Genomic DNA, 54,897 nt, shown 5'->3' with positions numbered 1-54,897 from the left:
CACCTGAGATCTGCCGTCAACACCTATTTTCATAAATGTGTCATATAAGTCAAAAAGCCTCAAAAACAAAAAGGCCGACCCTATGGGTCGGCCTTCTACGCCCTTCTACTTACAAGCTAGGGAACGCGAACTGCGAAGCCTCATGGCTCGCACGCTGCGGCCAGCGCTGGGTGATGGCCTTGCGACGGGTGTAGAAACGCACACCATCCGGACCGTATGCATGCAGGTCGCCAAACAGCGAGCGCTTCCAGCCACCAAAGCTGTGGTAAGCCACCGGCACCGGCAGCGGTACGTTCACACCGACCATGCCCACTTCGATCTCGTCGCAGAACAACCGAGCCGCTTCACCGTCACGGGTGAAGATGCAGGTGCCATTGCCGTATTCATGATCGTTGATCAACTGCATGGCTTCTTCCAGGCTGTTGACCCGAACAACGCACAACACCGGCCCGAAGATCTCTTCTTTATAGATGCGCATCTCCGGCGTGACGTTATCGAACAGGCAGCCACCCAGGAAGAAGCCTTCTTCATGACCGGCCACGGTCAGACCACGACCATCCACCACCAACTTGGCGCCAGCTGCTACGCCGTCTTCTACATAACCGCTGACCTTGTCACGGGCCTGACCGGTAACCAGAGGGCCCATGTCCAGACCACAATTAGTACCGGCACCAATTTTCAGCGCCTTGATTTGCGGAACCAGTTTGGCCACCAGCGCATCGGCAACCTGATCACCTACGCATACAGCCACCGAGATCGCCATGCAACGCTCGCCGCAAGAACCGTAAGCCGCGCCCATCAGTGCGCTGACGGCGTTGTCCAGGTCCGCGTCCGGCATCAACACCGCATGGTTCTTCGCACCGCCCAGGGCTTGAACGCGTTTGCCGCGCTTGGTGCCTTCGGAGTAGATGTACTCGGCAATCGGCGTCGAACCGACGAAGCTCAGCGCTTTGACTTCCGGCGCTTCGATCAATGCATCCACCGCAGTCTTGTCGCCATGCACCACGCTCAACACGCCTTTCGGCAAGCCTGCTTCCAGCAACAACTGGGCGATCAGCAGCGTCGAGCTCGGGTCACGCTCGGACGGCTTGAGGATGAAGCAGTTACCGCAGACGATTGCCAGCGGGTACATCCACAGCGGCACCATGGCCGGGAAGTTGAAAGGCGTGATGCCCGCTACCACACCCAACGGCTGGAAGTCAGACCAGGCATCGATGTTCGGGCCGACGTTACGGCTGTACTCGCCTTTGAGGATTTCCGGTGCAGCACAGGCGAACTCGACGTTCTCGATGCCGCGCTTCAGTTCACCAGCCGCATCTTCCAGCGTCTTGCCGTGCTCTTCGCTGATCAATTGCGAAATGCGCGCTTCGTTCTGCTCCAGAAGTTGCTTGAAGCGGAACATCACTTGGGCACGCTTGGCCGGCGGCGTGTTGCGCCAGGCCGGGAATGCAGCCTTGGCCGCGTCGATGGCGCTCTGGATGGTTTCGCGGGTCGCCAGCGGCAACTTGTGAATAGCCTGACCCGTGGATGGGTTGAACACATCAACCGTGCGACCGTTCTCGGTCACCAGTTCGCCATTGATCAAATGCGGAATAACGCTCATGGAAGCTCCTGAAAAGTTGTCCACAGGCGCCCGTTTCCGAGCGCCCGTTGTTTATAGGTATATAGAAGGAGAAATCAGTCGATTTTGCTCAGCACTTCGCCGACCGCATCGAACAGGCGATCCAGGTCTTGCGGTTTGCTGTTGAAGGTTGGGCCGAACTGCAGGGTGTCGCCGCCGAAGCGTACGTAGAACCCGGCTTTCCACAGCGCCATGCCGGCTTCGAACGGACGCACGATAGCGTCGCCGTCACGCGGGGCGATCTGGATCGCACCGGCCAGGCCAAAGTTACGGATGTCGATGATGTTCTTGGTGCCCTTCAGGCCATGCAGTGCATTTTCGAAATGCGGCGCGACTTCGGCCACGCTCTGCACCAGGTTTTCCTTTTGCAGCAGGTCGAGGGCTGCCAGGCCCGCGGCGCAAGCCACCGGGTGCGCGGAATAGGTGTAGCCGTGCGGGAATTCGACTGCGTACTCAGGCGTCGCCTGGTTCATGAAGGTTTGGTAGATCTCGGAGCTGGCAATCACCGCGCCCATCGGGATCGCGCCGTTGGTGACTTGCTTGGCGATGCACATCAGGTCCGGGGTGACGCCAAAGGTGTCGGCACCGAACATGTTGCCGGTACGGCCGAAACCGGTGATCACTTCGTCGAACACCAGCAGGATGTTGTGCTGATCGCAGATCTCGCGCAGACGTTTCAGGTAGCCCTGTGGTGGAACCAGTACGCCAGCGGATCCGGCCAGAGGCTCGACGAATACTGCCGCTATGTTCGACGCGTCGTGTAGTTCGATCAGCTTCAGCAGTTCGTCAGCCAGGGCGATACCGCCCTGCTCCGGCATGCCACGGGAAAACGCATTGCTCGCCAGCAGCGTGTGCGGCAGATGATCGACGTCCATCATCGCTTGGCCGAACAGTTTGCGGTTGCCGTTCACGCCGCCAAGGCTGGTGCCGGCGATGTTCACACCGTGATAGCCACGGGCACGGCCAATCATCTTGGTCTTGGTCGACTGGCCTTTCAGGCGCCAGTAAGCACGCACCATCTTCACGGCGGTGTCGGCACACTCGGAGCCCGAGTCGGTAAAGAACACGTGGTTCAGGTTACCCGGGGTCAGGTCGGTGATTTTTTCTGCCAGTTGGAACGACAGAGGATGGCCGTACTGGAAGCCTGGCGAGTAATCGAGGGTGCCCAGTTGCTTGGCAACCGCTTCCTGGATTTCCTTGCGGGTGTGCCCCGCGCCGCAGGTCCACAGACCGGACAGCGAGTCATAAACCTTGCGGCCCTTGTCGTCGATCAGCCAGCTGCCTTCGGCGCCAACGATCAGCCGTGGATCGCGCTGGAAGTTGCGGTTGGCGGTGTAGGGCATCCAGTGAGCATCGAGCTTGAGCTGGCTGGCCAGGGAAGTCGGTGCGTTTTCGGGCAAGTTCATAAGCGAAACCTCGCAAGGGCGATAAGCGGCGTAGGGATAAAATCCGTTCTTGCAGCTAAATTGCCACGGGGATAAAGTCGGTGAAATGCAACTCTTCTAACCTTCAGTCAGCCAATCACTAAACTATCGAGTAAGAGCATGAGCATTCGCCGCCCAGACCCATTGGCGCAAGTCAGCGACTTTGATATCCGCCTGCTGCGGATTTTCCGCAGCGTGGTCGAATGTGGCGGCTTCTCCGCAGCCGAAAGCGTGCTCGGCATTGGCCGTTCGGCCATCAGCCAACAGATGAGTGATCTGGAACAGCGCCTCGGTTTGCGTCTATGCCAACGCGGTCGCGCCGGGTTTTCCCTGACCGAGGAAGGTCGCGAGGTCTATCAATCGGCGTTGCAGCTATTAAGTGCCCTGGAAAGTTTTCGCACCGAGGTCAACGGCCTGCACCAACACTTGCGCGGCGAGTTGACCATCGGCCTGACCGACAACCTGGTCACCCTGCCCCACATGCGCATCACCCATGCCCTCGCGCAATTGAAGGAGCGCGGCCCGGACGTGCAGATTCAGATCCGCATGATCGCGCCCAATGAAGTGGAACAAGGCGTACTCGACGGTCGCCTGCATGTCGGCGTGGTGCCGCAGGCCAGCGCGCTGTCGGGGCTGGAGTATCAACCGCTGTACAGCGAACGCTCGTTGCTGTACTGCGCGGTGGGTCATCCGCTGTTTTACGTCGATGACAAGCAACTGGACGACGGGCGCCTGAATAGCCAGGACGCCATCGCCCCGACGTTTCGTTTGCCGGCGGAAATCCAGGCGCATTATCAGGCACTCAATTGCACTGCCAGTGCGTCGGACCGCGAAGGCATGGCGTTTCTGATCTTGACCGGGCGCTATATCGGTTACTTGCCGGACCATTACGCCAGCCTCTGGGTGCAGCAAGGTCGACTGCGGGCGCTGAAACCCAAGGCGCGTTTCTATGACTTGAGTCTGGCTTCGGTCACGCGCAAGGGTCGCCGTCCTCATCTGGTGCTAGAAAGCTTCCTCGAAAGCCTGGCTGCCACACGCTGAACAACCGCCCCCCTGTAGGAGCTGCCGAAGGCTGCGATCTTTTGATCTTGCTTTCAAAAATCAAAGTCAAAAGATCGCAGCCTTCGGCAGCTCCTACAGGGTTGTGGTGTATTGGGTTTTAAGCTATCAACGCACTGGATGCGCCCACTTATTTGTCCGGAAGTGCCTATGACCTTTGAAGTCCCAGCTCACGGCGGAAAACCCGCCAGCCGCATTCGTCAGAAGAACGAAGAGACCATCATCAAAGCCGCCGAAGACGAGTTCGCCCGTCACGGGTTCAAAGGCACCAGCATGAACACCATCGCCCTGAATGCAGGCTTGCCAAAAGCCAACCTGCATTACTACTTCACCAACAAACTCGGTTTGTATGTGGCGGTGCTGAGCAACATCATCGAGTTGTGGGACAGCACCTTCAACACCCTGACTGCCGAGGACGACCCGGCCGAAGCGCTGACTCGCTACATCCGCGCCAAGATGGAATTTTCCCGCCGCCAGCCGCAAGCCTCGCGCATATTCGCCATGGAAGTCATCAGCGGCGGCGAATGCCTGACCGAGTATTTCAATCAGGACTACCGCACCTGGTTCCAGGGTCGGGCGGCGGTGTTTCAAGCGTGGATCGACGCCGGTAAAATGGACCCGGTCGATCCGGTTAACCTGATCTTCCTGTTGTGGGGCAGCACCCAGCACTATGCCGATTTCGCCACGCAGATCTGCAGAGTCAGCGGTCGTACCAAGTTGACCAAGCAAGATATGGAAGACGCCGGCAACAACCTGATCCGCATCATTCTCAAAGGCTGCGGCCTGACGCCAACCATTTAAGACGACTATGCCTTTTACCCTCAGCGACTTTTGCGAATTCCGCGAAGAGATTCGCAAAAGCCGCTTCATCACCTTCGCCGCGCCGATCACCAGCCCTGCCGAAGCCCAGGCGTTCATCGATCAGCACAGCGACCTCAATGCCACGCACAACTGCTGGGCATGGAAGCTTGGCGATCAATATCGCAGCACCGATGACGGCGAACCGGGCGGCACTGCGGGCCGACCGATTCTGGCGGCGATCGACGCGCAGGATTGCGATCAGGTCGCGGTGTTGGTGATCCGTTGGTATGGCGGTATTCAGCTCGGTACCGGCGGACTTGCCCGGGCGTATGGCGGTGGTGCAAACAAGTGTCTGCAAGCGGCGCCGAAGATCGAGTTGATCAGTCGGGTGCCGCTGCGGTGTGCCTGTGCGTTTGGGGAGTTGAATCTGGTGAAGCTGCGGGTGGCGGAGCTTGGAGGATTGATTGTGCAAGAGGATTTCACGGCTAATGGCGTGGAGTTGCAGTTGGCTGTCGGTGCGGGGCAGATTGATACGTTGCAATCGCAGCTTGCGGATTTGAGTCGCGGGCGGATTTTGTTGCAGCGTTAGAAGAGCAAAAGATCGCAGCCTTCGGCAGCTCCTACAGGGATCGCGCGGGGTGCGATCTTTTGGGGCGCGACCGTTTTTCACTTATTCCACACTTGCCCACATCAGCTGTGCACCCAACTGTGGATAACCTGAGCACATACCGCTGTAACCCTTCTGTCATGCGGCTTTGCGGGCTTTGCTCAATTTTTATCCAATTCGCCATCAAAACAGCTAAATCCACGTAAAAACAAATAGTTAGAGTGGTTTATCACCTTTAGAAGATAACCGTTGCTCGCTTATGCCCGACATTTGAGCTTGCACACAAATACTGTGGAGCAATCTGTGGATAACCCGTTCATGGCTGTCGCGGCACCATGCCGGATATGGTTTGCGTTCAACTGCTCATTTTTTGATCAAACGCTGACGCTTGAAACTGGAGCTTGGCCAACGATCCTGCCCCCAAGTGGTGCCGCCTTCGATACCGCTCCAGGCCAAGGGCCGCACTTAAGGCCTTGGCCTGTCTGACTTTTCAGTTTTCCTGACCTGATGGCCAGGAAATTGCTTTATCCACAGGCATAAATCCAAATCCCTTGAGCCTGTCATGCCCGATTCCACGCCGATCCCCGATCAAACCCCGCGCCTGCAGCTGCGCAAAATCCGCAAACGTTATCCAGGCTGCCTGGCCAACGATGACATCGACCTGAGCATCGCCCACGGTGAAATCCACGCGCTGCTCGGCGAAAACGGTGCGGGCAAAAGTACGTTGATGAAGATCATCTACGGCGTCGTGCAGGCCGATGCCGGAGAACTGATCTGGCAGGGACAACGGGTGACCATGCGTAACCCGGCCCAGGCTCGCAGCCTGGGGATTGGCATGGTGTTCCAGCATTTCTCATTGTTCGAAACCCTGACCGTGGCGCAGAACATTGCACTGGCCATGGGCGCAGCGGCCGGCACACCGAAACAACTGGAACCGAAGATTCGTGAAGTGTCCCAACGTTATGGCATGGCGCTGGAGCCGGAGCGACTTGTCCACAGCCTGTCGATCGGCGAGCGGCAACGGGTCGAAATCATTCGCTGCCTGATGCAGGATATTCGCCTGCTGATCCTCGACGAACCGACCTCGGTGCTGACCCCGCAGGAGGCCGACGACTTGTTCGTCACCCTGCGCCGACTCGCCGCCGAGGGTTGCAGCATTCTGTTCATCAGCCACAAGCTCGGCGAGGTCCGCGCCCTGTGCCACAGCGCGACGGTGCTGCGTGGCGGCCGTGTGGCCGGGCATTGCGTGCCGGCCGAATGTTCGGATCAGCAACTGGCGCGGCTGATGGTTGGCGAAGCCGCGGAGCTGATCACTGACTATCCGAAGGTGCGCGGCGGTGAGACCTTTTTGCAGGTGAAAAACCTGTCCTGGCATAACCCGGACCCGTTCGGCTGTTCGCTCAAAGACATCGACCTTGAAGTGCGCAGCGGCGAAATCGTCGGCATCGCCGGCGTGGCCGGCAACGGTCAGGACGAATTGCTGGCCTTGCTCAGCGGCGAACAACGGCTAACCCGCGACGACGGTTCCACGATCAGTTTTGCCGCCGAACCGGTCGCGCATTTGCGCCCGGACGCCCGACGCCAACGCGGACTGGCATTCGTCCCCGCCGAACGCTTGGGCCACGGCGCGGTGCCGGAGCTGAGCCTGGCGGACAACGCCCTGCTCACGGCATTTCAGCAAGGACTGGTAAGTAACGGATTGGTGCAGCGCAGCAAAGTCGAAGCCTTGGCCGAAGAGATCATCCGCCGCTTCGGGGTGAAGACACCGGACAGCCAGGCGCCGGCCCGCAGCCTGTCCGGCGGCAACTTGCAGAAATTCATCCTCGGCCGGGAAATCCTTCAACAACCCAAACTGCTGGTGGCTGCGCACCCGACCTGGGGCGTGGACGTCGGCGCCGCCGCGACCATTCACCGGGCATTGATTGCCTTGCGCGATGCCGGTGCGGCGATCCTGGTGATCTCCGAAGACCTCGACGAATTGTTCCAGATCAGCGACCGCCTCGGCGCGCTGTGCGGCGGTCGGCTATCACCGCTGCGGGCCACCGCCGACACCCGTTTGATCGATGTCGGCGGCTGGATGGCCGGCCGCTTCGACGCCTCTCAATCATCCGCATCCGCAACGCTTTAACGGAGTGTCACATGCTGCTTTCTCTTGAACCGCGCGGCCAGCAATCGCGCCTGATGCTGTGGTGCTCGCCGTTGCTGGCGGCGGTCCTGACGCTGGGTTGCGGCTCGCTGCTGTTTATCGCACTGGGGCATGACCCGCTGCTGACCTTGCATACATTGCTGATCGCGCCGGTCAGCGATTGGTATGGCGTCTCTGAATTGTTGGTAAAAGCCTTGCCGATCCTGCTCTGCGCTTTGGGCCTGGCGGTGGCTTATCAGGCACGGATCTGGAACATCGGCGCCGAAGGTCAACTGCTACTCGGCGCGTTGGCCGGCAGTGCGTTGGCGGTGAACATCATCGACATGCAAAGCCGTTGGGCACTGGTGCTGATCCTGCTCACCGGCACCCTCGCCGGCGCCGCATGGGCGGGGCTGACGGCGTGGTTGCGCACGCGCTTCAACGCCAACGAAATCCTCACCAGCATCATGCTCAATTACATCGCCCTGAACCTGCTGCTGTACTGCGTCCACGGCCCGCTGAAAGACCCGGAAGGATTCAACTTCCCACAATCGGCGATGTTCGGCGACGCCAGCCGATTGCCGCTGCTGATGGAAGACGGACGCGTGCATGCAGGGGTGTATTTCGCTCTGCTCGCGCTGGTGGCGGTGTGGGTGTTGTTGCAGAAAAGTTTTGTCGGCTTCCAGATCAAAGTGCTTGGGCTGGACAAGCGCGCCGCCGGTTTCGTCGGTTTTCGCGAGAAGCGTCTGATCTGGCTGGCGCTGTTGATCAGCGGCGGTTTGGCAGGACTGGCCGGTGTCTGTGAAGTCACCGGGCCGATCGGCCAATTGGTGCCGCAAGTCTCGCCGGGATACGGTTACGCGGCGATCACCGTGGCGTTTCTGGGCCGGTTGAATCCCATCGGCATTCTGTTTTCCAGCCTGCTGATGGCGCTGCTGTACATCGGCGGCGAGAGCGCGCAGATGAGCATGAATTTGCCGCAGGCGATCACGCAACTGTTCCAGGGGATGATGCTGTTTTTCCTGCTGGCCAGTGATGTGTTGATTCTCTATCGCCCCCGTTTGAACCTGCGCTGGGCCCGCCGCGCACCCGCCACCGCTGTACATGCAGGAGCGCTGTGATGGATATCGATCTGCTGAGTAATATTTTCTTCGCCATGGTGCGTTGCGGTACGCCGTTGTTGCTGGTGGCGCTGGGTGAGCTGATCTGCGAGAAAAGCGGTGTGCTCAATCTCGGTCAGGAAGGGATGATGCTGTTTGGTGCGGTGATCGGTTTCATCGTCGCGTTCAACAGCGGCAATCTGTGGCTGGGTGTGTTGCTGGCGATGCTCGCCGGGATGCTGTTGTCGTCGCTGTTTGCCGTGGTGGCGCTGGTGTTCAACGCCAACCAAGTGGCCACCGGATTGGCGCTGACGATTTTTGGTGTGGGCCTGTCGACCTTTGTCGGTGCAGCGTGGGTGGGTAAACCGTTGACGGGTTTCGAGCCGCTGGCGATCCCGTATTTGAGTGAGATTCCGCTGATCGGGCGAATGCTGTTTGCCCAGGACCTGCTGGTGTACTTGTCGTTCGCGCTGTTTGCACTGGTGGCTTGGGTGATTTTGAAAAGCCGCGTCGGTTTGATCATTCAGGCGGTCGGGGAAAATCCGGATGCGGCGAGCGCCATGGGCTTGCCGGTGTTGGGCGTGCGGGCATTGGCGGTGTTGTTTGGCGGGGCGATGGCCGGGTTGGCGGGCGCTTATCTGTCCCTGGCGTACACACCCATGTGGGCGGAAAACATGAGCGCCGGTCGTGGCTGGATCGCCCTGGCGCTGGTGGTGTTCGCCAGTTGGCGGGTGTGGCGTTTGCTGCTCGGGGCGTACCTGTTCGGGCTCGCAAGCATCCTGCATCTGGTGGCGCAGGGGCTGGGACTGGCGATTCCGTCGAGTTTGCTGGCGATGCTGCCGTATGTGGCGACGATTGTGGTGTTGGTGCTGTTGTCCCGGGATGCGGTGCGCACGCGGTTGTATGCGCCGGTGTCGTTGGGACAGCCGTGGCAGGCTGGGCATTAAAGGTTGACTGGGCGGGCCTCATCGCGGGCAAGCCCGCTCCCACAAGGTTTGCGCAGATCCTGTGGGAGCCTGGCTTGCCAGCGATGGGGCCAAAACAGACAACAACGGACTCGACGCCTGACATCAGGCGTTGCAGCATAGGCCCCATCAACGTTGTCCACTGAACCTCTTTTACCAAGGAAGCCACTCATGTCTACGGCAAAAACCGCACTCATCATCGGCGCCTCCCGGGGGCTGGGCCTCGGTCTGGTGAAAACCCTGCTGGCCGATGGCTGGCAAGTCACCGCCACCGTGCGCAACCCGCAGAACGCCGAGGCCTTGCAGGCACTGGGCAAGGTGCGGATCGAGAAACTCGACATGGACGATCAGCAAGCGGTGATCGCGCTGAGCCAGCAACTCAAGGGCGAAGTGTTCGACCTGCTGTTCGTCAATGCCGGGGTCAAAGGGCCTGACGTTCAGACACCCAATGGCGGCGCGACGCTGGCCGAGGTCGGTCAGTTGTTCTTCACCAACGCCGTGGCACCGATCAACCTGGCCCAGCGTTTTATCGGGCAGATCCGGCCGGACACCGGCGTGTTGGCCTTCATGAGTTCGGTGCTGGGCAGCGTGACCATGCCCGATGCGCCGGAACTGGCGCTGTACAAGGCCAGCAAGGCTGCGCTGAACTCCATGACCAACAGCTTCGTCAGCCAATTGGGCGAGCAGACACTCACCGTGCTGTCGCTGCATCCAGGCTGGGTGAAAACCGACATGGGCGGTGAAGGCGCCGATATCGATGTGCAAACCAGCACGCGCGGGTTGGTTGATCAGGTGAATGCGTATGTCGGCAAGGGTGGGCATCATTTTGTGAATTACAGGGGTGAAACCATTCCCTGGTAAGCCCTGTAGGAGCCGGCTGGCTTGCGATCCGAGCGCGGCGGTGTGTCAGGCATGCCCTCAATCGCCGGCAAGCCAGTTCCTCCAGGTTATGTGTTGTCTGGTCGGGCCGGGCTTGCCCACATCGCACTTTTGATCGACACTTCGCACCTCGCCTCCCCGGCGACCCTGGATCAGCAGACAGGGCATCACTGAGCTGGCAACCCTGAACCCCACTTTCAGAGGAGCCGGCCAACATGCCTGCGACCCGTACCTGGTTAAAAAATCCCCTCGCCATTTTCACGGCCAACGACCTCGATGCCCGTGGCGGCCTGGTGCTGCAAGACGGTGTGATCGTCGAAGTGCTCGGCCTTGGTCAACAGCCTTCTGCACCGTGCAATGAAGTGTTCGATGCCCGCGAGCACGTGATCCTGCCGGGCCTGATCAACACCCATCACCACTTCTATCAAACCCTGACCCGCGCCTGGGCGCCGGTGGTCAACCAGCCGTTGTTCCCGTGGCTGAAAACCCTGTACCCGGTCTGGGCCCGACTCACCCCGGAAAAACTCGCCCTTGCTACAAAAGTCGCATTGGCCGAGTTGCTGTTGTCCGGCTGCACCACTGCCGCTGACCACCATTACTTGTTTCCGGAAGGCCTGGAAAACGCCATCGATGTGCAAGTCGAGAGCGTTCGCGAACTGGGCATGCGCGCCATGCTGACGCGCGGTTCCATGAGCCTCGGCGAAAAGGACGGTGGTTTGCCGCCACAACAAACCGTGCAGGAAGGCCAAGTGATTCTCGACGACAGCCAACGCCTGATCGCCGAGTACCACGAACGCGGTGCCGGCGCGCAAATCCAGATCGCCCTGGCGCCCTGCTCACCCTTCTCGGTGACCCCGGAAATCATGTCCGCCAGCGCCGAACTGGCAAACAAACTCGACGTGCGCCTGCACACTCACCTGGCAGAAACCCTCGACGAAGAAGACTTCTGCCTGCAGCGCTTTGGCCTGCGCACCGTGGATTATCTGGACAGCGTCGGTTGGCTCGGCCCGCGTACCTGGCTGGCCCACGGCATCCACTTCAACCCGGATGAAATCGTCCGCCTCGGCGCGGCCGGCACCGGCATTTGCCATTGCCCGAGTTCGAACATGCGCCTGGCCTCCGGCATCTGCCCGACCATCGAGTTGACCGATGCCGGCGCGTTGCTCGGCCTTGGCGTGGACGGCTCGGCGTCCAATGATGCCTCGAACATGATGCTGGAAACCCGTCAGGCGCTGTACATCCAGCGTCTGCGTTACGGCGCCGAGAAGATCACTCCGGAGCGCGTGCTGGGTTGGGCGACCAAAGGCTCGGCGAGTTTGCTGGGCCGCAGCGACATCGGTGAGATTGCTGTGGGCAAGCAGGCCGACCTGGCGCTGTTCAAACTCGATGAGCTGCGCTTCTCCGGCAGCCACGATCCGGTATCGGCGCTGCTGCTGTGCGGCGCGGATCGGGCGGATCGAGTGATGGTCGGCGGCAAGTGGCGGGTGATTGATGGGCAGGTTGAGGGGCTGGATCTGAAGGGGTTGATTGCCGATCACAGTCAGGCGGCGCGGCAGTTGATCGCGGGCGTCTGATCGGACGCTATCGCCAGCAAGCCGGCTCCTACGGTTTATGCGTCGAACGCAGACCTGTAGGAGCCGGCTTGCTGGCGATGCTTTTCACAGGCCCAACAACGACAACATGATAAACGTCGCAAACAGCACAAAATGGGTCATGCCTTCGATGGCGTTGGTTTCGCCATCGTTGAGGTTGATCGCGCTGACGATCAGGGTGATGAAGATCATCACGGTTTGCACCGGAGTCATGGCCATCTGGAACGGCTGGCCGGTGTAGAGCGCCATCGCTTCCATCACCGGCACCGTCAGGATCACCGTCGACAGCGACGCGCCCAACGCGATGTTGACCACCGACTGCATGCGGTTGGCCAACGCCGCGCGCAATGCGGTCAAAATCTCCGGCGCCGCGGAAATCGCCGCCACCAGGATCGCCGTGATCACCGGCGGTGCGCCCGTTCCTTCCAGGCCCAGATCAAGGGTCTTGGACATCACTTCGGCCAGTGCGCCGATCACCACCACCCCGAACACCAACAGGCCGATGGACAGCGTCAGGTTGACGGGTTCTGGCTCCTCCTCGAGCGGCTCTTTCTTGCGGCGTTTGTCTGGATAGCTATAGCTGAAAAAGTAGCTGTGCGGCCCGACCTGCATGCGCAAGAACAAGGCGTAGAGCACGACCATCGCACCGATGGTGAACGCGGAATAGAGCTTCCAGTTGGCTTCGGGTATGAACTCCGGCACCACCATCGACACGCCCATGGCGGTGAGGATCATCACGCTGTAACTGCGCGCCGAGTCATCGTTGTAGGACTGTTCGCCGTGCTTGAGCCCGCCCATCAATGCCGCCAAACCGAGGATGCCGTTGATATCGAGCATGACAGCGGAATAGATCGTGTCCCGCACCAACGTCGCCGAGGCTTCGTTGCTCATCATGATCGCCAGGATCACCACCTCCACCAGCACCGCCGCCAGGGTCAGGATCATCGTGCCGTAGGGATCGCCGACTTTTTCCGCGAGCAATTCAGCCTGATGGGCGACACGCATTGAGGCGGCGACGATGAACGCGATCAGCACCAGCCCGGCGGTCAGTGCAACGACCTGGCCGCTGTGCAGCAACCAGTGCTCCAGCGGGAAGGCGACGATGGCGGCGAACAGGGCCAGCAGCAGAAAGGTTTCTTGCTTGAGGACGGTGAGCATGTCGGGCCTTTTACCGTGGGGGAGCGGATGAGGTACTGACTGCTAGGCGGCGCTAACGTTTCGTTACACCTTAGCGCACCAGCGGGTGGCGTGAGTTTGGTCAGTTGCACTGTGGTGGTTCTTGCCGAAAAGATCGCGGCCTTCGGCAGCTCCTACAGGAGTACGCGAAAAACCTGTTGGCGCTGTTGAAGGCTGCGATCTTTTGATTTTGTTGTCTTGTTGGTCAGCAATTTGCATTGCCCCTGCCAACCACACAACAAAATGGAGTTCGAATTCATGCACAAACGTCCTTTGAAGAAGCTGATTTGCGCTGTTGCGGCGGCCATCGGTCTGAGCGCCAGCCTGAGCGCCAGCGCCGCCGACCCGCTGAAAGTCGGCTTCGTCTATATCGGTCCGATCGGTGACCATGGCTGGACGTATCAGCATGAACAGGGGCGCAAGGTGCTGGCGGAGAAATTCGGCTCGCAGATCACCACCAACTACGTGGAGAACGTCGCCGAGGGCGCCGACGCCGAGCGGGTGATCCGCAACATGGCCAAGGACAAATACGACCTGATCTTCACCACCTCTTTCGGCTACATGAACCCGACGCTGAAAGTCGCCAAGCAATTTCCCAACGTGATCTTCGAACACGCCACCGGCTACAAGCAGGACAAGAACCTCGGCACCTATTTGGCGCGTACTTACGAGGGCCGCTACGTCGGCGGCTTCCTCGCAGCGAAGATGACCAAGACCAAGAAGATCGGTTACGTGGCATCGTTCCCGATTCCGGAAGTGATCCGCGACATCAACGCCATTCAACTGGCCCTGAACAAGTACAACCCTGGTACGGAAATCAAAGTGGTGTGGGTCAATTCCTGGTTCGATCCGGGCAAGGAAGCCGATGCCGCGAACGCGCTGATCGACCAGGGCGTGGACGTGGTGTTCCAGCACACCGACAGCCCGGCGCCAATCCAGGCCGCCGAGCGTCGTGGTGTGTATGCCGTGGGCTACGCTTCGGACATGGCGCACTTCGGTCCGAAAGCGGTGCTGACCTCCATCGTCAACGACTGGGGTCCGCACTATGTTCAGGCGACCCAAGCCGTGATTGATCACACCTGGAAATCCCAGGACTATTGGGGCGGATTGAAGGAAGGCACGGTTGAACTGCCAATCAGCGACCTGGTGCCGGCACCGGTGAAAGCCGAGGCTGAGCAGATCATCGCCGACATCAAGAGCGGTGCGCTGCATCCGTTCACCGGGCCGATCAAGGATCAGGCCGGAGTCGAGAAAATCCCGGCCGGGGTGAGTGCGACGAATGCGCAATTGGCGTCGATGAATTACTACGTGGAAGGCATGAAGGCCGATATTCCGAAGTAAAACACCGCCCCCTGTAGGAGCTGCCGCAGGCTGCGATCTTTTGATCTTGATCTTCTAAAAACAAAGAGCAAAAGATCGCAGCCTGCGGCAGCTCCTACAGGGACTCTCAGCGTTTTCAAGGATTGTGTATGAACAGCCTTCCGATAATCGACATCTCCCCGCTCTACAGCGACGACCAAAACGCCTGGCCCGCCGTGGCAAAACAGATCGACCACGCCTGCCGCGAATGGGGCTTTTTCTACATCACCGGGCACCCGATTTCCGCCGCGCGTATCGACGCCGTGCTCGACAGTGCCAGACGCTTCTTCGCCCAGCCTGCCGCCGAGAAGCTGAAGATCGACATCACCCAGACCCGCCATCATCGCGGTTACGGGGCGATTGCCACCGAGCAACTCGACCCGAGCAAACCCAGCGACCTGAAAGAAACTTTCGACATGGGCCTGCACCTACCGGCCGAGCATCCCGAAGTGATGGCGGAAAAACCCTTGCGTGGCCCTAACCGCCATCCGACGCTACCAGGTTGGGAAGCGCTGATGGAGCAGCATTACGTCGACATGCAGGCACTCGCACAAACGCTGTTGCGGGCGATGACCCTGGCGCTGGGCATCGAGCGCGATTTTTTCGACTCACGCTTCAACGAGCCGGTCAGTGTGTTGCGCATGATTCATTACCCGCCGCGTCACACCGCCAGTTCCGCAGAGCAACAAGGTGCCGGTGCCCATACCGATTACGGCTGCATCACCCTGCTCTATCAGGATGCTGCCGGCGGTCTGCAAGTGCGCAACGTCAAAGGTGAATGGATCGATGCGCCGCCCATTGAGGGCACATTCGTGGTCAACCTCGGCGACATGATGGCGCGCTGGAGCAACGACCGTTATTTATCTACTCCGCACCGTGTGATCAGTCCGCTGGGCGTGGATCGCTATTCGATGCCGTTCTTCGCCGAACCGCACCCCGACACCCGCATCGAATGCCTGCCCGGCTGTCAGGATGAGTCGCACCCGGCGAAATATCCGACCACCACCTGCGCTGAATTCCTGCTCTCACGCTTCGCCGACACCTACGCCTATCGTCGGGAACAGGAAGCGGTGTGATGAACCTTCCGGTCAGGTTTTGCCAATTGTTTCTGCAAGCACCTGTAGAATGCCGGTCATCTGCACCTGATGAGAAAAGAATATGTACGATTGGCTGAACGCCCTGCCCAAGGCAGAACTGCACCTGCACCTGGAGGGCTCGCTTGAGCCTGAGCTACTGTTCGCCCTGGCTGAACGCAACAAGATCGCCCTGCCGTGGAGCGATGTCGAAACTCTGCGCAAGGCCTACGCCTTCAACAACCTGCAAGAGTTTCTCGACCTGTACTACCAGGGCGCCGACGTGTTGCGCACGTCCCAGGACTTCTACGACCTGACCTGGGCCTACCTGTTGCGCTGCAAGGCGCAGAACGTGATTCACACCGAACCGTTCTTCGATCCGCAGACCCACACCGACCGTGGTATCCCGTTTGAAGTGGTGCTCAACGGCATCGCCGCCGCGTTGAAGGACGGCGAGCAGCAGTTGGGCATCACCAGCGGTTTGATCCTGAGCTTCCTGCGTCACTTGAGCGAAGAACAAGCCGAGAAAACCCTCGACCAGGCGCTGCCGTTCCGTGATGCGTTCGTGGCCGTGGGCCTGGACAGTTCCGAGATGGGACACCCGCCGAGCAAGTTCCAGCGCGTATTCGATCGCGCCCGTGGCGAGGGTTTCCTGACCGTGGCCCACGCCGGTGAAGAAGGCCCGCCCGAGTACATCTGGGAAGCCCTCGACCTGCTGAAAATCCAGCGCATCGACCATGGCGTGCGCGCCATTGAAGACGAGCGTTTGATGCAGCGCATCATCGACGAGCAAATTCCGTTGACCGTGTGCCCGTTGTCGAACACCAAGCTCTGCGTGTTCGATCACATGTCCCAGCACAACATCCTCGACATGCTCGAGCGTGGCGTGAAAGTCACCGTGAACTCGGATGACCCGGCGTACTTCGGCGGCTATGTCACCGAGAACTTCCATGCCTTGTACACCGATCTGGGCATGACCCAGGATCAGGCCAAGCGTCTGGCGCAGAACAGCCTGGATGCGCGGTTGGTGAAACCGTAAGCATCCCGTATTCCCTGTAGGAGCTGGCTTGCCAGCGATAGCGGACTCACATTCAACATCCGTGTTGAATGTGATGGCCTCATCGCTGGCAAGCCAGCTCCTACAGGTTTTTTTTGTTCAGACGTCTGAGTTCTAGAACGCCACTTCCAGCTCGGTCTGCTGGGCAAAACGATGGATTTCGCGCTGCCCCGCGGCCGTCAGTTGCAAGGCCCGCGATTCATTCGGCAGGCTCATCCAGCCGGACTGCATGAACAACTGCAACAACGCCGCGCCCAATGACCCGCCCATGTGCGGGCGTCTTTCGCTCCAGTCTGGACAAGCACATGCGACCCGGCCGTTGCGGTGAGCCAGTGCCTGAATGTATACACCACGCGCAGCCAGTTCTGTCGCGCCCTTGAGTGTGATCGTCACCCGCTGGTCGAACTGTTCGATCCAGCCCGCATCCAGTAAACGCTGGTACAAATCGGCCGCCAGGGTACCTCCCAGATGGTCGTCGCAAAGCCGTGCGCGCAACAGTGATGAGCGAGTGGCCTGTGGTTTGGTGAGGGGTGAAGTACGCTTGAAAATGTCCGGGACTTCCCGGGGTGTACTGGCCAGCGTGGCGCTGGCCAGTGCTTCGATTGCAGCCCCGACTTCCGGGGCCGCCAGGCGGAAAAATCGCTTGCGGCCGCGGGTTTCGACTTTCAACAGACCTCCGGCGGACAAACGCCCCAGATGCGCACTGGCCGAAGACGGTGACAGCCCGGCCAACAATCCCAGCTCTTCGGTCTGTCGCGCCGAGCCGTCCATCAAGGCCCACATCATTGCGCTGCGCTTTGGGTCAGCCAGCAACGTGGCGATCTGGCTGATGCAAGGTGCATGTTCCATGTATTCACTCCCTGTTGAATCGTTTCGTCTACTGCTCAGAGACATCTTGACCAGAAATTTGTCGTCGGCCAAGACGCGGACACCGCCATAAACCGGGCAACGCTATCGCTCACAGGCGCCATCGCATGACGGATGTTGCAGCGGTCAGGCCTAGGGCCATGGACAAGGCCGACACGTGCGTGGCCTCGCCATTGCAGGCGACGGTGCGTACATGAGGCGAGCGCTAGTATAGGCGGGTTGACCGCCGGTTCCTGCCGTCCGCAACGCGTTGGTGGTGATAGTTCCTGAGGGAAATTTCGCTTTTTGCCTGCGACTAATCATCAATACCCGCCAATCCCGGAAAATGACTGCTCAACCCGGCACATCGACTGGCAAGTTTTTCCCGCAAAAGGTTCACCGGCTTACTCAATTGTGCGCGATGGGCGCACAACAGATTCAGCGGTGCGCGCTCACAAAGCAGTTCCGGCATCAGCACTTTCAAGCGACCGGCGAGCACATCCGCAGCAACATCGAGCCAAGACTTGTAGGCGATCCCGGCACCCGCGATCGCCCACAGTCGGACGACATCGGCATCGTCACTGAAACGATCACCACTGACCGTCAGGCTCACTTCGCGTTTGCCGTCGTGAAAGCTCCAATGATCGTGAACCCGGCTGCCGAGCATGAACAGCAAGCAATTGTGCTGCGCCAATTGCTCCAGGTGCCGAGGCTCGCCGTGTCGGGCGAGGTAACTCGGTGCGGCACAGAGCACGCGGCGATTCTGCGGGGCGATGGGCAGCGCCACCAGGCTCGAGTCTTCCGGTTCACCGTAGCGCAGGGCAATGTCCACCGGTTGCCGAAACAGATCGGCGATGCGGTCGCCCAATAGCAGGCGTACCGTGAGTTTCGGGTGCTCGCGCTGAAATTCGTCAAGCCAGGGCAACAGCAAGTTACGCCCGAAGTCCGACGGTGCCGACAACTGCAACACCCCGCTGACCTGATCCTGACCGCTGGCCAACAAGCGTCGGCCTTCATCGAGGTTGCTCAAGGCCGCCCGGGCATATTCGAGGAAGCCTTCACCTTCGGCAGTCAGGCGCAGGCTGCGGGTGGAACGGGCGAGCAATCGGGCGCCGAGTTGCTGCTCGATACGCTTCAACGCGGCGCTGGCCACTGCCGCCGACATGTCCATGCCGCGCGCGGCCGCCGAGAGACTGCCCAGGTCTGCCGCCCGAACAAACAACTGCAAGTCATCAAAACGCAGCATCTACAGCCTCGATTATCAAAAATTCATTGAAAGAGCCTGCTCTTTTAGCGGCTTTTATCTTCCGCAGAAATAGCCAATCATCTGGCCATCGAAATCATCCCGTTTCCGGAGTCGCCTATGTCCCAGCCATTCACCGCCATCGCCACCCTCATCGCCAAAGCCGGCCAGCAGGACGCCCTCGAACAACACCTGCGAGCACTGATCGAGCCGACCCGCGTCGAGGCCGGTTGCGGGCAGTACGACCTGCATCAGGACCTGGCCAATCCACTGGCGTTCTACATGATCGAACAGTGGAGCAGCGACGAAGCCCTGCAAGCCCACGATGCCAGCGCGCACGTTCAGAACTTCCGAGCCAAGGCTCCTGAGTTTCTTGAACACTTCGAACTCAAGCGCCTGCGCACTCTTGCCTGATTTCTTCCATTAATTCGCGGAGCCCTTCATGAAAGCTATTGCCTACTACGCCTCGCTGCCGATCAGCGACGAAAAATCCCTGCAAGACATCGAACTGCCAGAACCGGTCGCCGGGCCTCGTGACCTGTTGGTGGAGGTCAAAGCCATTTCGGTCAACCCGGTGGACACCAAGGTCCGCCAGAACGTCCAGCCCGAAGGTGGCGCAGCGAAAGTGCTGGGCTGGGATGTGGCGGGTGTGGTCAAAGCTGTGGGCAGTGAAGTGACCCTGTTCAAGGCCGGCGACAAGGTGTTCTATGCTGGCTCCATCGCCCGCGCCGGCGGCAATAGTGAACTGCACGTGGTGGATGAGCGGATCGTTGGCCACATGCCGAAAACGCTCGGTTTCGCCGAAGCCGCCGCCCTGCCCTTGACCGCCATCACGGCGTGGGAACTGCTCTTCGAACGCCTGCAAGTGCGCGAAGGCAAAACCGATGAAGGCCAGAGCCTGCTGATCGTCGGCGCGGCGGGTGGTGTGGGTTCGATCCTGACGCAACTGGCCAAACAACTGACCGGCCTGAACGTCATCGGCACTGCTTCACGCCCGCAAACCCAGAGCTGGGTGAAAGAACTCGGCGCCGATCAGGTGATCGATCACAGCCAACCGCTGAGCGAAGAGCTCAAGCGCGCCGGCCTCAATCACGTCACCCATGTCGCCAGCCTGACCCAGACCGATCATCACCTGGATCAACTGGTCGAGGCGTTGGCCCCCCAAGGCAAACTGGCCCTGATCGATGATCCGAAATCCCTCGACGTGACCAAACTCAAACGCAAGAGCCTGTCGCTGCACTGGGAGTTCATGTACACCCGCTCACTGTTCGAGACCCCGGACATGATCGAGCAGCACAAACTGCTTAACCGCGTGGCGCAACTGATCGATGCCGGGACGCTTAAGACCACCGTTGGCGAGCACTTTGGCACCATCAACGCGGCCAACCTGCGTCGCGCCCATGCACTGCTGGAAAGCGGAAAATCCAAGGGCAAGATCGTGCTGGAAGGTTTCTAGGATTTAAAGATCGCACGCAGCTGTAGGAGCTGCCGCAGGCTGCGATCTTTTGATTTTGATTTTTTAAGATCAAAAGATCGCAGCCTTCGGCAGCTCCTACAGAAGGCGCAATCCCATGACCGGTAAACCGTCAGTCCGAAGGTTGACCCTTGTCATAATTGCCATCCAATTCGGGTCTACAATCGAAACCTCTGCGGGACAATCTTTTACTTGAGGAGGTCGGCGGCAATGAAGATCCTGATAAAAGAATTGGCAAAATCCCAGTGGCAGGTCCGTCTGGACCAACACGCCGTTACCTTTCGCAGCGAAGCGGAAGCGCGCGCCTTCACCAATACCCTCGAAGCGCGATTGCACGCGCCCCATCAGTTTCCCGACCGCCAGCAGCGTGCCGCTGGCTGAGTCCGTCCTCAGACCTGGGCTTGCGCCAGTGCCCGGGCATTTTGCAAACGCCGGGTGAGCATCGCGGCGCACACCACCAGAATTCCACACAGGCTGATGACCATGGCCATCGGCATGGCGCTGCCGTCGTGCAAAATCCCCACCAGCGCGGCGGCACCGGCAGCGACACTGAATTGCAGGCAACCGAGCATCGCCGACGCACTGCCGGCCCGCGCGCCCTGACCGTTCATCGCGCAGGCCGAAGCGTTGGGAAGGATGCAACCCAGGCTGGCGATGCAGACAAACAACGGGATCAACAACGGCCACAGTTGTTCGGTGCGCAACGCACTGACGGCGAGCAAGGCCAGGCCGGCGCCCAGGTAAATCCACACCGTGCGCGTCAGCAGGAAGGCCGGACCACGCTTGGCCAACAGTCGCGCGTTGACCTGGGCCACCAGAATGAACCCCGCCGCATTGACGCCGAAGAACCAGCCAAAATGCTCGGCCGGGATGCCATAAAGTTTGATGATGACGAATGGCGACCCGGCAATGTAGGAAAACATCCCGGCGATGGCGATACCGCCGGTCAGCGCGTGACCGAGGTACACCGGATCCTTCAATAGACGTCCGTACTGATGCAGCGCACCGGACAAGGGTTGGCGTGGCAAATGGGCCGGCATGCTTTCCGGCAAGCCGAGCGCCACGGCCAGACCTGCCAAGGCACTGAAACCGGTCAGCGCCAGGAAGATCGACTGCCAACCGGTGGTGTTCACCAGCAAGCCGCCGAGCATCGGCGCAAGAATCGGCGCCAGCCCCATGACCAGCATCAACTGTGAAAAGACTTTCGCCGAACCCACCGCATCGCATTTGTCGCTGACCACCGCCCGCGAGATCACCATCCCTGCGCAACCGCCCAGCGCCTGGATGAAACGTGCACCGATCAGCCAGTCGAGGTTCGGCGCGTAGGCGCACAACAACGAGGCAGCGGTGAATAACCCGACACCGATCAACAAGGGTATGCGTCGACCAAAACGGTCCGCCACCGGGCCGTAGGCCAGTTGTCCGATGGACAAGCCGAGAAAATACGCCGCGAGTGTCAGCTGAACGTGTTGTTCATCGGTACCAAAGGCCAGCGCCATCGCCGGGAACGCCGGTAAATAGAAGTCGATCGCCAGCGGACCGAACGCGCTCAAGGCGCCAAGAATCAGGATTGTGCGGAAGTTCATCAGGCATCCAGTGGGACAGAAGTCAGCAGCCCGACAGTCTAGCCGCGCCCGGACGCCTTGAACATTAAGATAGCTCGCTAACTATTAAAAAGATCAGGCCAATTTGACGCCATAGCCTTCTTCGCTGATTGCCGCGATCACTTGATCAGCGGTCAACGCAGTCTCGACGCCGACTTCTTTCGAGGCCAGGTCGACGCGCACGCTGGCGGCCGAATCTTTGGCCTGAACGGCTTGCGTGATGGCCTTGACGCAGTGACCGCAGGACATGCCTTCAACATTGAACACTTGCATGGAATGACTCCTTTAATGAGGCTGTTTGATAAGGCTGCGTGCAGTGTCGAGCTTGCCACCATGGCAAGGTCAAGTTCTGAAGAGATCTGCCGGGCTGGCAATCGGCGTCGCGCTCGGCCAAGCTTCGTCCATCTATGACTCGATCTCAGGAGATTCAGCCCATGCGCTGGTCAGCTTTCAGCCTGTTTGGCTTCCTCAGCCTTTTCGCCGCCGCGCCATCGGTCAATGCCGCCGGGGAGGATTATGGCGTACTGGTCATTTCCCGCGAGCGGCTGGAAGTGTCGACCAGTTGCGAGATCGGCGTGTACATCCAGGATCAGCTGTCGGCGCGGTTGTTCCAGGAAGAAAGCACCTCTTTCAATCTGCCGCCGGGTATTGTATCGCTGCGACTGAAACTGTTGCCGGGCCAGGCTCCGGGTTGCAATCCGGGCATGCTGGCGCCGGGGTCGCAGAACATCACGCTCAAGGCCGGTGATGTGTTGAAGTTTCGGATTGCGATGACGCAGGAAGGAATGTATTTGAAGCCTGCAGCTTTGGGATATTGAGTCGCCTTTAAAAGGATCGCAGCCTTCGGCAGCTCCTACAGGGGTAGGTGAAAAATCTGTAGGAGCTGCCGCAGGCTGCGATCTTTTGCTTTTAAAAATGGCGCTTGACCTTGCCAGCATGGCAAGGTTGATCCTGTAGGCATCTTCTACAGGGAGCGTGACCCATGTCCGAATCCACCACCTTCGATCTGCCGATTGCCGGCATGACCTGCGCCAGTTGCGCCGGGCGTGTCGAGCGCGCCTTGAGCAAAGTCCTCGGTGCCAGTGCCGTCAGCGTCAACCTGGCCACCGAGCAAGCCCGGGTTCAAGCGCCTGTCGACAGCCTGCCGGCCTTGATGGAGGCGGTGAAAAAGGCCGGTTACAGCGTGCCGCAGCAAAGCCTGGAATTGAGCATTGACGGCATGACCTGCGCGTCCTGTGTCGGTCGCGTTGAACGGGCGCTGAACAAAATGCCGGGTGTGAAGAGCGTCAGCGTCAACCTGGCCAACGAACGGGCGCACCTGGAACTGCTCGGCCAAGTCGATCCGCAAATCCTGATCGGCGCCGTGACCAAGGCGGGCTACAGCGCCAGCGTCTGGGAAGCCGAACACCCCAAAACCGACCTCCAACAAACTCGCCTGCACCGCGAACGCTGGGCCTTGATTGCGGCCATCGCCCTCGCCTTGCCGTTGGTCCTGCCCATGCTGTTGCAACCGTTCGGCGTGCATTGGATGCTGCCGGCCTGGGCGCAATTCGCATTGGCTACGCCGGTGCAATTTATCTTCGGCGCGCGGTTTTATGTGGCGGCATGGAAAGCCGTGCGCGCCGGTGCAGGCAACATGGATTTGCTGGTCGCCCTGGGCACCAGCGCTGGTTATGGCTTGAGCCTCTACGAATGGGCGACCGCCGACGGGCGTATGCCGCATCTTTATTTTGAAGCGTCAGCGGTGGTAATCGCCCTGGTTTTGCTGGGCAAATACCTCGAAAGTCGCGCCAAACGACAAACCGCCAGCGCCATTCGCGCCCTCGAAGCACTGCGCCCTGAGCGGGCGATTCAGGTGATCGATGGCCGTGAGCAGGACGTCGCCATCAACGCCTTACGCCTCAACGACCTGGTGCTGGTCAAACCCGGAGAACGCTTCCCGGTGGACGGCGAAGTTGTCGAAGGCCAGAGCCATGCCGACGAAGCGCTGATCAGTGGCGAAAGCCTGCCGGTACCGAAACAACCGGGCGACAAGGTCACCGGCGGCGCGATCAACGGTGAAGGCCGGTTGCTCGTGCGCACTCTAGCCCTCGGTGCGGAAACCGTGCTGGCGCGGATCATTCGTCTGGTTGAGGACGCCCAAGCGGCAAAGGCACCGATCCAGAAACTGGTGGATAAAGTCAGCCAGATCTTCGTGCCGGTGGTTTTGCTGCTGGCCTTGGCGACCTTGATTGGCTGGTGGCTGTACGGCGCGCCAATCGAAACCGCGCTGATCAACGCTGTTGCGGTGTTGGTGATTGCCTGCCCTTGTGCACTGGGCCTGGCCACGCCGACCGCGATCATGGCCGGTACCGGGGTGGCGGCGCGTTACGGGATTCTGATCAAGGACGCCGAAGCGCTGGAGCGTGCACATGAAGTCAGCGCGGTGGTGTTCGACAAGACCGGCACCCTGACGTCGGGCGCACCGCGCATCGCCCATTTAAGCGCCATCGACGGAAATGAAGCCGGCCTGCTGCAAATGGCCGGCGCGCTGCAACGCGGCAGTGAACACCCGCTGGCCAAGGCTGTGTTGGACGCTTGCGTCGAACGCGGGTTGATCGTCGCCGATGTCACCGACAGCCAGTCCCTGACCGGACGCGGCATTGCCGGCAATCTCGACGGTCGGCGTCTGGCCCTGGGCAATCGTCGCTTGCTGGAGGAAAGCGGCTTGAATGCCGGCTCACTGGCAGAATCGGCCACCGCTTGGGAAAACGAAGGCCGGACCCTGTCCTGGTTGATCGTACAAAGCTCCGAGCCAATGGTGCTGGGGCTGTTCGCCTTCGGTGACACCCTCAAGCCCGGCGCGCTGCAAGCGGTGCAACAACTGAGCGCGCGCCACATCAGCAGCCATCTGCTGACCGGCGACAACAGAGGCAGCGCCAAAGTGGTTGCCGAAGCGCTCGGGATCAGCGACGTACACGCCGAAGTGTTGCCAGCGGACAAAGCCGCCACGGTCGTCGCGCTGAAAAAAACCGGCGTGGTGGCGATGGTCGGCGACGGCATCAACGACGCCCCGGCACTGGCCGCCGCCGACATCGGCATCGCCATGGGCGGCGGCACCGACGTGGCCATGCACGCCGCCGGGATTACCCTGATGCGCGGCGATCCGCGATTGGTGCCGGCGGCGCTGGAGATCAGCCGCAAGACCTACGCGAAGATCCGCCAGAACCTGTTCTGGGCCTTCGTCTATAACTTGATCGGCATTCCGTTGGCGGCGTTCGGCTTCCTCAACCCGGTGCTGGCGGGTGCGGCGATGGCGCTGTCGAGCGTCAGCGTGGTGAGCAATGCGTTACTGTTGAAAACCTGGAAACCCGAGGACCTGGAGGACAACCGATGAACATCGGCCAAGCAGCTAACCACAGCGGCCTGAGTGCGAAGATGATCCGTTATTACGAGTCCATCGGCTTGCTCAAGGCTGCCCATCGCACTGATAGCGGTTACCGGGTTTACGGCGACGATGACTTGCATACCCTGGCGTTTATCAAGCGCTCACGGGATTTGGGGTTTTCCCTGGAAGAGGTCGGCAAACTGCTGACCCTCTGGCAAGACCGCCAGCGTGCCAGTGCCGATGTGAAGGCATTGGCCCGTCAGCATATTGATGAGCTGAACCAGAAAATCCGGGAGCTGGGGCAACTGCGCGATACCTTGCAAGACCTGGTTGAGCATTGTCAGGGCGATCACCGGCCGGATTGTCCGATTCTCAAGAATCTTGAGTCGGGGTGCTGTACCTGAACGAACACCAGCTGTAGGAGCTGCCGCAGGCTCGGGCCGCGTTCGGACGATCTTTTGATTTTGGATATTAAGATCAAGATCAAAAGATCGCAGCCTGCGGCAGCTCCTACAGGGATTTGTGTTGCACATAAAAAACCCGGCCGAAGCCGGGTTTTTCTTTAGCCGATCACTGCATCCACGGCGGAGGCGGTTCTTCGGCCTTGCTTGGGGGGGCGTCGTCAGCGGCACGGACCGCTTGCTTGCGCTCTTCATCCAGGCGTGCGGCCTCGATCTCGCGCATGATGCCGCCCACGTCGGCCAACTCTTCCGGCTCGTCGAACTCACCGGTCAAGACACTGGCCGGGTGCAAGGTACCGGCCTCGTACAGGGCCCACATTTCCTTGGCGTAGCGGGTCTTTTTCAACTCCGGCGCAAACCGTCCGAAGTAGGACGCCATGTTGCCCACGTCCCGCTCCAGCATGCTGAACGCGTGGTTGTTGCCCGCCGCGTCCACCGCCTGCGGCAGGTCGATGATCACAGGACCAGTCGGCGTCAGCAGCACGTTGAACTCGGACAGGTCACCGTGCACCAGACCGGTACACAGCATCAGCACGATCTGCGAAATCAGGTACGCGTGATATTCGCGCGCCTGATCCGGCTCCAGCACCACGTCATTCAGACGCGGCGCGGCATCACCGTACTCGTCGGCCACCAGTTCCATGAGCAGCACGCCTTCGAGGAAGTCATACGGCTTGGGCACTCGCACACCGGCACTGGCCAGACGGAACAGCGCCGCCACTTCAGCGTTCTGCCAGGCGTCTTCGGTTTCCTTGCGGCCAAACTTGGAACCCTTGGCCATGGCCCGGGCTTGACGGCTGTTGCGTACCTTGCGGCCTTCCTGATACTCGGCCGCCTGGCGGAAACTGCGTTTATTCGCCTCCTTGTAGACCTTCGCGCAACGTAACTCGTTGCCGCAGCGCACCACATAAACAGCTGCTTCTTTACCACTCATGAGTGGGCGCAGCACCTCGTCGACCAGACCGTCCTCGATCAGGGGTTCAATGCGTTTTGGAGTCTTCATCAGCTTTTATTGTGGGTCCTTTATTACCAAACACGCGAAAGTCATTCGTTATACGGCAATCCACTCAATCGGGGGAGGGGGTGCCGACCTATGAACATTGCCGATGCACACAATGTGCCGTTTTCATCACGAAAACCTGCGGTCCATCACCGGCCGCTCTGGATCATAGCCGAGGCCGCAGCACTTGTAGTCTGCGGGCTGCAAGGGCATTTGTGACAGAAGCTGACATCCGGATTCATACCCTGCGCAGGATTTTTCACAACAGTCCTCAATTTCCTCCGACCGCCGCCGAAGTCCTAAGTGACAAACTGATTTGTCCGACAATCGTTCCGACAACAATAACGATGCCGTACTCACGGATCCGGGTTCACAAGAACGTTTACGGCTGCCAATAAACCGCGAGTCATCTGCACTGCGTGGGCCTACAAGAAAATCTGGAGCGCGGATGAACATCAAACAGAAGTTGACCTGGGCGTTTGCAATCATCGCCTGCTTGCCCGTGGTGCTGGTCGCCACCCTCGTTGTGCTGAACTTGCGCAGTGATGCCAAGGACGGATTCGTCGACAGCAGCGGTCGTGAAATCCGTCAGGTCAGCAATGCCATGCAACTGTTTTTCGACGGCATCAGCCAGAACGTCGAGTATCTGGCCAAGCAACCGCTGATCACCAACTCCGACGACAGCCTCAAGACCTACATGAGCGCCAACGCCGCGAGTGTTCCTCAGGGTGAGGCGGACAAGAAACTCTTCGGCTTCCTGCAGGACCTGGGCAACGCCCACCCGTCCTATGCCTACGCGATTCTGGGCACCGCCGCCGGCGGTTACGTGTCGTGGCCGGACGATGCCAAGCTGGCCAACTACGACCCGCGCCAGCGTCCGTGGTACAAGGCGGCCCAGGCCAAACCGGGCAAGCCGTTCCGTACCGAGGCCTATTACTGGGCCGAAAACGATACGTCCTACGTCAGCACCGTGCGCACCATCGACAATAAACTGGGCACCAACGGCGGCGTGGTCAGCATCGACGTGTCGCTCAAGCAGCTGACCGAACTGGTCAAACAGATCAAGCTCGGCGAAACCGGTTACCTGATGCTGCTGGAAAACAACGGCACCGTACTGGTCGACCCGAAACAACCGGAACACAACTTCAAGGCCCTGAGCAGCCTCGGTGAGGGTTATGCACAACTGGCCAAGGCCGGCAAAGGCCTGGTTGAAGTCGAACTCAACGGCGAACGCTACATGGCCAACGTCTGGCCATCGGAGCAGCTGGGCTGGACCTTCATCGGCCTGATCAAACAAAGCGACGTGATGAGCACGGCGACCCAACTGACCTGGTTGATCGCGATCATCGCGGCGGTACTGGCGGTGATCTTCGCCGTGGTCGGCGCCAGTTTCGCCAGCGTCATCGTGCGTCCGATCCGCAGCGTGGCCGATGGCCTCGAAGGCATTGCCCAGGGTGAAGGCGACCTGACGAAAAACCTGCAAATACGTGGCAGCGACGAAACCGCGCAACTGGCCAGCTGGTTCAACCAGTTCCTGACCGCGATTCGCAACCTGATCCAGAGCATTGGCGGTGCCGCGACGAAAATTCTCGCCACGTCCAAAAGCTCGACCCAAGTGTCCAGCGACATGGCCGAAGCCGCCGGTCGCCAGCGTGAGGCCGTGGACATGGTGTCCACCGCGTTCCATGAAATGGTCGCCACCGCCAATGAAGTAGCGCGCTCTTGCAGTCAGGCCGCCGAATCGGCCGACAGTGGTCAGCGCCAGGCGCGCGAAGGTCAGCAGCAGATCGACGCGGCGGTGAGCAGCGTCGATCGCCTGAGCCAGGAAATCGAACAGTCGGCGCAGTCGATGCAACAACTGGAGCGCGACAGCAATGACATTCAGTCGATCCTCGGCACCATTCGCTCGATCGCCGAGCAAACCAACCTGCTGGCACTGAACGCGGCCATTGAGGCAGCACGGGCCGGCGAACAAGGTCGGGGTTTTGCGGTGGTGGCGGACGAAGTGCGGGCGCTGGCCAAACGCACGGCCGACTCCACCGCGGAAATCGACGGCTTGCTGGGCAACCTCGCCAAGCGCACCAGCCAGGTCACTCAGCAGATGCATGCGAGCCTGGAAGTGTCGCAGCAATCGGTCACGCGCATTGGCGAAGCACGCAGCAGTTTCGGGCAGATTCGCGAGTCGGTGGACGTGATTCGCGACATGAACACCCAGATCGCCACGGCGGCTGAGCAGCAGCATCAAGTGGCTGAAGACATTAATCGGCACATCAGCCAGATCCATGGCGATGCGCAGTTGGTGGCCGAACTGGCGAACTCGGCGCGACTGGACTCGCAGAGTCTGGCGGGGTTGTCGAATGAGCTGGATGGGTTGGTTCGACGGTTCCGTACCTGACCGGCGGACCGCTGCGCGGTCAATCGCTGGCAAGCCAGCTCCCACAGGTTATGCGTCGAGCCGAAATCATGCGGCACGCATCATTCTCTGTGGGAGCTGGCTTGCCAGCGATGGAGCCCTCACTGCCGAAACAACTCCCCCGGGGTAAACCCGAACAGACTTTTGAACGCCGCAATAAACGCCGACGTCGAGTCATACCCACACGCCAGCGCGGCATTGGTCACGCTGTCGCCCTCCTCCAGCAAACTCAACGACGACAGCAACCGCGCACGTTGCCGCCAGCCCCGGAAGCTCAACCCGGTTTCACGCTGGAACAGGCGCATCAGGGTTTTTTCCGAGGTCCCCAGTCGCTCTGCCCACTCTTGCAACGTCACGTTGCGATCGGGATTTCCAATCAGCTCGTTGCATAGCCCCAGCAACCGTACGTGGCGGGGTAACGGCAGGGAAAAACCGACTTCCGGCAACCCGGCCAGTTGATCCAGCAACACGCTCACCAGCCGCGCTTCCTGGCTGTCGCCCTGCGGATACTCCACCGGCAGCAAACAGAAACTCTTGATCAGCTCCCGCGCCAACGGTGTCACTTCCAGCACCCGGCAACGTCCGTCCGCCCACTGGCAATCCTCGCGTCGCACGTACAGGCTGCGCATCTCGGCGCGCATCGACGTCACCACTTGATGTTCAAGATCCGCTGGAATCCAGATGCCCCACTGCGGCGGCGCAAAGAAACTGCCTTCAGCGGTGTGCACACCGAGAACGCCGCTGATGGCATAGGAAAACTGCACCCAGTCGTGGCGATGGGACGGGGTCCAGGAACCCGCGTTGAGACTCTCCACCCGCGCATACAGCGGACGCGGCAGCACGGTGATGGGAGGAATGCTTCGCTCGAGGGAGACTTGTCCGCTAGTCGACATTGATTGGCCTTATGTTGCGAGACGGCTGATGGGGCCGACGTTAGGCCATGCCGAAGGTCTATTCAACACCGGTGATACCTGTGTGGCTTGCCAGCGATAGCGGTGTGTCAGGCAACAGAGATGTCGAATGTGCAATCCCCATCGCTGGCAAGCCAGCTCCCACAGGACGCCATTCCACATCAGAAATCAGCGCTCGATGATGGCGGTCACGCCCTGCCCTCCCGCCGCACAGATCGAGATCAACCCCCGCCCTGTCCCCGCCGCATCCAGCAACTTCGCCAGGTTGGCGACGATGCGCCCACCCGTGGCGGCAAACGGGTGCCCCGCTGCAAGTGAACTGCCTTTAACGTTGAGCCGGCTGCGATCGATGGAGCCCAACGGTGCATCGAGGCCGAGACGGGTTTTGCAGTACTCCGCGTCTTCCCAGGCCTTCAACGTGCAAAGCACTTGCGCAGCGAAGGCTTCGTGAATTTCGTAGTAATCGAAGTCCTGCAGCGTCAGGCCGTTGCGTGCCAGCAAACGCGGTACCGCGTACACCGGGGCCATCAGCAGCCCTTCGGCGCCATTGACGAAATCAACCGCCGCCGCCTCGCCATCGCGCAGGTAAGCGAGAATCGGCAAGCCGCGTTCCCGTGCCCACGCTTCACTGCCCAACAGCACCAGCGACGCACCATCGGTCAACGGTGTGGAGTTGCCCGCCGTCAGGGTGCCCTTGGCACTTTTTTCATAGGCCGGTTTAAGTGCAGCAAGTTTTTCCAGCGTCGAGTCCGGTCGCAGATTGTTGTCGCGGGTAAGGCCGAGAAACGGCGTCATCAAATCGTTGTGCCAACCTTCGGCATAGGACGCGGCCAGTTTTTGATGACTCTCCAGTGCCAGTTGGTCCTGTTCTTCGCGGGGGATGTTCCAGGTCTGCGCCATCAGTTCGCAATGTTGTCCCATGGACAAACCGGTGCGCGGTTCGCCGTTGCGCGGAAACTCCGGGATCAAATGCCGGGGCCGTAATTGCAGGAAAGTTTTCAGTTTGTCGCCGGAGCTCTTGGCGCGATTGGCTTGCAGCAAAATCTTGCGTAGCCCTTCACTGACGCTGATTGGCGCATCGGAGGTGGTGTCGACGCCACCGGCAATGCCGCACTCGATCTGGCCGAGGGCAATCTTGTTCGCCACCAGCAATGCTGCTTCCAGCCCAGTGCCACAGGCCTGCTGGATGTCATAGGCCGGAGTGGCCGGCGACAGCCGCGAACCGAGCACGCACTCGCGCGTCAAGTTCATGTCCCGCGACAGCTTGAGCACCGCCCCCGCGACCACTTCGCCGATGCGCAAGCCGTGCAGGTTGTAGCGTTCGATCAACCCTTCGAGCGCGGCGGTGAGCATGACCTGATTACTGGCGGTGGCGTACGGCCCGTTGGAACGGGCGAAGGGAATCCGGTTACCGCCGATGATCGCGACGCGGCGCAGTTGAGTCATGAAAAGCTCCTATGAAATGTCTGATCGGAACACCGCCCCTGTAGGAGCTGCCGCAGGCTGCGATCTTTTGATCTTGATTCTGAAAAAGATCGCAGCCTGCGGCAGCTCCTACAATGATCAAGCGTAGGCCTTATCTCGTGGATCGAACGACTGATCGCCATTCGTGGTCCACACTTTGAACCCCAGCTGCCGGAGCGCGTTCCATGTCTGACCGCTATATCGACTTCGCCAATTCGTCCATCGGCCATCGTCTGGTCGGGGCCATGGGCCTGCCTTCGCCGGTACGCCTGGAACGCTGGCAGGCAGGCCGGTTGCGCCCGGTCGAAGGCGCATTGCTGATCGGCGGCGGGCCGCTGGCGGAAAAAGTCAGCGCCTTCGCCAACCGCCTGACCGACGCGATCTACAGCTACGGCACCGAACCCTCCATGGCGACCGCATGGATTCCCGGCCACGGTCCGAAACTCAAGGCTGTGGTATTCGATGCCAGTCACCTGGTGCAGACCGATCAGCTCAAACAGTTGCGTGAGTTCTTCCAGCCGTTGATGAAGAACCTCGATCACTGCGCGCACTTGGTGATTCTCGGGCGTGACCCACTGACCTTGAGCGATCCGTTCGCCGCCAGTGCCCAGCGTGCGATTGAAGGCTTCAGTCGTTCGCTGGCCAAGGAACTGCGCAGCGGTGGCACCTTGCAATTGATCCACGTCGGTGAAGGTGCCGAAGATCAACTGGAAGGTCCGTTGCGGTTTTTCCTCTCGCCGAAAAGCGCTTTCGTGTCCGGACAAGTCATTCGCCTGAACGCCTGTGCAACCCAAGTGACGGACTGGACTCGCCCACTGGCAGGGCGCAAGGCATTGGTCACTGGCGCCGCACGCGGTATCGGTGCATCCATCGCCGAAACCCTGGCCCGGGACGGCGCCGAGGTCATCCTGCTTGACGTGCCACCGGCCAAAACCGATCTCGAAGCCCTCGCCGCACGTCTCGGCGGGCGCAGCATCACCCTCGACATCTGTGCGGAAGACGCCGCCACGCAACTGGTCGAACAGTTGCCCGACGGCATCGATATTGTGGTGCACAACGCCGGTATCACCCGCGACAAAACCCTGGCCAACATGACCCCGGAATTCTGGGATGCGGTGCTCGCGGTCAATCTCAACGCCCCGCAAGTGCTGACCAAGGCCCTGCTCGACAGCGGCAGCCTGCAAGACAACGGCCGCGTGATTCTGCTGGCGTCGATCAGCGGCATTGCCGGCAACCGCGGGCAAACCAACTACGCGGCGAGCAAGGCCGGACTCATCGGATTGGCGCAATCCTGGGCGCCGCTGCTGCAAGAACGGGGCATCAGCATCAACGCCGTGGCGCCGGGGTTCATCGAAACCCAGATGACCGCGCACATTCCCTTCGGCCTGCGCGAAGCCGGGCGACGCATGAGTTCACTGGGCCAGGGCGGCTTGCCGCAAGACGTTGCCGAAGCGGTGGCCTGGCTCGCGCAACCGGGCACCGGCGCGTTCACCGGGCAGGCCTTGCGCGTCTGCGGGCAAAGTGTGCTGGGGGCATGAGCATGATCACCGACTGGCACACCCTCAACCGCGAGCCCAGCCTGCCGGGTCTATACGTGCAAGCGGCGACACGACGAAAAATCACTGGCACCACGCTGCCCGATTCGGGTTTGCGTTGCTGGGTCGATGTCGATCCGAAGCGGCTGGATGCGTATCGCAAGGTTTGCGGCTTCGCCGACAACGGTCTGCTGCCGCCGACTTATCCACATGTGCTGGCGTTTGCATTGCAGATGCAATTGCTCACGGCGAAAGCGTTTCCATTTCCGCTGCTGGGGTTGATTCATCTGAGCAATCGCATTCGCGTGCTACGCCCCATGGGCGGGGTCAATCGGGTTCGGGTCAGCGTACAAGTGCAAAACCTGCAACCTCACGCCAAGGGGGCGACGTTCGACGTGGTGACGACCCTGGACGATCAATTGGGGCCGTTATGGGAAGCCGAAAGCCAGATGCTCTGTCGTGGCGTCAAACTCGACGGCGAGCCCGTAGAAGAGGTGTTGGACTCGACACTGCCGCTGACCGAAGTCACCCACTGGAAGGCGCCTTCGGACATCGGCCGGCAATACGCCAAAGTGTCCGGCGACTACAACCCGATTCACCTCAGTGCGGCCAGCGCCAAGTTGTTCGGTTTTCCCTCGGCCATTGCCCATGGCTTATGGAACAAGGCGCGCACGCTCGCCGCACTGGCCGATCACCTACCGGCGGCGAATGTCGAGATCCATGTGCAATTCAAGAAACCGGTGCGTCTGCCCAGCGAGGTGGCGTTGCTTGCCAGTGCGGCGGGCTCCAGCGGGGATTTGCAATTGCTCGGTACAGGGGATCTTGAGCATATGAAAGGGCATTGGCGGCCGCTTTAACACGCGGCCAGCGCTCCATACGGTTGCGGGAACAGGTTGTTCAACGTTTCCAGCAACCGTACGTGATAGATCGGTTTGCGAAACAGATCCAGCACCTGCAATCGCAGCATGCCAGTGACATCTTCCATATCCGCATGTCCGGATATCACGATTACCGGCAGATGCTGACGCGACGTATGCTCGCGCAAGCGCTTGATCAACGACATGCCACTCTCTTCCGGCATGCGCAAATCGGTGATGACCAGCGCAATGTCCGGGTGCTGGGTCAGATGCTGCAACGCCTTTTTGACCGACGTCGCGGTAAAACAATTAAAACCTTCCCCGTCCAGCAACTCCGCTAACTCCAGTAACGCGTCCTCCTCGTCATCGACCAGAAGAAGTTGTTGGCGCAAAAGTGCGGGAGCGTTCATAGGCAACAACCGTAATGGACTAAGCGCTGACATTAGAACCCACCTGAAGCTTTGGCAAGTTGCCGACAAGACCTTGTGTTTTTAATTAAATGGCGTCTTTTATTTTGGTGAATACCGCGGTGAGGTCAGTCCCGATACCTCCACTCAACCCTGCAATTACCACCGCGACCATCGCTGCTACAACCGCGTATTCGATACCCGAAGCCCCCTCGGTATCTTTGGCCAGCCCTTTGTAGAAAGCGATCTCTGACTTGACCTTCTGAACCAGCGTGGCGATAGACATGACGTGCTCCTCAATGACCTCGGGTGTTGCACAGGCGCAACATGATTCCCCTTTGCCACCATCAGCATTGTCGGCATTTCCTTGCCCAACAACTGTAAGAAGGTATTAATCAGAAAGTATTAGTCTTTTTATTGGCGTCAAAAAAACATCGATTATTTATTTTAGAAAGATATTTATCAAACCGTGATGGCGTTTTGCTTTTGCTGCGCTACGTTCAATTAGCGAAATCGTTTTATGTTCATAGCTTCCTGATTGCGAAGTTGTCTCGTGAGGAAAACGAGTTCTTTACGCAGCAGGGAAAGGGAGAGCCGTCATGAACAGCCGTATCACTCTGGTCCTTGCCGGGTTTTCTCTGGTGGGTGCTGTCATTGCCGGTTACACGGGGCTGACGCTGAGCCGTCAACCGGCCGTTTCTCCCGTGACCCAATCCGCGGCCAGCGACTTGGTTTCATCCGTTTCGGTACCTGTTGCGCAACCAGAAAATGACACCCGCCAACCCGTCGTGGTGCTGCTGCACGACATCGCGCCGTTTGTGGAAATCACCGCTGCTGACGTTGCCCTGGAAAAACTGCGAACCGTCCCGGCCGGCAGCCTCAGCCGTCTGGATCAAGCGATCGGCCGCACGCCCTGGCGCGCGCTCGGTGCTGGCAGCTGGCTCAGTGACGACAGCTTCGAAGCCGGCAGCAAAGTGGCGCGAATGATTCGTCCCGATGAACGCGCGCTCGCCGTCGCCGTCGATGAAGTGATCAATGCCGGTGGGCAATTGGCCCCCGGCGACTATGTCGATGTGCTGCTGTTTTTGCGCATGGACACCAACAACCCGCAGCCCTCGGCCCAACTGGTGATCCCGGCGTTGCGCGTGCTTGGAGTGGGCGAACAAATGGGCCTGACCAACGACGGCCAGCCCTCCAGCCCGGCACGCGGCAGCGATGAAAAACTCCGCCAGGAACAACAACGCGCCATGGTTCGCACCGTGCTGCTGGCCGTTCCCGAACAACTGCTGAGTCGGCTGATGCTTGCGGCGCAAGCCGGTGTGCTGCGCCTGGCCGTACGCAGCGCAGAAGAAAAACGCCTGGCGCGCTACTGGGCTGGTGAAAGCGATTCCCCGGCCAACCTCGCCAACGCCAGCCGCGATTTGATCCAGTTCAATCAACTGGCCATGACACCGCCACCCAAACCTGTACTTGCCATTGGCGCCTCCACGCCGGCGCGCAAGACGGGTGTGGAAGTCATACGTGGCAATGCACTCACGCAACAGAATCCCTGAATCGAGCAAGGACGCCTTTTAATGCGCAGACGTTTTATGCCGTTGTTCAACGGCTTGATCTGGGCCACTTTGCTGGGCGGCGCACCGCTCACGTCGGTCATCGCGGCAGCCGGCAATTGCGCGGCGCTAGGCCAAATGCCGGCGGTACTGGAAGTCGGCGAAGGCCAGCAACAGGAACTGCAATCGCCCGTGGCAATCACTCGAATTGCCGTGGGCGACCCGAAAATCGCCGATGTGCGGGTGAACGGTGACCAGGCGTTCTTGCTCACCGGCATGGCCCCGGGCGCTACCAGTCTGATGGTCTGGTCCGCCTGTGCCAGCGCACCGCGGCAAAGCATGGTGTTCGTTCAGGGCCGCGCCACTGCTGCGATGACCAGCGCCTCCCGATTGCCCTCCGATGATCCGTTGCTGCCCTCCCAGGTACAGACCGATATCCGTTTCGTCGAAGTCAGCCGGACCAAACTGAAAGAGGCCAGCACGTCGATCTACGGCAAAAACTCGAACTTCCTGTTTGGCTCTCCCGGCACGGTCCCCAACACTGGCGTGACACCGCGGGTGTTTCCGCTGCGCAACATCGACCCGCGAATTGCCGTGCCGAGCATTCCTTTGGCCAACGACGTGTTCAACATCGTCGCCGGTGGCGGTAACTTCCTCGCCATCATCAACGCCATGGAAAGCAGCGGCTTCGCCTACACGCTTGCTCGCCCCAGCCTGGTCGCCCTCAGCGGCCAGAGCGCAAGCTTCCTCGCTGGCGGTGAAATCCCGATCCCGATCCCCAGCGCCAACAGCAACAGTTACTCCATCGAATACAAGGAATTCGGCATCCGCCTGACGCTCACTCCGACGGTGGTCAGTAACGACCAGATCGCCCTCAAGGTCGCCCCCGAGGTCAGCGAACTGGACTACAACAACGCCGTGACCATTGGCGGGACTACGGTGCCGGCGTTCACCATTCGCCGCACCGATACCAGCATTTCCCTGGCCGACGGCGAAAGTTTTGTCATCAGTGGTTTGATCAGCACGCAAAACGGCTCGCAAGTCAGCAAGTTTCCGGGGCTGGGCGACATTCCGATTCTCGGAGCGTTTTTCCGCAGTTCTTCGGTCAGCCGCGAAGAGCGTGAACTGCTGATGATCGTCACTCCACACCTGGTCCAGCCGTTGGCCGCCAACGCACAGTTACCGTCGCTGCCCGGTGAAAGACTGCGCAACTACGACCCGAACTGGTATCGCCTGTATTTCCTCGAAAATGGCGACTTCGATAAACGCAGCGGGTTATCGCAATGAGCCAGAACCTGAGCCAGACCTTTCTTGCGATCACCCGTAACAACACTGACCTTGAGTGGTTGCAAGGCGCCCTCGCGCCATTGGGCCAAGTCGTCAGTGCCGGTGCCGGCAGCCTCGACGAGTTACTCGCACTGGCGGACGTGACCTTGACCAGCCTGGTGTTTGTCGGGCTCGACCGTGAGCACCTGGTGGCCCAATGCGCGTTGATCGAAGGCGCCCTGGAGGCCAAGCCGATGCTCGCCATCATCGCCCTGGGCGACGGCATGGACAATCAATTGGTGCTCAATGCCATGCGCGCCGGCGCACGGGATTTCGTGGCTTATGGTTCACGGTCCAGTGAAGTCGCAGGGCTGGTCCGGCGCCTGAGCAAACGCCTGCCACCGGTGACGCCGAATACTCATCTGGGTGGCCTGACCGTGCTGTACGGTGCGCAGAGCAACGGCGATGGTGCGCTACTCGCCAACCATATGGCGCAGGTGGTGCAGAAATGCGGTCAGCAAACCCTGCTGCTTGACCTCGGGCTGCCGCGCGGCGACAGCCTGGCGTTGCTGGGCCTGGAAAGTTCGTTTCATTTCGGCGATGCCCTGCGGCACTTGCGTCGGCTCGACGCAACGTTGATCGACAGCGCCTTCACCCGCTGCGACGTCGGACTGCGCATCCTCGCCTACGCCAGCAATGACGCGCCGCTGGAACACACCAGCGCCGCCGAGTTGTACATGTTGCTCAGCGCTCTGCGCCAACACTTCCAGCACATTGTGGTGAACCTCACCGGCCAGCCCGACAGTGAAGCCTTGCGCACTTTCGTCAGCCATTGCGACAAGCTGTTGTGGTACACCGACCAGAACGTGCTCGATTGCCGCCGCAACCTCGCGGTCCTGAACCTGTGGCGCGAAAAAGGCATGAAGCTCGATCACGCCAAGCTGTTGGTGGACCGCTACCTGCGCAGCGTCGCGCCGGATTCGGATGCGCTGGGCAAAAGCTTTGACATGGAGATCATTGCCACCCTCGCCTACAGCCCCGAGGTACGCCTGAATGCCAAAAACCAGGGTGTGACCCTGTTCGAACTGGCGCCCCGGGAAGCGCTCACCCAAAGCCTGCGCAGCCTCGGCGAACGTTTGGCCAAGCGCTCCGAAAGCCTGGCCAAACCCAAATCCTGGTTCAGCCGCTTGCGGGGTGCGCAATGAGCGAAAAACTATTCGGAGCCGCGCAACGCGGGTTCGCCGGCAATACTGATCACGACGGCCTCAAACTGGTGCTGCACCGTTACACCATCGACGCCATCGAAGAGTCCGGGAAAAACCTGCTCGAAGGTTCGCGGCAAGTATTGTCGCAGTTCGTCATCGATAAAGTGGCCGAGTACATCGGGCGCCTGCACCTGGCGATTTCCCGGTACGAGATGGAGCGGCTGGCCGAAGAGATCGTCGACGAACTCACCGGGTTCGGCCCGCTGGAAGTGCTGCTGCGTGATCCGGCCGTGACCGAGATTCTGGTCAACGGCCCGCACCGGGTGTTCATTGAGCGTGATGGCGTGCTGCATCAAAGTGACTTGCGCTTCATCGATGCGCATCACGTCGAACGCGTGATTCAGCGCATCCTTGCGCCGCTCGGACGGCGGCTCGATGAGTCGTCGCCCATGGTCGATGCGCGCCTGCCGGACGGCAGCCGGGTCAATGCGATCATTCCGCCGATAGCCCTCGACGGCCCGTGCCTGTCGATTCGAAAGTTCCGTCAGGACATGCTTAACAGAACCGATCTGATGGCCATGCAAACCATCGATCAGGCCATCTACGAGTTCCTCCAGGAAGCCGTAGGCAAGCGCTGCAACATTCTGATCAGCGGCGGCACCGGCACCGGCAAGACCACGTTGCTGAACATTCTCAGCCAGTTGATCAACCCCAACGAACGGCTGGTGACCATCGAGGACGTCGCCGAACTGCAATTGGGCCACCCCCACGTCGTGCGCCTGGAAACCCGCCCGCCGAATGCCGAGGGCCACGGCGAAGTGAAGGCCAGCGATTTGATTCGCAACGCCCTGCGGATGCGCCCGGACCGAATCATCCTCGGCGAGATCCGCGGCGTCGAAGTGGTCGACGTGCTCACCGCGATGAACACCGGCCACGATGGTTCGATGAGTACCGTGCACGCCAACAACGCCCAGGATGCGTTGCTGCGCCTGGAAACGCTGGTCGGGTTGACGGGCCGCAGCATCGCCGAACGGACTCTGCGGCAGATGGTCTGCGCGGCGCTGGACGTGGTCATCCAATTGACCCGAATGCCCGATGGCCGGCGTTGCGTCAGCGAAGTGGTGGAGGTGATCGGCATCCGCGAAGACGTGTATGTCACCAATACTCTGTTCCGCCTCGACCGCCGCAGCGGCTTCGGTTTCATGCGCGAGGCGGCCAACCCCGCCGGTGACAAATTGCGCCGCGAGTCGGCGCTCTCCCCCCCGTTTTATTAAAGGCCACGGCATGCTCAAATCGCTTTTGCTTATCTTCCTGTGCCTGGCCTTGCTCGGTCTGTCGGTGCGTTTGCTTGTTCGCGGCATGCGCCAGCCCGGCACGCAGCGTGCGCTGGCGCGCTTGAGCCAAGGGCAGCCGGAGCGCGTGGTACAGAAAGCCTCGTGGGTAGCGCTGGATCGTGCCTTTTTGCGCGCGGGCCTCGGTCGTCCGACGGAGCATCTGGGCTTATGGCTGGCGCTTTGGGCGCTGGGTGTTCTGTCCGGCTTCGTGGTGGGCGGCTGGTTCGGATTGCTCGCCCTGTTGCTTTTGCCGCCCTTGCTTCTGCGGCTGTATGTGCACTGGCGTTATCAGCGCCGCCTCAAGCGCATGATCGAACAATTGCCGCCGCTGCTGGACCACACGGTGCGCAGCCTGAAGTCCGGGCGAACCCTTGCCGATGCGGTGCTGGGCGCCATCGATGCCGCCGAAGACCCACTGAAAAACGCTATGGGCCGGGTGCAACGCAACGTGCAGTTGGGCGTCAGCCTGCCGGACGCTACCTCGGACTTCGCCGAACTCTACGACAAAGACGAATTGCGCTTGTTCGCCCTCGGCTTAAAGGTCAATCACCGTTATGGCGGTAACGCCAGTGAGCTGCTGGAAAACCTGATCAAGCTGATTCGCGAACGGGAACAGGCAGCCCGCCAATTGAGCGCCATGACCGGCGAAACCCGGGTGACGGCGGTGGTCCTTGCGGTACTGCCCGTCGCCCTCGCCGGTTACTTCCTGATAGCCAATCCGAAGTACCTGATGAACATGTGGAACGACAGCTCGGGCCAGGCGATGCTGGTGGGTGCGCTCAGCTTGCAGGTGCTTGGCTGCCTGGTGCTGTGGCGGATGTTGCGCAGCCTATGAACCTGCCGATGCTGCTGAGCTCGCTGCTGTTTCTCCTGGCTTCGCTGTTGCTGCTGAGCGTCGTGCTGCAATGGCGTCGACGTGCACGGCAAGTGGTGCAACGGCTCGACGGCAGAATCCCGAGCGAATATCGACTCAGTCAATGGCTGCATGCGCTGGGTAGCAGCCAGATTGGCCAGCGCTTGGTCAACCTCGACATCGAAACCCAGACGCTGCTTAACGGCCTCGGCTGGCGAAGTGCGCGCAAACGCGCGTTGTTTGCCGCCCTCCAGGTCGGCGTTCCGGTCTTGGCAGTGGCCTTGAGCTTTGTGATTCAGGGCTTGTTTTTCCCGCAGGTGAACAACCACTGGATAGCTCCGGCATTCGCCCTCGGTTTCGGCTACCTGTTGCCCAAGCGCCTGCTGGCGGCGGCGGCGAAACATCGGCAAAAAAAACTGGCGATCGAGATTTCCACTTTCATTCCGCTGCTGCGCATCCTCTTCGAATCGGGCATGGCCGTGGAGCAATCGCTGCGGGTGTTGAGCATCGACGGCAAACAGTTGTTGCCCACCCTCACGCATGAATTGCGCCTGATTCTGGCCCGGGTCGATTCCGGCCTGGAACTGGGCGACGAATTGAACAAGGCCAGCCGCTTGCTGGCGGTAGACGAATTCACAGACACCTGCGTGATCCTGCAACAGCTGATTCATCAGGGCGGCGGTGCGATGAAGTCGCTGCTGGCGCTCAAGCTGTTGCTGGATGACCGACGCCTGACGCGCCTGCAGGAATACGTCTCGAAGATGTCCGCCAAAATGTCCGCCGTGATGATGGTGTTTCTGTTCCCGGCGTTGTTGATCGTGTTGGCCGGGCCGGGTTTGACTGCCTTGGCCAAGGCTTTTGCTTCTTAGAGGGATCGTGATGAAAGCATTGATTGCCGGTTTGAGTCTGTTGATGTTGGGCGGCTGTGCGAGCAACGGCCAGACACCGTGGAGCGCGCTGAGCGAGTCCGCCAGTTGCGGCAAGCTGAATTCTGAACAACAACTGTCGCTGAACCTCGCCGACGACATGGCCAAGGAGGGCAAACTGCACGCCAGCCTGGCCAACTTACAGGGCATGCCAGACAACCTCGCCGAAGTGCGACTGCGCAAGGCCAAGGTCTATCGACTGCTGGGCCGCAGCGAGGCCGAGCCGCTATACCGAGGCCTGCTCGGTGGTTGCATGGCCGCCGAAGCTGAACACGGCCTCGGCCAACTCGCCGCCGCCCGCGATGATAACGGGCTGGCTCAGGCCCATTTGCTGCGGGCTGTGCGACTGGCGCCCACCGACGAAAAAATCCGCAACGACCTCGGCGTGGTGTACCTCAATCAATTGCGCATGGAAGACGCCCGTTTCGAATTCCTCACGGCCCTTGAACTCAAGCAAAACAATTCACTGGCGGCGAGGAACCTGGTGACCTTGCTGATTTTTCAGGACGACTGGAGCCGCGCTGCCGAACTGGTCAGCCGCCTGGGCTTGAGCCCGGCCGAGGTCACCGAAGCCCAGGCCCGCGCGCAAAGACTCAAGTCTGCGGCCAAGCCCGGCCGTACCGCCGCCGCGCAAGTCGCCGCCGTCACTTCGAACTTTCAGTAGGGAGACACGACATGAAACCGACCACCCTCTGCTGCCTCGGCCTGCTGGCCCTGCCTTTCACGAGCCAGGCCATCGACGCCGGCCCCGCCTCGCCACAACAACAGGAAACCGAAGGCTGGCTGCAATTGCAAAGCAGCAACAGCGCCGCCTCGGCAAAACTCCAGAGCGCCAGCGCGACCGAACGCGAACTAACGATGCAGCGCTGGCTGAAGAGTTATCAGCATGAGATCCCGCCGTTCTTTGATCAGTACGAAGGGGGGAAAGTGGACAGTGGGTCGGGGGAATAGGACCTAGTGAGCACTGTGTCTTTGACGCAACCCGGAACTACCGGGCGAAAGCGCCAACGCCAACTGCGTCCGGTTATGCATACGCGTCAACCGCAACACCTGGGACACATACAATTTCACTGTGTTCTCGGTAATCCCCAACTCACAGGCGATCTGATAATTGGTCTGGCCCTTGCCCACCAATCGCGCCACATCCAACTGCCGGGGCGACAGCTGATTGAAAATCGCCGGAATCTCTTTACCGTCGTTATCACTGGCAGTTTCCTCACCTGACTCCGATGAACATGGAGCACGCAGCGCCTTGTCCAGGTTCTGGTACAAATCATCAATCGACTCGGACAGATACTGCAGTTTCTGATTCAACTGCCCCAATTGCAGGGTCTTGTGCCGCTCTTGTAATACCACTTCCTGACGTTGCAGACCTTCAAGCAATTCACTCGGATTAATCGGCTTCTGATAGTAATCGGCGAAGCCGGCGCGCAACGCCTTGATCACATCCTGCTTGTCGGAACACCCGGTCAGCATGATCGCTTCAAATGCACGATGTTTGCCGGACAGGCGTTGAAGTTCCTGGACCAGTTGAATCCCGTCCAGGCGCGGCATGTGCAGATCGCACAACACCAGGCCGATGTCGGTGTCTTCGTTGAAGCGTTTGATCGCTTTATGACTGGAATCGCAGGGCACACAACGGTAACCACCGTTCTCGAGAAATTCGCAGAGTTCTTCAACAACTATTGGCTGGTCGTCGACCACAAGAACTTTTACTGCCGAGGTACGCTTGTTCACATGCAACTCCCTGCCGAGTCAAAGACTGACTGTTCCTTTAACTGCCGCCAATAGCTGTACAACTCATGTAAGAAAGTAGACGCACTTTCAGAGTCTGTACAAGAATGGGTGGCTAGCGAAGCCAGGCCAGCGTCAGCAAAAAACCCACCAGCAAGAACGGTGCAAAGGGCTGTTTTTTTGACATTCCTGGTGCCAGATAACGAAGACGTTCTCTAAGTCCTTGGCCAATATAAAGCCAGACTTTTGGCGCTATTAGCAGCCAACACACGCTGGCCAATCCCGCGCCAATAAACACACCCAACACGTGCCGACCGTCCGTCGCGAACCCCAAGGCGGCCATGAGTTTGACATCCCCGGCACCCAGCCGGCGCATGGCGAAACCGGGCAACGTGAAGGCCAGCGCCAACAATGCAGCCCAACCACCCTGCGCTGCCGGCGCGCCCAGCCAAGTGCTGTCGCTCCACAGCAAAAAGGTCAGGGCCAGGGCCCCGACACCCAGGGTCAGGCCATTCGCGATGTGCCGCTCCCTGGCATCCTGTGCTGCGCATAGCGTCAGCCAGATAAGTAGGACAAAGCTCTGCATCCGGTAAAAAACGTCCGTTTTGGCTGAATGATTCTATGCTGACATTACGCAGTAACGGTCAGGGTAGACGCCATCATGAAAAGCAACCTCCCCCATAAGCAAAAAGGTGCCGCCGCGATTGAATTCGCCTTGGTCTTCGTCATCTTTTTCGCTGTGTTTTACGCCATTGTCACTTACAGCCTGCCGCTGTTGATGATGCAGTCGTTCAACCAGTCGACGGCCGAAGCCGTGCGCCGCAGCGTGGCCCTGGATCCGAACACGCCCGGCTATGAGGCCGCGTTGAAAACCGTGGTCAAGGACGAGTTGAACCGGCAGTTGGCGTGGATTCCCGCCGGACTGAATTTCAACGTCGACACCGACGCGACCACGACATTTACAGCCGGCGTGCTGAAGGTCAGCATTAACTATCCCTCCAATAAGTTGAGTGCGGTCATCCCGTTCCTGAACCTGCCAGGGATTGGCCCGGTACCGAACTTGCCGGCGACGATGACCGCCAGTTCGAGCCTGCAATTTTGAGTGCGGGGGATAAACTCTTCGGGCGTCTCCTTAACCGCCACCCAACACCGCTGGCCTCTCTGGAGCCCCCCAACGTGCTCGGTGTGGGCTTACAGATGCATCTGGATCGCGAGGGTCACGTGCTGCACCTCAGCGGTCCTTTGCGCAACCTGCTGGCACAGCAGACACCCGCAGCGCGAGCACCGCATCTGCTCGATTTCCTGTTGCCCGACTGCAGCCTCAGCGTCGAGGGGCCGCCCGCCGAATGGCAGGGCCAGACGCTGGACCTGGACTTCTACAGCCTCAGTGGCCAGCCCTTGCATTTGCGCGGATGGGTCCAGCCGCTGGCCGATGCCTGGATGCTGCAATTACTGGACATCGGCGACCTGTTGCTCGAACGCCGGCAAGCGCGCCAGCGCGAGCAATGTCAGTTGCTGACCGTGCACATCAGCGAACAGTTGCGCCTGTGCAGCCTGACGCGATTGCCCGAGGTACTGAGCGACCAATTGCAGAACCTGGCCCAGCGTTTTCACATCCCCTGCATCGCGCTCGCGTTGCTCGACGAGCAGGACCAGGGTTGGCAGATTCACCAGCACTACGCCAGCTACGACGCGCCCCGACTGTGGCAAACCGGGCAACGCCTGGGCACCGGGCTCGACAGTTTGAGCGGCTCCGCGCCCCAGCATCTGCTCCCCGGCCAACACCCGCGCCTGCAAGGCACATTCGGCAATGCCGAGGGTTTCGCCGTGCCTTATCACGATGCTCAAGGCGTGGTGGCGTGGCTGCTCTGTGGGTTTTACCCGGTGCAGCAACGAGCATTCGACGTCTGCGAACGCGATTGGCTGCAGCTGGCTGCCGCACTCGGCGGCCCGGTGCTGGAGCGCCTGCGTGAGCATCGCCATCAATTGCAACTGGAGCGCCTGGAGGCGTTGCAGGCCTTGCTCGGCACGGGTTGGTGGGAAGTGCTCAGCGACAGTGCCGAAGTGCAACTGGCGCCCTCGCTGGCCAGCAGCCTGAACCTGGCGAGTGCGCGGTTGCCCTTGATCGACTGGCTCGACCGGGTGCATCCGGCCGATCGCGACGAGCTGCGCAGTCGCCTGCAAACATTGCAGGACGACAGCACCCCGCTGCTGCTGTGTGTGCGCTTGCATCAGACCGACGCCAGCCCTTCACCGACCTGGTATCGCCTGCAAGGCCAGGCCGTGGGTACCGGAAGAAACCGCCGACTGGTGGGTTTCATGCTCGACATCAGCGACATCAAGAATCAGCAGCAACACGCGGCGGCGGCCCATGCACGACTGGACAATCTGATCGCCAGCTCACCCGCCGTCATTTACGTGCAGCGCTATGTCGAAGGTTCATTGCATCCGACCTTCTTTAGCGAAAGCCTGCTGCCACTGCTTGGCTGGACCCTTGCCGATTGCACGGGTGCTGCATTGATCGAACGGCTTCACCCCGAGGATCGCGACGGCTATTTCGAGCGCACCCGGCAGTTGTTGCGCGAAGGTTCGGTGCGCGCCCGTTATCGCCTTCGCGACAATCGCGGCGACTATCACTGGTTGCTCGACGAGGCCAGGTTGCTGCGAGATGACCTCGGCCTGCCGGTAGAAGCCGTAGGCCTGTGGCTCGACGTGACTGAAGCCACTCAGGCTGCCGAGCAAGTCAAACTGAGTGAGGAGCGCTATCGGATTCTGGTGGAGGATTCACCGGCGATGATCTGTCGCTACCGCCCGGACCTGACCCTGACGTTCGGCAACCGGCCGCTGGCGACTTACCTGGAGTGCTCGTCCGAACAACTGCCTGGGGTCAACCTGGGTAGCTGGATGTCGCCGGAACAACGGGACTCCTTCCTTCAGCGCCTGAGCCAGTTGAGCCCGGAGTTCCCGGTCAGTACGGCGGAAGTCAATCTACAACTGCCCGGCCGTGAACACGCCTGGTGGGTCTGGTCGGATCGCGGCGTGTTCGACGAGAAAGGCCAGTTGCTGGAGATTCAGGCCGTAGGCCGCGACAACACCGAAGTCCGGCGTTCCCAGCAGCAGCTCACACAAAGCGCAAAAATGGCTACCCTCGGTGAAATGGCCACCGGTCTGGCGCACGAACTCAATCAGCCGTTGAACGTGATGCGCATGGTGATCGTCAATGTGCTCAAGCGCCTGGGCAATGGCGAGGCGCAGACTGATTACCTGGCCGACAAGCTCAACCGCATTGATGCGCAGATTCAACGCGCCGCGCGGGTGGTGGATCACATGCGGGTATTTGGCCGTCGCTCGGAGATCGAGCAACAGCCGTTCAATCCAGCGCGGGCCATCGAGGGCACGCTGTCGCTGCTGGCCGAAGGCATGCGTGGCAAAGGGCTCGAATTGCGCATCAGCGAAACCCATTTTGAGGTGCAGGTGCGCGGGCACGTCGATCAGTTGGAACAGGTGCTGATCAACTTGATGGTCAACGCCCGGGACGCGTTGCTCGGCAAGCGCGAAGCCAATCCCGAATTCAATCCGTGGATCTCGGTGTATGCCGAGCAGGTCGGGCAGGTGGTACGTCTGTGGGTCGAGGACAACGGCGGTGGTATCGACCCACGCCTGCTGGAGCGTATTTTCGAGCCGTTCTTCACCACCAAACCGGTGGGGGTCGGCACTGGCCTGGGGTTATCGGTGAGCTACGGTATCGTCGAAAACATGGGCGGCAAATTAAGCGTGCGCAACTCGGTCGAGGGGGCACGGTTTTGCATCGAGTTGCCAGTTGTGGAGGCGGATCAGATCACCAGATAGGCTTTGCCTTTTTCACCGCAAGTGAGGTTGAAACCGACGTCGACCTTGTTGACGTCAATCCCCAGGTTAACCAGCAGACTGTCGACGATCGGGTCCACCAACGGCGCGAGCAGCCCGCTAATGGCAGAGGCCAGGAGCGAGAGGACGTCCGACAGCGTTGACGACAAGGTACTCAGCAAGCCGCCCAACAGGCTGCCGATGGAGGGCGAATGTTTGATCAATGTGATACCGCCGAGCGTGCCCCTCAGGCTGCCCACCACACCTGACACTTCGACCGGGTGCGTGGGTTGCGGAGCCACATTGACGTCATGGGGATTGGCGAAGGTGTAATTGGGCTCGCTTTTGCCGGCAATCGGGCTGTCGATCATGATTTGGCTGCCGCCACCTGCGAAGGGCGTCCGCGCGCCACAATGGGACAAGTCGGTGCAGACTTTCGAGCCGATATCGACCAGCGTCAGCGGTGAAAGGCTCGGCGCCGGCGAGGACGAAAGCCAGACCGCTGCGTCGATCTGTCCGACTTTAACTTGCAAGGCCGAGATGTTGGTGGTGGCGGTCAGGCTCTTGTTGGTCGGGCTGGCGCAAGAATAATCCGTCACATAACTACTGCCCGTACCGGCTTCGAGACCGAGATCGAGGCTCAGGCCATTGGGTAAAATTTTCAGGTCCGTCTGGGTGCAGCTGCCGAAAATGCAACCCGGCGCCAGCAGGGTGTTGATCAGCTCTATCACCGGGCTCAATAGCGCGTTGACCAACTGCAAGACGCTATCGATCAGCGACAGGTTGACTGACACCAGAATGCGAACCTGAGCAGTACTCACAAAAATCCTGTTTACGCCCAGCGGCGCCAGCTTCGCCAGCGCCGGGTCACCCACCGCAGAAAACTGCGGTGGCTGAATGACTTTTATGCGGGTGTTCACGCCAGCCAACCCCAACACATTCACCGGCAGGACCGCGCTCACTGCGCTGTTCTTGTTCACCAGCTGGATAAAACCCTGGAGCAGCTGAAACAGCTGCATTGAAGCGTCAAGCCCCGCCGCTTGCGTCCCGGTTTGCAAGGTCAGCAAATCACCCAGTCTGATCGGCGAGGCGTTGGTCGCCGACACCTGCAAACTGGCCAGCGCAGCTTTTACATCCACCGAAGCCCCGTTCACCGTCACGACGTTTGCGGCGACCTTGATGAACCTGGAAACACTGCCTTGAGTGTTCAACAACGCCGTGTAGTTACCGGCCGTAACGCCCAGCTCAATGGCCAATTGATCCATGAACTCAAGCAGATTGATATCGGTTTTGATTAACCCGTCCCAAGCACCGGCGGTCAGGTTCACGTTGCCGCCAAGCAGTGTCGAGAACAACGGGTTCAAGAGGTTGGAGCGGGCCGTGTCGGCTCCAGCCAACGTGCTGCGGATACTGAGTTGCGCCAAGGTGATTTTCGGTTCGGCGGCGACGGCGGTGGCGCTGAGCCGGGTGGTGAGGCCGACCGGCCCACCGGACAGCAACGCGCCAATGCCGGCGGCCACGCTCGTGACGACAGTGGCGCTCGCGACGACTTGTACGGCGGCGGACTTTGTCGAATCGGCGGAGAACGCTCGCAGGTGATCAGCGCCAACCTGCAAGGTGCCGCAACTGACCGCCAGCGTGTTGTCGGCGTTGACGGTAAAACCATTGCGCGTGGCGCTCTGCGCGGCGTAGGTGGCAGCACTTGCACCGGACAGGCAGTTGCCATCGCGGGTCACGGCTTCGAGTGCAGCGGTATCCGCCACCCGCTGCAATTTGCGTTGTTCCAGGTACAACCTGCCGGTATCGATCACCAGCAACATGAACCCCAATGCGAGGGCCAGGGTCCCGGCGGCCATCAGGCCGATAGCCCCCCGTTGGCGGCTCGGGCCTCGAAATTGCTGGCGGGGGGACATGGTGCACTCCTTTGCCGACGCGCTGCCGGGCGCAACCTCCGTTGGTGTGATGCAGTGTAGACAAGGGTTGAACAGACTGCTGGCAACTTGCCACCGACGGACAAAAATCTCTGTGGGTGCAGGCTTGCGTCAACAGGTTTTTATCCGTGTTTGGGTGGGTAGTTGGCCAATATCCGGGTCACCGTATCGTGTATCGCGCTACTGCGATCCGAAGGGTTCGGCGTGCGGCTGAGGATTTGTTCATCACTGCCGCGCCACACCAATTTACCGTCCTTGCCGTCGAGCAAGTCGATCTGGATGGTCGCCACCTTGTAGTTGACCAGGCGGGTTTCGTTGTACATCGGCGCGCCCCAGTAGCCGTTCCACGGGTTGCCCCAACCGCCGCCGTAGTTGGTCGTTACTTGCTGCTGGCGCTCTTCGACAACCAGATAGGTCTGCACATTCAAATCAGCCTTGGCACCCGGTGCCGCCTGACGCAGACCACGTTGATCCAGTTGATCTTCAACCGACTCACGGATGCGTTGTTCAGTCAGGTCGCTCTTGATCCGTGGGTCATCGGGGCGATATTGCAGGGCGGGTTCTTTCCAGGTCCAGCTGCGATAGGCGGCGAAGTCGCGGCTGGCATCGAAGTCATGATTGACCTGGTTGGCGGCGCAGGCACTGAGCAACGCGGCCACTGCCAGTAAAGCGAAATGGCGGAACATGATGATTCTCCGGTTGAAGACATGAACCTGCGAAATGCTTCTTATCCATAGAAGCTAACTGGGAGGATACGCCGACATGGCCTTTTCTACAGCCTTGCGAATCGCATCAGCCTGCTGACTCTGACTGCCGCTCTGGCTGGTTTCGGCGCTGGAACTCCACACTGGCTGACCGCTTTGTGCATCGAACATATCCACCTGCACCACCACGACTTGTTCCTGATACGTGCGGACGATCGGCACGCTGCCGTACACGCCATACCCATTATTGTAGTGGTTGTATCCGCCATAACCGCCGTAGTAGGCACCGCCGTAGCCATAGTCATCGCGGTACTGACGCAAGCGCGTTTCCACACGCAGGTCGGCGCTGACGAACAGGTCTGCCGGGCGATTGTCATGCAACGGGCGCAACCCGCGTTGATCAAGGGCATTGCTGACCGCTTCGGCGACTTGCGCCGAGTCCGCCCATGCCGTGCCTGGCGGCAGGTGTCCGTCGAGCCAGGCCCAGCTGCGGTAGCGGCCATAATCACGCGGTGGCGCCGGATAAGCGCTGCGGTCGAAGGTGTTGGCCGCTTGCGGTGGCGCCGGCGGGATGGGATTGGAAGACGCCACATACGGGTTACTGCCCTGACACGCAGTCAAACCCAGGCACAGCACCAACAACCCCGAACGAATGTTCATTTCGCGCTCCAATCAGACTGGCCGGCAGATCCAGTGCAAGTAACGCCCAAGCCCGGCAAAGCTTGGATGGCGGCGGTGCGCCAGCTCCATTTCGAGCAAGTCCACCAGCTCGGCGCGGGCCTGGAATTCCACAGGCATGTAATCGTGAAAAACCCGCACGCCGCTCTGTGTTTCGACCTTCCACATACCCTCAAGTTGCGCCGCCAATTCCCGTGGATCAAGGGGTTGTTGCGGGGTCAGGCTCTGCTTTTCACCGGCCATGTCGTTCTTGCGCATCTTGCGGAAATGGCCTTTGAGCAAGTTGCGGTAGATCAGCGCATCGCGGTTGTAAAAGGCCAGGGACAACCAGCCGTCCGCCTTGGTCAGCTGATGCAATACCGGCAGGATCGCGTGAGGTTCGGCCAGCCATTCCAGCACGGCGTGGCACAGCACCAGATCGTAGGGTTCAGTCAGCTGGCCGAGCAGTTCCTGCCATGGCGCCTGGATGAACGTCGCGCTCTGCCCGGCCTCGGCGAAACGCTGGCGAGCGCCTTCGAGCATCGGTTCAGCGGGTTCGGCCAAGGTAACTTGATGCCCGCGCTGGGCCAGCCACAGCGACATGTGACCCAGCCCCGCGCCGATGTCGAGGACGCGCAACGGCCGGTCCGGCAAGGTTTCGGCCAGGTCGGCCTGCAACACCGCCAGGCGGATTGCGCCTTTGGCACCGCCGTAGATTTTTTCCGCGAAGCGGGTCGCCAGTTGATCGAAATGACGGTCGCTCATCAGCTGAACCTCCGTTCGCTGTCGGCCAGTTTGCTGCGTACCACTTCATTCATGTCCAGACCCAGTTCGCTGCACAACAGCAATAGATAAAGCACGATATCGCCGACTTCCTGCCCGGCGTGGGCGAGTTTGTCCGCCGGCAATTGACGTGACTGGTCCTCGCTCAACCACTGGAAAATCTCCACCAGCTCGGACATTTCAACGCTGGCGGCCATGGCCAGGTTTTTCGGGCTGTGAAATTGCCGCCAGTCATTACGGTCGCGGATGGCGTGCAGGCGTTCGGTCAGTTCAACAAGGTTCATCGGGCTCTCCTGAAGGCGTATAGCTTCGGGGGGATGGCGAGTGAAGGCAAGTGCCCAAGTGCACCGAAGATCTTTACGCCATAATCAAAAGATCGCAGCCTTCGGCAGCTCCTGCAGGGAACTCGCCACCGCGATCAATGGCCCAACGCTCGAACTTATCAGGACGATCATTCCATGCAGGTAGAAGGTTTTTTCGAATGGCTCGGTCAAGCCCTTGGCTCCGTCATCCGTTTCATCGTTGACGCCCTCAGTGGCCTGTTCCAGTTGGTAAGCCGCGCCAGCAGCAACTTCGTCGAAGGCTTGTCTCGCGCATTGGGCATGGACACCTCGATCATCAGCATCGCTATCTTGATCCTGGGGCTGGTGCTGCTGTGGTCGGCGATCCGCGCGTTCATGAATGCGTCGATCATCATGGGGATCATCTGGTTGATGCTGGGGTTGTGGTTGCTTAGCTGGATCATGCACTGACACCCCCACCTCCTGTAGGAGTGAGCCTGCTCGCGATAGCGTCCGAACAGTCGAAATCACTGTCGCCTGACACGCCGTCATCGCGCGCTGGCTCGCTCCGGCAATGAATCGCGGCAGATTCCACATGTCTCGCTACAATGCCCGCTCCCCCAAGGAGCCTGCATGTCCAACCTGATTGCCGATTGGCGCGACCGCCCTACCCATCGTCGGGTCTGGGCACTGGCTGCGCCGATGATTTTGTCGAACATTTCCGTACCGCTGGTGGCGCTGGTGGACAGCACCGTCATCGGTCACTTGCCCCATGCCCATCAACTCGGCGCCGTCGCGGTCGGGGCCAGTCTGTATACCTTTCTCGCCTGGGCCATGGGCTTTCTGCGCATGGGTTCCACCGGTTTCGCCGCCCAGGCCGCCGGGCGCGGGGATGGTGCGGCGTTACGGCAGATCCTGCTGCAAGGCTTGCTGTTGGCCATGGGCCTGGCCGTTGTGCTGGGCGCACTGGGCGTACCGTTAAGCGGAGTCGCGCTGCACTTCATGCAGCCCTCGGCGGAACTGGACCAGATGACCCGCGAGTTCTTCCACACGCGGCTGTTCGGATTACCGGCGGCGCTGGCCAGTTATGCGCTGGTCGGCTGGTTTCTCGGCACGCAGAACGCCCGCGCGCCGCTGGTGATTCTGCTGAGCACCAATCTGGTCAACATTGCCCTCAATCTGTGGTTTGTCCTCGGTTTGGAGTGGGGTGTGGTCGGCGCCGCCCGGGCTTCGGTGATCGCCGAGTGGACCGGCGCGCTGATCGGCCTGCTGATGACCCGCCGCGCCCTGCGCGCCTATCCTGGCCACATCGCCTGGGCGGCCCTGGCACTCTGGCAGAGCTGGCGACCACTGCTGGCGGTCAACCGTGACATCTTCATCCGCAGTCTGGCGCTGCAATCGGTGTTTTTCCTGATCACTGTGCAAGGCGCGCGGCTGGGTGACGCAACGGTCGCGGCCAACGCCTTGCTGCTCAACGGCCTGCTGCTGACCGCCCATGCGCTCGACGGTCTGGCCCACGCCGTGGAAGCCCTGTGCGGGCATGCGATCGGTGCCCGCGACCGCGATGCCTTGCGCCGTTCGTTGGTGGTGGCCTGTGGATGGTCGCTGCTGGCGAGCCTCGGTTTTGCCGTTTTGTTCCTGTTCGCAGGCCACCTGTTTATCGCGATGCAGACCGACATTGTGAGTGTGCGCGACACCGCATTCATCTACCTGCCCTACCTCGCCGCACTGCCGCTGATCGCGGTCTGGAGCTACCTGCTCGACGGGCTGTTCATCGGTGCCACGCGCGCCCGGGAAATGCGCAACGGCATGTTGCTGACGGTGATATTGCTGGTGCCATTCGGCTGGGCGTTGCAAGGTTTCGGCAACCATGGCTTGTGGATAACTTTTCTGCTGTTCATGTTGCTGCGCAGCCTGACCCTCGGCGCCATTGCCTGGCGATTGCGTCAGAACGACGGCTGGTTCACCCGCGCACATTGAACGGGAGCCTTCAGGGCTGGCCGTTCTGCCAGCGGTTGCGCAGGCTATCAAAGCGCTCCTGCTGGGTTCGTCCCGCCAACGGCTGCGTTGGCGTGGCATTGGGGTACTGCAGGCGCAACCATAGCCAGCCATCGAGCACCGCGCGTTCGCTGAAACCGAGCGCCAAGCCTTCCTGCAAATGCGACCACAGGCGGGTGAAGTCCGTGCCGGTGGATTGGCTCCAGTGCCAGGCATGCTGTTCCAGCAGGCACGTTTGCAGTTTTTCCCGCTGCAAAGGGCTGAGATTTTCTTCCTCGGACAAAGGTCTGACGGCAAGCCCGGGATTGTGCAACTGCTGCCAGCCCTGACTGCCGATGGCGCGATCAGCCCAGGTCCCGCCAAACCAGCGCAACTGACTGATCGGCCCGAGCCAGCGACTCAGCTCCCCGGCGTCGCAACCATCGAAAAAGTAACTGGCCGTGAACGGGTTGTAATAACTCAGCAAGGCCCGGTGGTGCAGGCCGACCGAAACGGTGAGCATGCGGCGCAAGTGCCCCAGCAAGGTCGACTCCGACGCCTCACTGACCAGCAACAGGCCGCGCCAGTGCTGTGTATCACGCAGGCACTCAACAGCCAGCGCCGGACACTTCCGCAGATCGACCAGCGCGGGACCTTGCTCGTACAACGCATTCCATTCCGTGTCTTCGAATAAGCAAAATCGGCGGGCATGGGCAAACCTGTGTTGCAGGCTTGCAGCTGCCTGCGGCGCGCCCGGCACATCCAGCAACAACCATTGCGGCATCGCATCGGGCGTCAGCACGGCGATCATGCCGCACCACTCTGACCAAGCCGCGTCGCCGCACGGCAAGTGCACAGGGTTTGCGCGCAATGATTGTAACTGCCACCTCCAGGCAGCAGACACAGCAACAACAGAGGCTCGCCCGAGCGCAGCCAACCCTCCACGCCTTCAGGAGGGCAATCGTCGACTGCGGATTGGGACGACACGTCCGCCGCAACTGTCGCTTCGTCGGGTTTGAGGCTGTGCAATAACCCGGTGATCAACGGCTGATCCGGATCACCTTCGATGAAACTGACCACCACCTCAGTACCTTCACTCAGCTGCGCGCCCCTTGCCGCTTGCAGTTCTGGCGCCAACGGCAACCAACAGTGGCTGGGGGTGGCGCCTTCGCCCTGATAGAGCCAGTCAAACTGCACCGCCACTGGTCTACGCGGATCAGGCCGGGGCTCATCGACATGAACCACCCATGCCCGTTGCAGACTGTTCATATTGGGTTTCACCGCACGATGAGGCGATTCAAAGGGCACGTCCCAACGAATTGCACGTACTCGATTGCAGTAGGGCGAGTCAGGATCCTGACTGCCCTGATGTTCAATATGGGTCAGCAGCCACGGCTGATTCGATCCGGAAACCGGGTGGCCGGACAGCG

At 60.3% G+C, this 54,897-nt stretch carries 54 protein-coding genes and 1 pseudogene (1 of these 55 cut by a window edge); 33 read left to right on the top strand and 22 right to left on the bottom strand.

Going from position 1 to position 54,897, the window contains the following annotated elements; all coding sequences use genetic code 11:
• Positions 1 to 109: 109 nt before the first annotated feature.
• The gene (locus tag NL64_RS19910) at positions 110 to 1,603 is read right to left on the bottom strand and encodes a CoA-acylating methylmalonate-semialdehyde dehydrogenase (RefSeq protein WP_034149776.1); all 1,494 of its coding nucleotides are present in this window, start codon (positions 1,601 to 1,603) and stop codon (positions 110 to 112) included.
• A 74-nt stretch (positions 1,604 to 1,677) separates the two neighbouring features.
• On the bottom strand, positions 1,678 to 3,027 hold the full coding sequence (locus NL64_RS19905; RefSeq protein WP_034149775.1) for an aspartate aminotransferase family protein: 1,350 nt from the start codon (positions 3,025 to 3,027) through the stop codon (positions 1,678 to 1,680).
• Positions 3,028 to 3,165: 138 nt separating this feature from the next.
• On the opposite strand from NL64_RS19905, the gene NL64_RS19900 reads away from it, so the two are divergent.
• The 8 genes from NL64_RS19900 (at position 3,166) to NL64_RS19865 (ending at position 12,155) form a co-directional block, all read left to right on the top strand.
• Positions 3,166 to 4,086, top strand: coding sequence for a LysR family transcriptional regulator (locus NL64_RS19900; RefSeq protein ID WP_034149774.1), 921 nt, complete (start codon positions 3,166 to 3,168; stop codon positions 4,084 to 4,086).
• A gap of 168 nt (positions 4,087 to 4,254) precedes the next feature.
• Positions 4,255 to 4,905, top strand: a complete 651-nt coding sequence (locus NL64_RS19895; RefSeq protein WP_034149773.1) for a TetR/AcrR family transcriptional regulator — start codon at positions 4,255 to 4,257, stop codon at positions 4,903 to 4,905.
• A gap of 7 nt (positions 4,906 to 4,912) precedes the next feature.
• Positions 4,913 to 5,494 carry an IMPACT family protein gene (locus NL64_RS19890; RefSeq protein WP_034149772.1) on the top strand — a complete coding sequence of 194 codons (582 nt, stop codon included), beginning with the start codon at positions 4,913 to 4,915 and terminating at the stop codon, positions 5,492 to 5,494.
• A gap of 580 nt (positions 5,495 to 6,074) precedes the next feature.
• A complete protein-coding gene (locus NL64_RS19885; RefSeq protein WP_034149771.1) occupies positions 6,075 to 7,640 on the top strand; it encodes an ABC transporter ATP-binding protein in 1,566 nt (521 codons plus the stop codon).
• A gap of 11 nt (positions 7,641 to 7,651) precedes the next feature.
• Entirely contained in the window at positions 7,652 to 8,758 is a 1,107-nt protein-coding gene (locus NL64_RS19880) for an ABC transporter permease (protein WP_034149770.1), read from the top strand.
• Positions 8,758 to 9,684: an ABC transporter permease gene (locus NL64_RS19875; protein WP_034149769.1), complete on the top strand. Its 927-nt coding sequence runs from the start codon at positions 8,758 to 8,760 to the stop codon at positions 9,682 to 9,684. Before NL64_RS19880 ends, NL64_RS19875 begins: the two co-directional genes overlap by 1 nt.
• 189 nt (positions 9,685 to 9,873) lie before the next feature.
• Positions 9,874 to 10,563: an SDR family oxidoreductase gene (locus NL64_RS19870; protein WP_034149768.1), complete on the top strand. Its 690-nt coding sequence runs from the start codon at positions 9,874 to 9,876 to the stop codon at positions 10,561 to 10,563.
• A 233-nt stretch (positions 10,564 to 10,796) separates the two neighbouring features.
• Positions 10,797 to 12,155, top strand: a complete 1,359-nt coding sequence (locus NL64_RS19865) for an 8-oxoguanine deaminase (protein ID WP_034149767.1) — start codon at positions 10,797 to 10,799, stop codon at positions 12,153 to 12,155.
• A gap of 84 nt (positions 12,156 to 12,239) precedes the next feature.
• On the opposite strand, the gene NL64_RS19860 is transcribed toward NL64_RS19865, so the two are convergent.
• Both NL64_RS19860 and NL64_RS30165 read right to left on the bottom strand, forming a co-directional pair.
• Entirely contained in the window at positions 12,240 to 13,331 is a 1,092-nt protein-coding gene (locus NL64_RS19860) for a calcium:proton antiporter (protein WP_034149766.1), read from the bottom strand.
• A 63-nt stretch (positions 13,332 to 13,394) separates the two neighbouring features.
• A complete protein-coding gene (locus NL64_RS30165) occupies positions 13,395 to 13,613 on the bottom strand; it encodes a hypothetical protein (protein ID WP_155292767.1) in 219 nt (72 codons plus the stop codon).
• Between NL64_RS30165 and NL64_RS19855 the strand changes: the two genes are divergently transcribed.
• The 3 genes from NL64_RS19855 to NL64_RS19845 all read left to right on the top strand — a co-directional run bounded on the left by NL64_RS19855 (position 13,608) and on the right by NL64_RS19845 (position 16,820).
• Positions 13,608 to 14,690: a BMP family ABC transporter substrate-binding protein gene (locus NL64_RS19855; RefSeq protein ID WP_034149765.1), complete on the top strand. Its 1,083-nt coding sequence runs from the start codon at positions 13,608 to 13,610 to the stop codon at positions 14,688 to 14,690. The genes NL64_RS30165 and NL64_RS19855 overlap by 6 nt on opposite strands.
• Positions 14,691 to 14,818: 128 nt before the next feature.
• Positions 14,819 to 15,784: a 2-oxoglutarate and iron-dependent oxygenase domain-containing protein gene (locus tag NL64_RS19850; protein WP_034149764.1), complete on the top strand. Its 966-nt coding sequence runs from the start codon at positions 14,819 to 14,821 to the stop codon at positions 15,782 to 15,784.
• Between the two features lie 82 nt (positions 15,785 to 15,866).
• A complete protein-coding gene (locus NL64_RS19845) occupies positions 15,867 to 16,820 on the top strand; it encodes an adenosine deaminase (RefSeq protein ID WP_034149763.1) in 954 nt (317 codons plus the stop codon).
• 132 nt (positions 16,821 to 16,952) lie between these two features.
• Here NL64_RS19845 and NL64_RS19840 read toward each other — a convergent pair whose 3' ends face one another.
• Together NL64_RS19840 and NL64_RS19835 are read right to left on the bottom strand one after the other, a co-directional pair.
• Positions 16,953 to 17,687, bottom strand: coding sequence for an ArsR/SmtB family transcription factor (locus NL64_RS19840; RefSeq protein WP_034149762.1), 735 nt, complete (start codon positions 17,685 to 17,687; stop codon positions 16,953 to 16,955).
• Positions 17,688 to 18,000: 313 nt separating this feature from the next.
• Positions 18,001 to 18,930 (bottom strand): LysR family transcriptional regulator, encoded by a 930-nt coding sequence (locus NL64_RS19835; protein ID WP_034149761.1) that lies wholly within the window; start codon positions 18,928 to 18,930, stop codon positions 18,001 to 18,003.
• Between the two features lie 117 nt (positions 18,931 to 19,047).
• On the opposite strand from NL64_RS19835, the gene NL64_RS19830 reads away from it, so the two are divergent.
• The 3 genes from NL64_RS19830 to NL64_RS30385 all read left to right on the top strand — a co-directional run bounded on the left by NL64_RS19830 (position 19,048) and on the right by NL64_RS30385 (position 20,782).
• Positions 19,048 to 19,341, top strand: a complete 294-nt coding sequence (locus NL64_RS19830) for a putative quinol monooxygenase (protein ID WP_034149760.1) — start codon at positions 19,048 to 19,050, stop codon at positions 19,339 to 19,341.
• Between the two features lie 28 nt (positions 19,342 to 19,369).
• Positions 19,370 to 20,383, top strand: coding sequence for a zinc-binding alcohol dehydrogenase family protein (locus NL64_RS19825; protein ID WP_034149759.1), 1,014 nt, complete (start codon positions 19,370 to 19,372; stop codon positions 20,381 to 20,383).
• Between the two features lie 228 nt (positions 20,384 to 20,611).
• Positions 20,612 to 20,782, top strand: coding sequence for a hypothetical protein (locus NL64_RS30385; protein WP_172668693.1), 171 nt, complete (start codon positions 20,612 to 20,614; stop codon positions 20,780 to 20,782).
• 8 nt (positions 20,783 to 20,790) lie between these two features.
• Here the strand turns inward: NL64_RS30385 and NL64_RS19820 are convergent, their stop codons facing one another.
• Entirely contained in the window at positions 20,791 to 21,987 is a 1,197-nt protein-coding gene (locus NL64_RS19820; protein WP_034149758.1) for a multidrug effflux MFS transporter, read from the bottom strand.
• A gap of 93 nt (positions 21,988 to 22,080) precedes the next feature.
• Positions 22,081 to 22,278: a cation transporter gene (locus NL64_RS19815; protein ID WP_034149757.1), complete on the bottom strand. Its 198-nt coding sequence runs from the start codon at positions 22,276 to 22,278 to the stop codon at positions 22,081 to 22,083.
• Between the two features lie 161 nt (positions 22,279 to 22,439).
• On the opposite strand from NL64_RS19815, the gene NL64_RS19810 reads away from it, so the two are divergent.
• The 3 genes from NL64_RS19810 to cueR all read left to right on the top strand — a co-directional run bounded on the left by NL64_RS19810 (position 22,440) and on the right by cueR (position 25,776).
• Positions 22,440 to 22,823, top strand: a complete 384-nt coding sequence (locus NL64_RS19810) for a hypothetical protein (RefSeq protein WP_034149756.1) — start codon at positions 22,440 to 22,442, stop codon at positions 22,821 to 22,823.
• Between the two features lie 164 nt (positions 22,824 to 22,987).
• Entirely contained in the window at positions 22,988 to 25,381 is a 2,394-nt protein-coding gene (locus tag NL64_RS19805; protein WP_034149755.1) for a heavy metal translocating P-type ATPase, read from the top strand.
• Complete coding sequence (gene cueR / locus NL64_RS19800) at positions 25,378 to 25,776, top strand: Cu(I)-responsive transcriptional regulator (protein WP_034149754.1); 399 nt, start codon at positions 25,378 to 25,380, stop codon at positions 25,774 to 25,776. The genes NL64_RS19805 and cueR overlap by 4 nt, the downstream gene beginning before the upstream one ends.
• A gap of 166 nt (positions 25,777 to 25,942) precedes the next feature.
• On the opposite strand, the gene NL64_RS19795 is transcribed toward cueR, so the two are convergent.
• On the bottom strand, positions 25,943 to 26,836 hold the full coding sequence (locus tag NL64_RS19795; protein ID WP_034149753.1) for a PA4780 family RIO1-like protein kinase: 894 nt from the start codon (positions 26,834 to 26,836) through the stop codon (positions 25,943 to 25,945).
• Between the two features lie 445 nt (positions 26,837 to 27,281).
• Here NL64_RS19795 and NL64_RS31205 point away from each other — a divergent pair.
• A pseudogene (locus NL64_RS31205) lies at positions 27,282 to 28,370 on the top strand (cache domain-containing protein); the annotation flags it as partial.
• Between the two features lie 90 nt (positions 28,371 to 28,460).
• The gene (locus NL64_RS31200; protein ID WP_371858212.1) at positions 28,461 to 29,228 is read left to right on the top strand and encodes a methyl-accepting chemotaxis protein; all 768 of its coding nucleotides are present in this window, start codon (positions 28,461 to 28,463) and stop codon (positions 29,226 to 29,228) included.
• Positions 29,229 to 29,347: 119 nt separating this feature from the next.
• Here NL64_RS31200 and NL64_RS19785 read toward each other — a convergent pair whose 3' ends face one another.
• Both NL64_RS19785 and NL64_RS19780 read right to left on the bottom strand, forming a co-directional pair.
• The gene (locus NL64_RS19785; protein ID WP_034149751.1) at positions 29,348 to 30,139 is read right to left on the bottom strand and encodes an AraC family transcriptional regulator; all 792 of its coding nucleotides are present in this window, start codon (positions 30,137 to 30,139) and stop codon (positions 29,348 to 29,350) included.
• Between the two features lie 186 nt (positions 30,140 to 30,325).
• Positions 30,326 to 31,603, bottom strand: a complete 1,278-nt coding sequence (locus NL64_RS19780) for an acetyl-CoA C-acetyltransferase (protein WP_034149750.1) — start codon at positions 31,601 to 31,603, stop codon at positions 30,326 to 30,328.
• 203 nt (positions 31,604 to 31,806) lie between these two features.
• Here NL64_RS19780 and NL64_RS19775 point away from each other — a divergent pair, with 203 nt between their 5' ends.
• Both NL64_RS19775 and NL64_RS19770 read left to right on the top strand, forming a co-directional pair.
• Positions 31,807 to 33,159, top strand: coding sequence for a 3-oxoacyl-ACP reductase (locus NL64_RS19775; RefSeq protein WP_034149749.1), 1,353 nt, complete (start codon positions 31,807 to 31,809; stop codon positions 33,157 to 33,159).
• Positions 33,160 to 33,161: 2 nt separating this feature from the next.
• A complete protein-coding gene (locus tag NL64_RS19770) occupies positions 33,162 to 34,013 on the top strand; it encodes a MaoC family dehydratase (RefSeq protein ID WP_034149748.1) in 852 nt (283 codons plus the stop codon).
• Here NL64_RS19770 and NL64_RS19765 read toward each other — a convergent pair.
• Positions 34,010 to 34,423 carry a response regulator gene (locus NL64_RS19765; RefSeq protein ID WP_034149747.1) on the bottom strand — a complete coding sequence of 138 codons (414 nt, stop codon included), beginning with the start codon at positions 34,421 to 34,423 and terminating at the stop codon, positions 34,010 to 34,012. The genes NL64_RS19770 and NL64_RS19765 overlap by 4 nt on opposite strands.
• 85 nt (positions 34,424 to 34,508) lie before the next feature.
• Complete coding sequence (locus NL64_RS19760) at positions 34,509 to 34,706, bottom strand: Flp family type IVb pilin (protein WP_034149746.1); 198 nt, start codon at positions 34,704 to 34,706, stop codon at positions 34,509 to 34,511.
• A gap of 313 nt (positions 34,707 to 35,019) precedes the next feature.
• Here NL64_RS19760 and cpaB point away from each other — a divergent pair, with 313 nt between their 5' ends.
• From cpaB to NL64_RS19720, 8 genes are read left to right on the top strand one after another with little or no spacing between them, the layout of a single operon-like run.
• Positions 35,020 to 35,973: a Flp pilus assembly protein CpaB gene (gene cpaB / locus NL64_RS19755; protein WP_034149745.1), complete on the top strand. Its 954-nt coding sequence runs from the start codon at positions 35,020 to 35,022 to the stop codon at positions 35,971 to 35,973.
• A gap of 21 nt (positions 35,974 to 35,994) precedes the next feature.
• A complete protein-coding gene (locus NL64_RS19750; RefSeq protein ID WP_034149744.1) occupies positions 35,995 to 37,257 on the top strand; it encodes a type II and III secretion system protein family protein in 1,263 nt (420 codons plus the stop codon).
• Positions 37,254 to 38,441 (top strand): AAA family ATPase, encoded by a 1,188-nt coding sequence (locus NL64_RS19745; protein ID WP_034149743.1) that lies wholly within the window; start codon positions 37,254 to 37,256, stop codon positions 38,439 to 38,441. Before NL64_RS19750 ends, NL64_RS19745 begins: the two co-directional genes overlap by 4 nt.
• Entirely contained in the window at positions 38,438 to 39,715 is a 1,278-nt protein-coding gene (locus tag NL64_RS19740; RefSeq protein ID WP_034149742.1) for a CpaF family protein, read from the top strand. The genes NL64_RS19745 and NL64_RS19740 overlap by 4 nt, the downstream gene beginning before the upstream one ends.
• Positions 39,716 to 39,725: 10 nt before the next feature.
• A complete protein-coding gene (locus tag NL64_RS19735; protein ID WP_034149741.1) occupies positions 39,726 to 40,610 on the top strand; it encodes a type II secretion system F family protein in 885 nt (294 codons plus the stop codon).
• Positions 40,607 to 41,497, top strand: coding sequence for a type II secretion system F family protein (locus tag NL64_RS19730; RefSeq protein ID WP_034149740.1), 891 nt, complete (start codon positions 40,607 to 40,609; stop codon positions 41,495 to 41,497). Before NL64_RS19735 ends, NL64_RS19730 begins: the two co-directional genes overlap by 4 nt.
• Before the next feature lie 10 nt (positions 41,498 to 41,507).
• On the top strand, positions 41,508 to 42,218 hold the full coding sequence (locus NL64_RS19725; protein ID WP_034149739.1) for a hypothetical protein: 711 nt from the start codon (positions 41,508 to 41,510) through the stop codon (positions 42,216 to 42,218).
• Positions 42,219 to 42,229: 11 nt separating this feature from the next.
• Complete coding sequence (locus tag NL64_RS19720; protein ID WP_034149738.1) at positions 42,230 to 42,505, top strand: DUF3613 domain-containing protein; 276 nt, start codon at positions 42,230 to 42,232, stop codon at positions 42,503 to 42,505.
• Positions 42,506 to 42,508: 3 nt separating this feature from the next.
• On the opposite strand, the gene NL64_RS19715 is transcribed toward NL64_RS19720, so the two are convergent.
• Together NL64_RS19715 and NL64_RS19710 are read right to left on the bottom strand one after the other, a co-directional pair.
• Positions 42,509 to 43,291, bottom strand: a complete 783-nt coding sequence (locus NL64_RS19715; RefSeq protein ID WP_034149737.1) for a response regulator transcription factor — start codon at positions 43,289 to 43,291, stop codon at positions 42,509 to 42,511.
• Between the two features lie 112 nt (positions 43,292 to 43,403).
• Positions 43,404 to 43,874 (bottom strand): prepilin peptidase, encoded by a 471-nt coding sequence (locus tag NL64_RS19710; protein ID WP_034149736.1) that lies wholly within the window; start codon positions 43,872 to 43,874, stop codon positions 43,404 to 43,406.
• Between the two features lie 75 nt (positions 43,875 to 43,949).
• Between NL64_RS19710 and NL64_RS19705 the strand changes: the two genes are divergently transcribed.
• Together NL64_RS19705 and NL64_RS19700 are read left to right on the top strand one after the other, a co-directional pair.
• Positions 43,950 to 44,390, top strand: coding sequence for a TadE/TadG family type IV pilus assembly protein (locus NL64_RS19705; protein ID WP_034149735.1), 441 nt, complete (start codon positions 43,950 to 43,952; stop codon positions 44,388 to 44,390).
• Entirely contained in the window at positions 44,387 to 47,137 is a 2,751-nt protein-coding gene (locus tag NL64_RS19700) for a PAS domain-containing sensor histidine kinase (protein WP_034149734.1), read from the top strand. The genes NL64_RS19705 and NL64_RS19700 overlap by 4 nt, the downstream gene beginning before the upstream one ends.
• On the opposite strand, the gene NL64_RS19695 is transcribed toward NL64_RS19700, so the two are convergent.
• The 5 genes from NL64_RS19695 to NL64_RS19675 all read right to left on the bottom strand — a co-directional run bounded on the left by NL64_RS19695 (position 47,122) and on the right by NL64_RS19675 (position 51,493).
• The gene (locus NL64_RS19695; RefSeq protein ID WP_034149733.1) at positions 47,122 to 49,047 is read right to left on the bottom strand and encodes a pilus assembly protein TadG-related protein; all 1,926 of its coding nucleotides are present in this window, start codon (positions 49,045 to 49,047) and stop codon (positions 47,122 to 47,124) included. The two genes, NL64_RS19700 and NL64_RS19695, sit on opposite strands and share 16 nt — an antisense overlap.
• 140 nt (positions 49,048 to 49,187) lie before the next feature.
• A complete protein-coding gene (locus NL64_RS19690; protein ID WP_034149732.1) occupies positions 49,188 to 49,751 on the bottom strand; it encodes a DUF4136 domain-containing protein in 564 nt (187 codons plus the stop codon).
• A gap of 54 nt (positions 49,752 to 49,805) precedes the next feature.
• On the bottom strand, positions 49,806 to 50,429 hold the full coding sequence (locus NL64_RS19685) for a DUF4136 domain-containing protein (RefSeq protein ID WP_034149731.1): 624 nt from the start codon (positions 50,427 to 50,429) through the stop codon (positions 49,806 to 49,808).
• 12 nt (positions 50,430 to 50,441) lie between these two features.
• On the bottom strand, positions 50,442 to 51,191 hold the full coding sequence (locus NL64_RS19680; protein ID WP_034149730.1) for a methyltransferase domain-containing protein: 750 nt from the start codon (positions 51,189 to 51,191) through the stop codon (positions 50,442 to 50,444).
• Positions 51,191 to 51,493 (bottom strand): MazG-like family protein, encoded by a 303-nt coding sequence (locus NL64_RS19675; protein ID WP_017336358.1) that lies wholly within the window; start codon positions 51,491 to 51,493, stop codon positions 51,191 to 51,193. The genes NL64_RS19680 and NL64_RS19675 overlap by 1 nt, the downstream gene beginning before the upstream one ends.
• Positions 51,494 to 51,667: 174 nt before the next feature.
• Between NL64_RS19675 and NL64_RS19670 the strand changes: the two genes are divergently transcribed.
• A complete protein-coding gene (locus tag NL64_RS19670; protein ID WP_034149729.1) occupies positions 51,668 to 51,961 on the top strand; it encodes a hypothetical protein in 294 nt (97 codons plus the stop codon).
• 162 nt (positions 51,962 to 52,123) lie between these two features.
• Positions 52,124 to 53,470 (top strand): MATE family efflux transporter, encoded by a 1,347-nt coding sequence (locus NL64_RS19665; RefSeq protein WP_034149728.1) that lies wholly within the window; start codon positions 52,124 to 52,126, stop codon positions 53,468 to 53,470.
• Positions 53,471 to 53,480: 10 nt separating this feature from the next.
• Here NL64_RS19665 and NL64_RS19660 read toward each other — a convergent pair whose 3' ends face one another.
• Together NL64_RS19660 and NL64_RS19655 are read right to left on the bottom strand one after the other, a co-directional pair.
• Positions 53,481 to 54,278, bottom strand: coding sequence for a DUF4123 domain-containing protein (locus tag NL64_RS19660; RefSeq protein WP_034149727.1), 798 nt, complete (start codon positions 54,276 to 54,278; stop codon positions 53,481 to 53,483).
• Positions 54,275 to 54,897, bottom strand: partial view of a type VI secretion system Vgr family protein gene (locus tag NL64_RS19655; protein ID WP_034149726.1) — the 3' portion only. The gene runs 709 nt beyond the window's last position; 623 of the gene's 1,332 nt are visible here — the last part of the coding sequence; the start codon falls outside the window, past its right edge; the stop codon is at positions 54,275 to 54,277. Before NL64_RS19655 ends, NL64_RS19660 begins: the two co-directional genes overlap by 4 nt.

It is taken from the genome of Pseudomonas fluorescens (assembly GCF_000802965.1).
Classification (GTDB): Bacteria; Pseudomonadota; Gammaproteobacteria; order Pseudomonadales; family Pseudomonadaceae; genus Aquipseudomonas; species Aquipseudomonas fluorescens_A.
The sequence above is the reverse complement of the archived record's forward strand: the minus strand, read 5'-3'. Positions and strand labels throughout refer to the sequence as shown.

What these genes read in the sequence shown, in the direction of transcription:
- NL64_RS19870 (WP_034149768.1), top strand. Translation starts at nt 9,874, where the DNA reads ATGTCTACGGCAAAAACCGCACTCATCATCGGCGCCTCCCGGGGGCTG.
- NL64_RS19690 (WP_034149732.1), bottom strand. Translation starts at nt 49,751, where the DNA reads ATGTTCCGCCATTTCGCTTTACTGGCAGTGGCCGCGTTGCTCAGTGCC.
- NL64_RS19740 (WP_034149742.1), top strand. Translation starts at nt 38,438, where the DNA reads ATGAGCGAAAAACTATTCGGAGCCGCGCAACGCGGGTTCGCCGGCAAT.
- NL64_RS19825 (WP_034149759.1), top strand. Translation starts at nt 19,370, where the DNA reads ATGAAAGCTATTGCCTACTACGCCTCGCTGCCGATCAGCGACGAAAAA.
- NL64_RS19840 (WP_034149762.1), bottom strand. Translation starts at nt 17,687, where the DNA reads ATGGAACATGCACCTTGCATCAGCCAGATCGCCACGTTGCTGGCTGAC.
- NL64_RS19745 (WP_034149743.1), top strand. Translation starts at nt 37,254, where the DNA reads ATGAGCCAGAACCTGAGCCAGACCTTTCTTGCGATCACCCGTAACAAC.
- NL64_RS19680 (WP_034149730.1), bottom strand. Translation starts at nt 51,191, where the DNA reads ATGAGCGACCGTCATTTCGATCAACTGGCGACCCGCTTCGCGGAAAAA.
- NL64_RS19705 (WP_034149735.1), top strand. Translation starts at nt 43,950, where the DNA reads ATGAAAAGCAACCTCCCCCATAAGCAAAAAGGTGCCGCCGCGATTGAA.
- NL64_RS19695 (WP_034149733.1), bottom strand. Translation starts at nt 49,047, where the DNA reads ATGTCCCCCCGCCAGCAATTTCGAGGCCCGAGCCGCCAACGGGGGGCT.
- NL64_RS19780 (WP_034149750.1), bottom strand. Translation starts at nt 31,603, where the DNA reads ATGACTCAACTGCGCCGCGTCGCGATCATCGGCGGTAACCGGATTCCC.
- NL64_RS19835 (WP_034149761.1), bottom strand. Translation starts at nt 18,930, where the DNA reads ATGCTGCGTTTTGATGACTTGCAGTTGTTTGTTCGGGCGGCAGACCTG.
- NL64_RS19855 (WP_034149765.1), top strand. Translation starts at nt 13,608, where the DNA reads ATGCACAAACGTCCTTTGAAGAAGCTGATTTGCGCTGTTGCGGCGGCC.
- NL64_RS19815 (WP_034149757.1), bottom strand. Translation starts at nt 22,278, where the DNA reads ATGCAAGTGTTCAATGTTGAAGGCATGTCCTGCGGTCACTGCGTCAAG.
- NL64_RS19865 (WP_034149767.1), top strand. Translation starts at nt 10,797, where the DNA reads ATGCCTGCGACCCGTACCTGGTTAAAAAATCCCCTCGCCATTTTCACG.
- NL64_RS19910 (WP_034149776.1), bottom strand. Translation starts at nt 1,603, where the DNA reads ATGAGCGTTATTCCGCATTTGATCAATGGCGAACTGGTGACCGAGAAC.
- NL64_RS19805 (WP_034149755.1), top strand. Translation starts at nt 22,988, where the DNA reads ATGTCCGAATCCACCACCTTCGATCTGCCGATTGCCGGCATGACCTGC.
- NL64_RS19675 (WP_017336358.1), bottom strand. Translation starts at nt 51,493, where the DNA reads ATGAACCTTGTTGAACTGACCGAACGCCTGCACGCCATCCGCGACCGT.
- NL64_RS19875 (WP_034149769.1), top strand. Translation starts at nt 8,758, where the DNA reads ATGGATATCGATCTGCTGAGTAATATTTTCTTCGCCATGGTGCGTTGC.
- cpaB (WP_034149745.1), top strand. Translation starts at nt 35,020, where the DNA reads ATGAACAGCCGTATCACTCTGGTCCTTGCCGGGTTTTCTCTGGTGGGT.
- NL64_RS19735 (WP_034149741.1), top strand. Translation starts at nt 39,726, where the DNA reads ATGCTCAAATCGCTTTTGCTTATCTTCCTGTGCCTGGCCTTGCTCGGT.
- NL64_RS30385 (WP_172668693.1), top strand. Translation starts at nt 20,612, where the DNA reads ATGAAGATCCTGATAAAAGAATTGGCAAAATCCCAGTGGCAGGTCCGT.
- NL64_RS19730 (WP_034149740.1), top strand. Translation starts at nt 40,607, where the DNA reads ATGAACCTGCCGATGCTGCTGAGCTCGCTGCTGTTTCTCCTGGCTTCG.
- NL64_RS19845 (WP_034149763.1), top strand. Translation starts at nt 15,867, where the DNA reads ATGTACGATTGGCTGAACGCCCTGCCCAAGGCAGAACTGCACCTGCAC.
- NL64_RS19850 (WP_034149764.1), top strand. Translation starts at nt 14,819, where the DNA reads ATGAACAGCCTTCCGATAATCGACATCTCCCCGCTCTACAGCGACGAC.
- NL64_RS19820 (WP_034149758.1), bottom strand. Translation starts at nt 21,987, where the DNA reads ATGAACTTCCGCACAATCCTGATTCTTGGCGCCTTGAGCGCGTTCGGT.
- NL64_RS19880 (WP_034149770.1), top strand. Translation starts at nt 7,652, where the DNA reads ATGCTGCTTTCTCTTGAACCGCGCGGCCAGCAATCGCGCCTGATGCTG.
- NL64_RS19810 (WP_034149756.1), top strand. Translation starts at nt 22,440, where the DNA reads ATGCGCTGGTCAGCTTTCAGCCTGTTTGGCTTCCTCAGCCTTTTCGCC.
- NL64_RS19725 (WP_034149739.1), top strand. Translation starts at nt 41,508, where the DNA reads ATGAAAGCATTGATTGCCGGTTTGAGTCTGTTGATGTTGGGCGGCTGT.
- NL64_RS19710 (WP_034149736.1), bottom strand. Translation starts at nt 43,874, where the DNA reads ATGCAGAGCTTTGTCCTACTTATCTGGCTGACGCTATGCGCAGCACAG.
- NL64_RS19905 (WP_034149775.1), bottom strand. Translation starts at nt 3,027, where the DNA reads ATGAACTTGCCCGAAAACGCACCGACTTCCCTGGCCAGCCAGCTCAAG.
- NL64_RS19860 (WP_034149766.1), bottom strand. Translation starts at nt 13,331, where the DNA reads ATGCTCACCGTCCTCAAGCAAGAAACCTTTCTGCTGCTGGCCCTGTTC.
- NL64_RS19750 (WP_034149744.1), top strand. Translation starts at nt 35,995, where the DNA reads ATGCGCAGACGTTTTATGCCGTTGTTCAACGGCTTGATCTGGGCCACT.
- NL64_RS19765 (WP_034149747.1), bottom strand. Translation starts at nt 34,423, where the DNA reads ATGAACGCTCCCGCACTTTTGCGCCAACAACTTCTTCTGGTCGATGAC.
- NL64_RS19900 (WP_034149774.1), top strand. Translation starts at nt 3,166, where the DNA reads ATGAGCATTCGCCGCCCAGACCCATTGGCGCAAGTCAGCGACTTTGAT.
- NL64_RS19795 (WP_034149753.1), bottom strand. Translation starts at nt 26,836, where the DNA reads ATGAAGACTCCAAAACGCATTGAACCCCTGATCGAGGACGGTCTGGTC.
- NL64_RS19760 (WP_034149746.1), bottom strand. Translation starts at nt 34,706, where the DNA reads ATGTCTATCGCCACGCTGGTTCAGAAGGTCAAGTCAGAGATCGCTTTC.
- NL64_RS19895 (WP_034149773.1), top strand. Translation starts at nt 4,255, where the DNA reads ATGACCTTTGAAGTCCCAGCTCACGGCGGAAAACCCGCCAGCCGCATT.
- NL64_RS19720 (WP_034149738.1), top strand. Translation starts at nt 42,230, where the DNA reads ATGAAACCGACCACCCTCTGCTGCCTCGGCCTGCTGGCCCTGCCTTTC.
- NL64_RS19890 (WP_034149772.1), top strand. Translation starts at nt 4,913, where the DNA reads ATGCCTTTTACCCTCAGCGACTTTTGCGAATTCCGCGAAGAGATTCGC.
- NL64_RS19830 (WP_034149760.1), top strand. Translation starts at nt 19,048, where the DNA reads ATGTCCCAGCCATTCACCGCCATCGCCACCCTCATCGCCAAAGCCGGC.
- NL64_RS31200 (WP_371858212.1), top strand. Translation starts at nt 28,461, where the DNA reads ATGGCCGAAGCCGCCGGTCGCCAGCGTGAGGCCGTGGACATGGTGTCC.
- NL64_RS19660 (WP_034149727.1), bottom strand. Translation starts at nt 54,278, where the DNA reads ATGATCGCCGTGCTGACGCCCGATGCGATGCCGCAATGGTTGTTGCTG.
- NL64_RS19885 (WP_034149771.1), top strand. Translation starts at nt 6,075, where the DNA reads ATGCCCGATTCCACGCCGATCCCCGATCAAACCCCGCGCCTGCAGCTG.
- NL64_RS19685 (WP_034149731.1), bottom strand. Translation starts at nt 50,429, where the DNA reads ATGAACATTCGTTCGGGGTTGTTGGTGCTGTGCCTGGGTTTGACTGCG.
- NL64_RS19775 (WP_034149749.1), top strand. Translation starts at nt 31,807, where the DNA reads ATGTCTGACCGCTATATCGACTTCGCCAATTCGTCCATCGGCCATCGT.
- NL64_RS19770 (WP_034149748.1), top strand. Translation starts at nt 33,162, where the DNA reads ATGATCACCGACTGGCACACCCTCAACCGCGAGCCCAGCCTGCCGGGT.
- NL64_RS19670 (WP_034149729.1), top strand. Translation starts at nt 51,668, where the DNA reads ATGCAGGTAGAAGGTTTTTTCGAATGGCTCGGTCAAGCCCTTGGCTCC.
- NL64_RS19665 (WP_034149728.1), top strand. Translation starts at nt 52,124, where the DNA reads ATGTCCAACCTGATTGCCGATTGGCGCGACCGCCCTACCCATCGTCGG.
- NL64_RS19785 (WP_034149751.1), bottom strand. Translation starts at nt 30,139, where the DNA reads ATGTCGACTAGCGGACAAGTCTCCCTCGAGCGAAGCATTCCTCCCATC.
- cueR (WP_034149754.1), top strand. Translation starts at nt 25,378, where the DNA reads ATGAACATCGGCCAAGCAGCTAACCACAGCGGCCTGAGTGCGAAGATG.